The organism is Micromonospora sp. NPDC049060, from assembly GCF_040649055.1.
GTDB lineage: Bacteria > Actinomycetota > Actinomycetes > Mycobacteriales > Micromonosporaceae > Micromonospora > Micromonospora reichwaldensis.
The window spans coordinates 1-54359 of sequence record NZ_JBEZEV010000038.1; the positions used below are offsets into that span (position 1 = coordinate 1).

Sequence of the window (54359 nt, forward strand, 5' to 3'; positions counted from 1 at the left end):
GCACCGTCGCCGCCCCCGCCCCCCCCCGCCCCGGGCGGGGGCGCCCCGCCGCCCCCCGGCCCGGGGGGGCCCCCCCGGGGGGGGCGGGGGGGCGCCCACCGCCCGCGCGTGGGATCAGGGCCTCGGGGCCTGGCCGTCGGTGTGCGGCAGCCGCTCGGCGGGGACGACACCGAGCCGGCCGGCCTTGAAGTCCTCGAACGCCTGGAGCAGCTCGTCGCGGGTGTTCATGACGAACGGGCCGTAGTGCGCCACGGGCTCCCGGATCGGCTCGCCGCCCATGATGTAGAGGTCCAGCGTCGGGGTGTGGCCGTCCTGGCCGGCGTCCGCGGCGAAGGTCAGCGCGTCGCCGGGGCCGTGCACGGCGAGCTGCCCCGTGTGCACCGGCCGCCCGTCGGTGCCCACCGTGCCCCGCCCGCCCAGCACGTAGACCAGGGCGTTGAAGTCCGGCCGCCACGGCAGGTCGACGCGGGCGCCCGGCTGCACGGTCACGTGCGTGATGGTGATCGGGGTGTGGGTGGAGCCCGGCCCCCGGTGCCCGGCGATCTCGCCGGCGATCACCCGGATCAGCGCGCCGCCGTCCGGCGTGGTCAGCAGGGCCGCCTCCCGACCCCGGATGTCCTGGTAGCGGGGCGGGTTCATCTTCGCGGCCCGGGGCAGGTTGACCCAGAGCTGGGTGCCGTGGAACAGGCCGCCACTCATGACGAGGTGCTCCGGCGGCGCCTCGATGTGCAGCAGGCCGCTCGCGGCCGTCATCCACTGGGTGTCGCCGTTGGTGATCGTGCCGCCGCCGCCCTGCGAGTCCTGGTGGTCCATGATCCCGTCGATCATGTAGGTCACCGTCTCGAAGCCGCGGTGCGGATGCCAGGCCGTGCCCTTCGGCTCGCCCGGGGCGTAGTCCACCTCGCCCATCTGGTCCAGGTGGATGAACGGGTCCAGCTCGCTCACCGGCACGCCGGCGAACGCCCGGCGGACTGGGAAGCCCTCGCCCTCGTAGCCGCTGGGCGCGGTGGTCAGCCGGCGGACCGGGCGGAACGCGGTGGACTCGTCGAGCCTGGGCAGGCGGGGCAGGACGAGCACGTTGTCGACGGTGATGGCGGGCATCGGGGGCTCCTCAGCTGTGCGGGTGGGCGGTCGACGCGTCGCGGTCCGCGCGCAGGCGCCGGCCGAGTCGCTCGAAGATCCGGGTGAGGCAGGCGACCTCGGCGTCGTCGAGGTCGTCCATCAGGTGGGCGCGCACCGACCGCAGGTGGTGCGGGGCGGCCTCGCGCAGGGCCAGCAGCCCGGCGGCGGTGAGCACGGCCTCGCTGCCGCGGCGGTCGTCGGGACAGGACTCCCGGGCGACCAGGCCGCGCCGCTGCATGGTGGTGATCTGGTACGTCAGCCGGCTGGGCGAGAAGACCAGTCGGCTCGCCAGCTCGCCCATCCGCAGCCGCTGGCCCGGTGCCTCGGAGAGCAGGACGAGCACGTGGTAGTCGGCGAAGCTGAGCGCGCTGTCGGCGCGCAGGTCGTCCTCCAGCCGCGTGTAGAGCCGCTGGCTGGCCTCGATGTAGGCGCGCCAGGCGGCGAGTCGGGCACTGTCCAGGCTCTCGGTCACGCCCATGACAGTAGCACTCTTTCAAAATTTAACTAGTTCCCCGTGAGCGCGGTCACCCGTGATGCGGAGGTGCCGTTCAGCTTTGAAGGGTGTTCCGGGACCGGGCCGGAAGCGCCGGCGGCCCGGACCAGCCGGCAGCCGGCGTCCGCGGGGCGGGCCGCCGGCTGCCGGACGAGGGGCCCGGGGCGGTCGCGGCCGGCGGGCGCCCCGGCGAGGGCCTCAGCGGGCGGGCGGTGAGGCCGCCATGTGCATCCGGCCGAGCAGCTGACGCGCCTGCTCGGCGAACTGCGCGTCGACGAGCACGGCGTACTGGCCGGCGCGCAGCGAGCTGGCCGAGGTGAAGTCGCGCCGCCCGCCGGTCATCGCGTGCGCGACCGCGCCGAACACCGCTCCCCAGATCGCGCCGACGACGAGCCCGACCAGGATCGCCGCGACCCAGTTGCCGGCGGTGAAGATGCCGAAGAGCAGCCCGATGAAGAGCCCGAACCAGGCGCCCGTGCCGGCGCCCGCCAGGGCCGCCCGCCCCGTCGTCATCCGGCCCAGCACGGTCTCGACCAGTGTGAGGTTCGTGCCGACGATGGCGCTGTGTTCGACCGGGAACCGGTTGTCCGCCAGGTAGTCGACGACCCGCTGGGCGGACGGATAGTCCGGGTACGACCCGATCGTCACGGTGGGCGGACCGGTCTGTGGGCCGTGCCCGTCGTGGCCGGGGCCGCTCGGGCGGCCGGCCGGACCGGACGGGAGGGTGTCGCCGCCCGGCATCCCGGGCCGCCATGCCGAGGTGGGACTCGACGGTGTGGTCATGAGTTCCTCCTTCGTCGACCCCCGCGTTCCCGCCGCCGTCGCGAGGTAACGCTCAGCGGGCGGCGGCACGCAGGTACGCGGCGGTGGCCTCGTCGGCGGGGAAGAAGGACTCGATGGAGAGCTCCTCGACCGTCACGTCCAGCGGGGTGCCGAAGGTCGAGACGGTGCTGAGGAAGGCCAGCTCGCCGCCCGGGTGACGCAGTCGCAGGGGCACGACCACGTCCCCGGCGCGGGGCAGGCCCGCGTCCGGGGCGGCCGGCCCGCCCGGGTAGCCGCACAGCTCGTCGTGCAGCGCGCCCAGTTCGGGATCGTCGGTCAGCGCCAGGTGCCGGCGCAGCCGCCCGAGCAGGTGGGCACGCCACTCGCCGAGGTTGGCGATCCGGGGCGCCATGCCCTCGGGGTGCAGCGTCAGCCGCAGCGCGTTGGCCGTTGGCCGGAGCAGGTGCGCGGCGGCACCCTCCGTGAGCAGCGGCAGGGTGGCGTTGCCGGCGACCAGGTTCCAGCGCCGGTCCACCGCGACGGCCGGGTACGGCTCGTGCGCCCGCAGGACCCGGCGTACCGCGTCGAGGACCCGTCGCAGCTCGGGGGAGTCCAGCGGGGCTTGGGAGTAGACGGGGGCGTACCCGGCGGCCAGCAGCAGCCGGTTGCGGTCGCGCAGCGGCACGTCGAGGTGCTCGGCCAACCGCAGGACCATCTCCCGGCTGGGCGCGGAGCGCCCGGTCTCCACGAAGCTGAGGTGCCGGGTGGAGATCTCCGCCCCGACCGCGAGGGCGAGCTGGCTGAGCCCGCGGCGCCTGCGCCACTGCCGCAGCAGCGCCCCGACCGGCGCCCGCCGCTCCTCCACCGCCACGGCCACGCGCCGATTCTAGGCCGCGCCGCACGGCATGGCCCCGGGCCCCGCCCGCCCCGTGCGGGACGGGCGGGGCGCGGCGGTCAGGAGCAGGCGGTGCCGTTGAGGGTGAACCCGGTCGGGGTGGGCAGGGCGCCGCCCGGCCAGGTGCCCTGGAACCCGAGCGAGGCCGTGCCGCCCGTGGGCAGGCCGGCGTTCCAGGCGGCGTTGCGCACGGTGATCCGGTCGCCCGACTGGGTCCAGTCGCCGTTCCAGCCGTTGGTCAGCCGGACTCCGGCGCCGGGGGCGAAGGTGAGGGTCCAGCCGGTGAGCGCGGCGCCGTGGTTGGTCACCCGCAGCTCGGCGGTGAAGCCGCCGGACCACGAGTTCGGGGTGTACGACACCGTGCAGCCGCCGGTCGGCGGGGGAGTGCTCGGCGGGGGCGTCGTGGGCGGGGCGGTGGTCGGGGGCGCCGTCGTGGGCGGGGCGGTGGTCGGCGGGGCGGTGGTGGGGGCCGGGCCGGCGGCCAGGGCCAGGTCGTACGCCCGCTGCGGCACGAACTGGCCGGCCGGCGCGATGCAGCCGTCGGCCTCGCCGGGCAGCTTCACCCACAGGTACGCGTCGATGGCGGAGTCGCCGGTGGCGGTGGTGCTCGGGGTGCCGATGGCCCGCCCGGCCGGGTCGCACCACTCGGAGCCGGCCGGCCCGTTGCCGTTGCGGCTGGTGTCGACGACCGCCTTGAGCCGGGACACCCCGGTCGCCGCGATCACGGCCTTGGCGTAGGCGACCTCGTCGGCGGTGCGCCGGTAGTTGGAGACGTTGAGCGAGATGCCGTCCGCGCTGTTGGCGACGTCCGCGCCGAGCAGCCGGGAGGCGGCCTCGCCGGGGGCGAGCCACGCGGAATGTCCGATGTCGAAGTAGACCTTCGCGGCAGCCGAGCCCGCCTTGAGCTTCTTGCCGGCGTACGCCATGGAGGCCCTCGTCTCGGCCTGCTGGGCCGCGTTCTGGCAGCTGGTCATCAGCGGCAGCACGTCGGGTTCCAGGACGATTGTCGCCGGCCGCCCGGCCAGGCCGGCCGCGACCTGGTCGACCCACTGCCGGTACGTGGCGTGGTCGGGCGCGCCGCCGCCGCTCGCGCCGCTGCAGTCCCGGTTCGGGATGTTGTAGACGACCAGGATCGGCACCTTGCCGGCGGCCGCCGCCGCGCCGACCAGGGCGTCGATCTCGGACCGTACGGTCGAGGTGTTGGTCCGGGTGAACCACCGGCCCTGGGGAACGTTCGCGATCCGGCCGGAGATCACGGCGGCCCGGGGGTCGCCGGGGTTGGCGGCGACCCAGGCCGCCGCGGCCGTCGCCGGGTCGACGTAGAACGCCGAGTCGGCGGCGACCGCGGCGGGTGCGCGGACGATGCCGACGGTGACGGTGGCGGCGACGGTGAGCGCCGCCGCGGCGCTCAGCGCGGCGAGTGCGGGTCTGCTTCTCACGGGATCTCCCATTCCATCGAGGAGCACCGCTGGAAGCGCTCCCATGCATCGACGTCAAACTACGTGCTGATTGCCGCGATGTGAAGAGGCCGCGACATTCCGGGGCGTCGGGCCGGCGCGCCGGCCGCGGCGCGCGGTCCCGCGGGGAGAATGGCGGGATGCGCCTGGTGATCACCGCCGACACCCACGTGCCGAAGCGGGCCCGGGACCTGCCGGAGCCGCTCTGGGCGGCGGTCGACGCCGCCGACGTGGTGCTGCACGCGGGGGACTGGGTCGACGAGGCGCTGCTGGACGCCCTCGCCGCCCGGGCCCGCCGCCTCGTCGGGGTGTACGGCAACAACGACGGGCCGGCGCTGCGCGCCCGGCTGCCGGAGGTCGCCCGGGTGGAACTCGACGGGCTGCGGGTCGCCGTCGTGCACGAGACCGGCCCGAAGGCCGGGCGGGAGAGCCGCTGCGCGGCCCGCTTCCCCGGCACCGACGTGCTGGTCTTCGGCCACTCGCACATCCCCTGGGACACGGTCGCCCCGGGTGGCCTGCGGCTGCTCAACCCCGGCTCGCCCACCGACCGGCGGGCCCAGCCGTACGCCACGTACCTGACGGCGCGGGTGGCGGCGGGCCGGCTCGACGAGGTCGAACTGCACCGCCTGCCACCGCGCCGCCCGCCCGGTCACTGACCGCGGCCGGTCTCCTCCTGGAGCTGGTCGATCCGCTTCGAGGCCTCGGCCTTCGTCAGGCCCTCCGGCGGCTCCTCGCCGGCCTCCCGGGCCAGGGTCGCCAGGTAGGACTCCTGGGCGGCGGTCGGCGGCTCCTCGCCGGTGACCCACTCGTCCGGGTCCTTGATGGCGCCCTGCGGGTTGGCCTGGCTGCTGCTGCGGTCCGTCATGATCTCCACCTTCCTTCGAACAGACGTGCCAATACCCCGTGCGGCGCCGATCCATGCCGCATCTCCGGCGCGTCGTACGCCCGGACGCGCCGGGCGTGTCTCCGGCCGTCCGGGCGACGCGGGCGCGCATACGATCACCGGATGACGGCGGCGCAGCGGGCGGGTGTGGTGGTGGTCGGCGCGGGCATCGCCGGAGTGGCATGCGCGACGGAACTGGCCCGCGCCGGCATCCCGGTGGAGATCCGCGAGCGCGCCCGGGTGGCCGGCGGCCGGATGGCCAGCCGCCGCTTCGACGGCCGGCCGGCCGACACCGGCGCCGCCTACTTCACGGTCAGTGATCCGGACTTCGCCGAGGTGGCCGAGGGATGGCGCTCGGCCGGCCTGGCCCGCGAGTGGACCGACACCTTCGTCGCGTACGGCGCCGACGGCCGGCGTGCCGTTCCCGGCCCGATGCGCTGGGCGGCGACCCGGGGGCTGCGGACGCTGGTGGAGCACCTGGCCCGGGAACTGCCGGTGACCGTGGACCGGCTCGTGCTCGGCGTCGCGCCCGGACCGGTGGTCGACGGGCGGCCCTGCGAGGCGGTCGCGCTCGCCATGCCGGGGCCGCAGGCGGCCCTGCTGCTCGACCCGGCCCTCGCCGCCGCCACCCGGGCCACGCAGGTCCAACGCTGGTCGCCGTCCCTGGCCGCGGTGCTGCGTTTCCCGGCCCGCCGGTGGGCCACCTTCCGGGGCGCCTTCGTCAACGACCACCCGCTGCTGAACCTCGTCTGCGACGACGGCGACCGCCGCGGCGACGACGCGCCGGTGCTGGTCGCCCACACCACGCCCGAGTTCGCCGCCGGCCACCTCGCCCAGCCCTCCGGCGCCGGCCCGGCGATCGAGGAGGCCGTCCGGGACCTGCTGGGGCTGCCCGAAGCGGCGGAGCACGTGCACGTGCACCGCTGGACGTACGCGAAGCCCACCGAAGGCCCCGGCGGGACGTACCACCTCGACGCCGACGGCGTCGGGCTGGCCGGCGACGCCTTCGGCGCACCCCGGGTGCAGAGCGCCTGGCTCTCCGGTCGCGACCTCGGCCGCGCCCTCGTCACCCGCCTGGGCGCAGCGTGAGGAAGCGGCCCCTGCGCACACCGGCGGGGCGGGCGGTCAACCCCCGGTGGTGACGGGCTCGCCGGCGTGGCGGCGCTCGGACGGGTCGGACGTGCGTTCCCCCGCCCGGTCCAGCAACTGCATCACCGGGGTCGCCGCGATGCCGTGCACCACCACCGAGACGATCACCACGAGGCCGACGGTCGCCCAGATCAGGTCCGCCTGGGGGAAGTCGGTCTTCGCGGTCGCGTACGCGATGTAGAAGAACGAGCCGACGCCCCGGATGCCGAACAGGGCGATCACCCAGTGCTCGGCCGGTCGGCCGGGCGCCCCCCGCAGCGACAACCAGCCGAGCAGCGGACGGACCACGAAGACCAGCGCCAGTCCGACCGCGGCGGCCGGCCAGGTCAGCGGGCCCAGCAGGCCACCCACCACGGCGCCGCCGAAGAGCAGCAGCAACAGCACGGTGAGCAGCCGCTCCACCTGCTCGGCGAAGTCGTGCAGCACGGAGTGGAACTCGTGGGTGCGCTCCGCGGCCCGGATCGCCCGCGCGGCCACGAAGACCGCCAGGAAGCCGTACCCGCTGACGACCTCCACCAGCCCGTACGCCAGGAAGGTCGCGGCCAGCGCGAGGAAGCCCTCCGAGTGCCGGGCCAGCCGCAGCTTGCTCGGGGCCCGGAAGAAGAGCTTGCCGAGCAGCCACCCCACCAGCCACCCGCCCGCCACCCCGGCCGCCACCTTCCAGAGCACGTCCACGCCGAGCCAGTGGCCCAGCCATTCGCCGGGCGCGAGGCTGGTGGTGGCGATGGCGATGGCCGCGTACACGAAGGGGAAGGCCAGCCCGTCGTTCAGCCCGGCCTCGGAGGTCAGGGCGAAGCGGACCTCGTCCTCGGAGTCCTCGACGTCGGTGGGCTCGCCGACCTGCACGTCGGCGGCGAGCACCGGATCGGTCGGGGCGAGGGCCGCCCCCAGCAGCAGCGCGGCGGCCGGCACCAGCCCGGCCCACCACCAGCCGAGCACCGCCACCGCCACGATGCACAGCGGCATGGCGATGGCCAGCAGCCGCCACGTCGACGACCAGCGGGCCCAGCTCAACGGCCGGTCGATCTTCAGCCCGGCGCCCATCAGCGCGACGATGACGCCGATCTCGGTGAGGTGGGTGGCGATCTCCGGGTGCGCGAGCGGGTCGGGGTTCGGCAGCCCGACGGGGAGGGCGAAGACCAGCATGCCCAGCCCCAGGAACGCGATCGGCATGGACAGTGGCCGGTGCTCGAGCACCCGGGGCAGGATCCCCGCCAGCAGCGCGCCCAGACCGACCACCGCGAACGCCACGTCTACCGGCTCCACGACCCCACCTCTCCGCCTCGCCCACGGCGTGCGGGCAGGTGGTGCAAGTCCTTGCCCCCGGAGGACTTCTCGTATTCCTCTTCGGAGCGACGGAGTCGGCGGCGTCACCCCGCCCGGGTGATCGGCGAGTCGTCGAGGGCGGCGAGCAGCGCGGCGGGGTCCTCGTAGACGGCCACCGCACCGGCCCCGGCCAGCTCGCCCCGGCCGGTGCCGCCGCAGGTCAGCCCGACGCAGGGGATGTCCAGCTCGCCGGCGGCGGCGACGTCCCACACCGAGTCACCGACGAAGACCACGCGTTCGGCGGCGAGCCCGGACTGCTCCAGCGCGGCGACCAGGATGTCCGGCGCCGGCTTGCTCTCCCGCGCGTCCGCCGAGCTGGTGATCGTGTGTATCACGTCGTCGGCGGCCAGCGCCCGGCGCAGCGCGGTCACCTCGTGCTCGGCGGCGGAGGTCGCCAGCACCACCCGCAGTCCCCGCTCCGCGCAGGCGCGCAGCAGGTCGGCGGCGCGGGGCAGCGGGACCAGCCGCTCCCAGTACTCGGCGAAGAGGGTGTCGTGGGCGGCGCGCAGCTTCTGGTCCGCGCTCCGGTCGCGCTCCGGACCGAGCAGGTGGTCGAGCAGCTTGTCCGAGCCCATCCCGATGGCGCGGTGGATCGTCGCCATGGGTACGGGCCGGTCGGTCTGGCGCAGCGCCTCCCACCAGCTCACGGTGTGCAGGTAGGTGGTGTCGACCAGGGTGCCGTCCACGTCGAAGAGGACACCGGTGGGCTTGTCGGCGGGCATACGGTCCTCCTACCCCGTCGGGCCGGGCTGACGCCACCGTTCACGCGGGCGGGATGAGGATCTCGAACCAGACCGTCGAGCCGCGTACGGTCGGGTCCGTCCCCCACGCGTCGCTCAGCTCCTCGATCAGCCCCAGTCCCCGGCCCCGGCTGCTGAGCGTGTCGGTCTGCGCGCGGGTCACCGTGCCCCGGGTGCCCGAGTCGGCGACCGACACCAGCAGCCGCTCCGGGCTGAGGTCGATCTCCACCCGGGCGGCCGTGCCCGCGTGCAGCAGGGCGTTGGTGGTCAGCTCGCTGGTGCAGAGCACCGCCGCGCCGATGATCGACTCGGGCACCTGCCACTCCGTGAGCTGCGCGGTCATCCAGTGCCGTACCCGGCTCGGCGCGGTCGGCTCGGCCGGCACCTCCATGCTCGTCGACCGGGACGGCCGCAGCGCGTGCTCCACCGCCAGCACCGCGACGTCGTCCTCGGTGGCGCCGGGCACCGCCGCGGTGGCCACCGCGCACAACGCGCGGGGGTCGCCGCTGCCCGCGCCGGCCACGGCGACGGCCAGGGCGTCCAGGCCGGTCGTCAGGTCCTGCCAGCGCCGCTCCACCACACCGTCGCTGAACAGCAGCAACGTGTCGCCGGGGGCGAAGGGCACCGTGACGGTGCGCGGCCGGCAGCCCAGGCCCAGCGGGGCGCCCGCGGGCACGTCGAGGTATTCGGCGACCGGGTCGCCGTCCGGGGCGCACCGGCGGATCAGCGGGGCGGGATGACCGGCGCTGGCCAGGGTGAGCCGCTGCCGGTCGGCGTCGACGACCCCGAAGACCACCGTCACGAACAGCTCGTGCGTGTCGCCCTCGGCGCCCAGGCTGGTCACCAACCGGTCGAGCCCGGCCAGCACGGCGTCGGGGCGGGGGTCGGTCAGCGCCAGCGCCCGCAGCGCCGCGCGGACCTGACCCATCCGGGCCGCGGCCTGCACGTCGTGGCCGGCGACGTCGCCGAGCACGATCCCCAGGCCGCCGTCGGGCAGCAGGAAGGCGTCGTAGAAGTCCCCGCCGGCGGCGTTGCCGTCGACGCCCGGGTCGTAGCGGGCGGCGATCCGCATCCGGGGCAGGTCGGGCAGGTGCTCCGGCAGCATGCTGCGTTGCAGCAGCTGGGCCGTGCCGTGCTGGGTCTCGAACCGGCGGGCCCGCTCGGCGGCCTGGCCGACCAGCTCGGCCGAGGCGGCCAGCAGCGCGCGCCGGGCGGCCGACCAGACGTGCGGGACCTGGTAGCCGACCGTCAGCCCGCCGCGCACCACCGAGGCCCGCAGCGGCACCGCCGCGAGCGAGCGGACCTTCTGGTCGTGCCGGTCCACCGCGATGTCCCGCAGCGGCTGGCCGTCGTCGGCGAAGTACGGCACGCCGCTGCGGGCGACGGTCACCACCGGCCCCAGCCCGTCCGGCGGGACGCGCCGCCACAGCGGGGGGAGTCGCTCGTCGGCCTCGTCCATCAGCTCGCCGCGGATGCGCCGGACCATCCGCCAGCCGCCGCCGCCCTCGTCGACGGCGAACGAGACCCGGTCGGCGTCGAACGCCGTGATCGTGTAGCGCAGCGCGACCCGGGCCACGTCGTCCAGGGTGAGGGTGCCGGCGAGCGCCGCGGCGAAGTCGCTGAGGCTCTGCAACTGCTGGGTGACCTGGGTGGTCTCCGCGGCCACGGTCAGCACGCCGACGATCCGCCCGGCGCTGTCGCGCACGGGGGAGTAGCCCCGGGTGAAGACCGACTGCTCGACCAGGCCGGGACGGCGGTGCAGCGGAAGCGTGGTCTCCTTCTCCAGGAACGGCTCCCCGGAGCGGTAGGTGTGCGCGATGGCGTCCCCGACGCCGGGCAGCGGCCAGGACTCCGCGAACACCTGGGCCGCCGGGCGGCCCACCGCGTCGGGGTGCCGGTCGCCGATCAGCTCCGCGTACGCGTCGTTGTAGACGAGCAGGTGCTCGTCGCCCAGGGTGAGGGCCATCGGTACGGGCGAGGCGAGGAGCAGTTCCGTGGCGGCCCGGACCGCCGGGTCCCAGGTCCGCCACGCACCGAGCGGGGTGCCACCCCAGTCGTGGCGCGGGACGGCGGCCGCCATGCCCGACGCGGAGGGCGTTCCCGAGACCGGGGCTGGTGGGTTCGGGACCCGTCCGACCGTTCCTGGCATGAGCGCAGCCTAGCCGGAGGGTCCGTCGGCTGTTTCCGATCATGCCCCGCACCACGCCGGGCCCGAACGTTCGGGCAGGTCAGGGCCGTTCTGCGGTGACATGTCGGGAAAAACTCGGGGACTCCGACGGCGTGCCGCGTCGGCGACCGGGTAAGCGCGCGGCGCAGTCCATGCGACAGGAGGGACATCATGCCGGAAAGCCTCGCGGTCAGGCAGGTCGACATCGGCAACGCCGTGGCCGACATGTGGAGGTCGGTGCTGCTCTTCATACCGCGGGCCATCGCGTTCATCGCGATCCTCGTGGTCGGATGGCTCATCGCCAGAGCCGTGCTCAAGATCGTGGACACGGCGCTGGAACGGGTCGGGTTCGACAGGGCGGTGGAACGGGGCGGCATCAAGCGCGCGCTGGAACGCACCAAGTACGACGCCAGCGACATCCTGGCGAGACTTGCGTACTACGCCGTGCTGCTGTTCACCCTGCAGTTCGCCTTCGGGGTGTGGGGACCCAACGCGATCAGTGACCTGATCAGCGGCGTGGTCGCCTGGCTGCCACGCGCCTTCGTGGCGATCGTCATCATCGTCGTGGCCGCCGCGATCGCCAACGCCGTCCGGGATCTGGTCACCGGGGCGCTGGGCGGGCTCGCGTACGGCAAGGTCCTGGCGGACCTGGTGGCGGTCTTCATCCTCGCGCTGGGTGTGATCGCCGCGCTGAACCAGGTGGGCATCGCCACCACGGTGACCACACCGGTGCTGATCGCGGTGCTCGCCACCGTGGCCGGCATCCTGATCATCGGTGTCGGCGGTGGCCTGGTGCGGCCGATGCAGAACCGCTGGGAAGGCTGGCTGAACCGGATGGCCGAGGAGTCGCGGGCGGTGCAGGAGCACCGCCGGGCCCGGGAGGCCGGTCAGACCGACGTCGGCCGGCAGATGGCGGACCGGACGGCGGCCGAGCGCACCGAGGTCATGCCCCGCGGGCAGGAGTCCGCGACGGCCGGCGGGCGCGGCACGTACCAGTCGGGGAACGTCAGCGACGAGACCCAGCAGTTCCGCCGTTGACCTGGCGGTGAGCAGGACGGGGAGGGGTGTCCGCGGACGTGCGGGCGCCCCTCCGGCGTGTGCGACCGGGGCCGGCGGTTAGACCAGCGGGAGCGGGGCGGTCGCCGGGGCCCCGAGCGAGCGGGTCAGCGCGCAGACCGCGAGCAGCCGGGTGAGCAGCCAGTCCGGTGCGGACCAGTCCACCGGGGCCGCCGGCGGCTGCCAGCCGTGCTCCAGCGCGGCGGCGCGGACGCCCTCCGCATAGCCGGCGAGCGCGGCGGCGCTCAGCGCCCGGCGGTCGCCGTCCAGGCTCTCCCGCACCGCTGCGGCGTGCTGGTCGACCAGGGCGAGCAGGCCCGGACGCGCGGCGGCGGCGGCCAGTCCCTCGGCGCCGACCGAGGCGGACAGGAGAGCGAGGGTGGCCCGCGCCGAACTGGCGGCGGAACGGGCCTCGACCCGGGTGAACGGCACACGCATGGTGACCGAGGCTATCCGGCCGTGACCAGGGTCGACCTCGGCCGGTCGGCGGGTTTTTCACCCTCCCCCGAACGGTCAGCGGGCGGCGCGGGGGGTTGATCCGACGCGGGCGGGGCAGAGGAGAACCGCCCGGACGGGCACAGCCGAAACCTGGAGGAACGGATGGGACGACACGAGGACGGGCCGGACGAACGGCACCGCAGGCCCGCCGGGGTCAGCGACGAGACGGTGGCGGCGCTCGGCAAGCTCAGCGAGGCGCTGGAGTGCGTCGAGCGGGTCCGCGGTCACCTCTACTCGCTGCACCAGCTGGTGGGGCACGCCGACCTGATGCTCGACGACGCCGTGGAGATGTTCCGCGCCGCCGGGCACGACCGGATCGCCGACCGTATCGACACCGACCTGCTGGGCCGCAACGTGATCGCCGGACGGTGGACGTTCCAGATCGTCGAGGACTTCGACGACAACTACTACGCCCTCTTCCGCGACCTGGACTGGGCCGCCCGGGAGGAGCTGGTCGGCGGTCGCCGGCACCTCTACGAGGCGGAGATGAAGGAGCGGCGGCGCAGCCGGGGCAGACCCGGGCACGAGGCACGCCCCGACGGCGGAGGCTAGCCGCGTGCGCCTCCGCCGCGCGCGACGGGCGGCCCGCCGCGTCGGCGGGTGGGCTAGCTGTACGGCCCAGGGACAGCTAGCCCGCCGCGACCGGGTGCTCCTCGGCCGCGATGCGCAGCGCCTCGACCAGGCGGCGGTAGAGGTCGTCGCCGGCCAGCAGTTCGGCATGGGTGCCCTGGGCCCGGATCCGGCCGTGCTCCAGCACCACGATCCGGTCGGCGTCGAGCACCGTGGAGAGCCGGTGTGCGATGGTCAGCACGGCGCCGACCGCCGCGCGCTGCCGGACGCACTCCTGCAACGCCGCCTCGGTCAGCCCGTCGACCTGCGCGGTCGCCTCGTCGAGCAGCAACACGTCGGGGGTGCGCAGCATGGCCCGGGCCAGGGCGATGCGCTGGCGCTCCCCGCCGGACACCTCCGTCGACGACAGCGACGTGTCCAGTCCGTCCGGCAGTGAGTCGATCCTGTCGTCGAGCCGGACGGCGCGCAGCACCGCCCGGATCTCCTCCTCCGTGGCGTCCGGATGGGTGAACCGCAGGTTGTCGCGGATGGTGCCGGGCACCACCGGCGTCTCCTGCTCGACGTACGCCAGCCGGGCCCGCACATGGTCGTGCCCGTGGGCCGCGTACGGTCGGCCGTCGAGCAGCAGTTGCCCCCGCTCGGGCTCGAGGAAGCGCAGGATCAGCGAGAAGAGCGTGGTCTTGCCGGCTCCCGAGGGCCCCACGATCGCGGTGTGCCCACGCCGGGGGACGGCCAGGTCGATGTCCCGCACCGCCGGGGACGCCTCCGGGCCGTACCGGGCGGTGACCCCGCAGAACACGAGCACCGGCTGCTCCGCGTCGGGCGTCGGCGCGCGTTCCGCCGGGGCGGGCGCCGGTCCCGCCGGCTCGGTCGCGATGGTCTCGACCTCGCGGATCCGTCCCGCCGCCGCGATCCCGGCCTGCAACGCCGTGGTGTTCTGGGTCAGCTCCGTGATCGGCCCCATCAGCTGGAACGTGTACAGCAGGAAGGCGATCAGGCTGGAGATCTCCAGCAGGCCGTGCTGGGCCCGCCAGGCGCCGATGCCCAGGATCGCGATCACCGCGAGCTGGATCCCCGTCCAGGCGATCGTCCAGACCGACGCCGTCACCCGCGCGGCCCGTACGCTGTGCGTCGCCGCCTGCCGGGCATCGGCGACGATCCGCTCGGTCAACCGGGTTTCCGCCCGGCTGGCCTTGACTGTGCGGATCGCGCGTAGCGCCCCCTCCAGGACGCCACCCAGCGCGCCCGTCGACTCCTGCGCCGCGGCCTGCGCCTGCCCGATGCGGGGCATCAGTGCGCCCATGACCGCGGCGACGACCAGCACGGCGGCCACGGTGCAGCCGAGCAGGAACAGGTCGAGCACCCCCATCAGCACGAGGGTGCCGGCTAGGGCGATGCCGGCGTTGACCAGGCCGACGATGCTGCCGGACGCCTCGCGTAGCAGCTGGGTGTCGGAGGTGGCCCGGGTGACCAGTTCGCCGGTGGGGCGGCGTTGCAGGTCGCCGACGCGAGCCCGGAAGTAGTGCCGGACGATCGAGGCCCGCGCGTCGAGCACGACGCGCTCGGCCAGCGTTCCGAGCAGCCGCCACTGCCACAGCGAGACGGCCGCGCCGACGACGACGAGCGCCAGCAGGGCGCCGATCGGGCGGGCCATCGACTCGCCGGCGCCGAGCGTGTCCAGGACCCACTTGGTGACCATCGGCGTCGCGAGCCCGGCCGCGTTGGCGGCGAGCCCCAGCACGAGACCGAGGAGCATCGTCCGCCGGTGCGGGACGAGGAACGAGGTGAGCGTGCGCAACCGGGAGAACGCCGGGGCGGAAGGAGTCATGCCCTGAATGGAACACTGGTGTTCCAGTCCGGTCAATCGGTATTCCGAAAGGACGTGTTGGTATCCTCGCCGACGTGACCGACCAGCAGGTGTCCGGCAGTCGCGCCCGGACCCGCCAGGCCATCGTCGACGCGGCGATCGAGGTGTGGGGGCGCAACCCCGCCGCCTCCCTCGGCGACATCGCCGCCGCCGCCGAGGTGGGGCGTACGACGTTGCACCGCTACTTCGCCGAGCGGGCCGACCTGCTCGGGGCGGTCGGCGCCGAGGCCGGCGCCCGGCTCGACCGGGCGACCGCCCAGGCGCGGATCGCCGAGGGCACCGGTGCGTCGGCCGTGCGCCGGCTCTGCCAGGAGTACTTCGACCTCGGCACTCTGCTCTCGCTGATCTTTACCGAGCCGGAGACCGGTGCCGGTTCCATCGACGGCGGGTGCGACCCGAACTTCGTCGCGATGGTCGAACGCGGGCACCGCGACGGCACCATCGACCCGGAGCTGCCGGCGGGGTGGGTGCAGAGCCTGATCTGGTCCCAGTTGTACGCCGGCTGGGCCTACCTGGCGGAGACCGGTGCCTCCCGGCACGAGGTGCTGCGCCTGATCCTGCGCACCGTCGACGGCGCGATCGCGGTCAAGCCGGGATGATCCGGCCGGCGCGGCGGGATGCCGTCGCGCCGGCTGCCGCGTCACTCCATGCGGGCGTCCGCCGGGCGGCGGCGGGCCGCGTCGTCGGCGATGATCACGGTCGCCACCATCAGCGCGACGCAGAGGCTGAACAACCAGGAGTCGTCCGATGCCAGCTTGGCGGAGACGGGAGCCTGCAGCGCGGCGAGGAGGAAGCCGAGCCATGCCAGGCGGCGCTGACGCGTGGAGAGGATGCCGGAGCCCTGATGCATCCCGAAAGTCTTGCTCGCGACCCGGCACTTGCCGTCAGCCGAACGGCCGATTCTGGATGAGCTGTCCGTTTCACCGCCCGTCCGGACCGTAATCTTCGTCCCACCGGGGGAGGCGGACTGGTGCCTCCGCCGACTCAGGGCAGGATGGTCCTCCGTGTCCACCGCCCCGCCCCGCGCCTCGCTGCTCCTGCTGGCCTACCTCGCCTTCGTCAGCCTCGGCCTGCCCGACGGACTGATCGGCGTGGGCTGGCCCTCGATCCGGGCCGACTTCGGCGTGCCCACCGAGGCCGTCGGCCTCGTGCTCACCGCCGGCACCGCCGGCTACCTGACCTCCAGCGTGCTGGCCGGCTTCACGCTGGCCCGGCTCGGCGTCGGCTGGCTGCTCGCCGGCAGCACGCTGCTGGCCAGCCTCGCGCTCGCCGGCTACGCGTCGACGCCCGGGCTCACCCTGATGGTGGGCTGCGCGCTGGTGCTCGGCCTGGGATCCGGCGCGATCGACTCCGGCCTGAACGCGTACGCGGCCGGCGCCTTCGGCCCCCGGCACATGAACTGGATGCACGCGTTCTTCGGCCTCGGCGTGGCGCTCGGACCGTTGATCATGACCGGCGCGCTCAGCGCCGGGCTCTCCTGGCGCTGGGGCTACGGCCTGGTGGCGGGGGCCCAGCTCGCGCTGGCCGCCGCGTTCGCGCTGACCGTGCGGGCCTGGCGGGACCGCGCCCCGGCCCGCGAGCAGGCCGCGTCCGCCGCCGGGGAGGCGGCCGTCGCCCCACCGACCGTCACCCGGGTACGCGAGACGCTGCGCCTGCCGGCGGTCTGGCTCGGCGCGTCGGCCTTCGCCGTCTACGTGGCCATCGAGGTGGCGGCCGGGCTCTGGGCGTTCCTGCTGCTGACCGAGGGACGCGGCCTCGGCGCGGCCGTCGCCGGCGTCTGCGTCTCGGGCTACTGGGGCAGCCTGTTCGTCGGGCGCGTGGTGCAGGGCGTGGTGGCCGAACGGCTGGGCGCGGCGGTGGTGCTGCGGGGCAGCCTCGCCGGGATGGCGGTCGGCGCGGTCCTGATCGCGCTGCCGGCACCGGCCTGGGTCGCCGTCGCCGGGCTGTTCGTCGTCGGCTTCGCCGCCGCCCCGGTCTTCCCGCTGCTCACCCTCACCACCGCCGAGCGGGTCGGTGCGGCGCACGCGGACCGGACCATCGGGCTCCAGATCGCCGCGGCCGGGCTGGGCGGCGCGCTGGTGCCCGCCGGCATCGGGGTGCTGCTCGGCAACACCTCGGTCGAACTGCTCGGGCCGGCGCTCGTCGTCCTCGCGCTGGGCCTGATCGCCCTGCACGCGGCCGGCACCCGCCGGCCGACTTCCACGCCCCGCTGAGCGACGCGGCGGGCGGACCCCTGTGGGCCCGCCCGCCGCGCCGTGCGTTTCACATCGTGTCGGGTCCGGTCCGGCCTGTCGTCGAGGGCCGGTACGCGCGTTCCGGGTCGGTCGGCTCGCGGCCCGCACCGGCGGCCTGCCCGCCCCGGTCCGCCGCCTCCGGGCCGTGCCCGAAGGCCGCCTCCTCGCCGGCGTCGTTCCCCGTCACGTCGTCGGCCTGGCCGTCCAGGGTCGACCGCGCGACGGCCCGGTCCAGTTCCTGGAGCGAAGTCCGTTCCTCGTCCCGCCACACCTTGTCGTCGTCCGTCATGCCAGTCGCGGTACCCCGGCCGGGTCCCCGCAAACGACGATGGCCGCCGGGGGAGCCGGCGGCCATCGGAGGTTCACACCCGGGGGCGGGGAATCAGGGCTGCGGGCGGTCGACCTTGCCGCGCCAGGCGCCGGTCTCCTGACCGCGTCGCTCGATGAACTGCTTGAACCGCTCCAGGTCGCCCTTCGCGCGCCGGTCGACGACGCCGAGCTTGTCGCCGGCCTGCTCGACCACGCCGTGCGGTTCGAACTCGAGCTGGAGCGTGACCCGGGTGGTGTCCGGGTCCAGCCGGTGGAAGGTCACCACGCCGGCCTGCTGGGTGCCGCCCGTGGAGCGCCACGCGACCCGCTCGTCCGGGAGCTGCTCGGTGATCTCGGCGTCGAACTCCCGCTTCACCCCGGCGATCTCCACCGTCCAGTGGGTCATCGTGTCCGTCAGCTGCCGGACCTCCTGGACCCCCTCCATGAAGTGGGGGAAGTCCTCGAACTGGGTCCACTGGTCGTACGCGGTGCGGACCGGGACGGAGACGTCCACGTGTTCGGTAACGCCACTCATAAGGCATCCTCCTTCGTCCGCCGGTGACGGGCCGGATCGTGCGGGGATCCGGTCACCAGCGGGTCGTCTCGTTCTTGTGGCCGAGCGCCGCCCACACCTCGGAGATCGTCTGGTAGCGGGTGCCCTCGGGCAGCCGTTCCAGTTCGGCGAGGATGTCCGCCGGCGCCTCGTTGTCCCGCGCGTTGGCGATCAACGTCTCCCGGTCACCGGGCAGGGCGGCCATCGTGATGAACCGGCCGAGCCGGCTGCGTCGCTCGACGTCCTCGGAGCTCATCCCCTTGGGCGCGCCCGTACGCAGGTCGCCGGCCGGGGCCGTGGTCGGCTCCGGCTGGTCCTCACCCGCCGGCTCCGGCACACGGGACTCGTCGACCCGCGAGCCGCCGGTCCCCGGCCCCTGCACGAGGCCGCTGACCTCCCGGCTCATCTGCTCGTCGACCCTCGGTCCGTGCTTGCTGCTGCCACGTTCCATGCCTTCTGCGCTACCCGGTGGCACCGGCGGTAAACGGGCGCTCCGGCGTCGCGGCCGGTAAACCCGTACGGGTCATGTGGCGGCCGGCGTCTTCGGGGGCAGGACCGGCTCGTCGGGGTCCGGCTCGCCGGCCTGGAGCACCCGGCCGCGCTGGAGTTCCGCGTTGATCTGCACGCCGAGCATCAGCGCCGAGTTGGACAGGTAGAGCCAGACCAGGAAGGCGATGACCGCACCGAGGCTGCCGTAGGTGGCGTCGTACGAGCCGAAGTTGGCCACGTAGAGGCCAAAGCCGAAGGAGGCGAGGGCCCAGGCCACCAGCGCCACCGCGCCGCCCGGGGTGAGCCAGCGGAACCGCGGCTGCCGGACGTTCGGGGCGGTCCAGAACAGCAGGCTCAGCAGCACCATCATGATCATCGCGAGCACGGGCCACTTGGCGATGCTCCACGCCGTACGCGCCAGTCCGCCGGCGTTGATCAGGTCGCCCACCGCGTCGGTGACCGGCCCGCTGACGATCAGCCCGGTGGCGACGATCGCCAACAGCACCAGCGAAATCGCCGCCAGGCCGATCTGCACCGGCCGCAGCTTCCAGACCGGCCGCCCCTCCTCGACCCCGTAGACGGCGTTGGAGGCCCGGGTGAACGCCCCGATGAAGCCGGAGGCCGACCAGAGGGCACCGAGCAGACCGAAGCTCAGCAGCGCGCTGGCCGAGTCGTTCTGGTCGACCACGCCCCGCACCACGCCGACGAAGCCCTCGTTTGCCACCACCGAGCCGGCGCCCATGTCCCGGGCCAGGTCCAGCACGGTGTCGACGGTCTGTTCGCCGTTGGACACCAGCCCGACCAGGGCGACCACCACGATCGTGGACGGGAAGAGCGCGAGCACCCCGTAGTAGGTCAGCGCGGCGGCCCAGTCCGCGCAGTTGTCCTTGACGAAGTTGCGCACGCTGCGCACCAGCACTCCGCGCCAGGTGCGCCAGCTCAGCTGCCGTACCCGGCGGGGGATCCGCGGTCGCCGCTCCCCGGCGAGCACCGCGCCGGGTTCCGTCGTCGTCATGCCCGCTCCCTGCGCCCCGGCCGCCGGATGGCCCGGTGCATCCGGCTTCGCCTGGCCCGCCGGTACCCCTGGCCGGAAATCGACAAACCCGCCCTCCGGTTTGCCGACCGGACGCGGGGGAACGGTCAGGGGAACCCATCGACGCGGAGGAGGACGAGATGCCCGGGCGCGAGGTACTGCCCAGCACGCTGCGACGCTCCCCCAAGAAGGCGCAGCGCACCTGGGAGAAGACGCACGACTCGGCCGTGGAGACGTACGGCGAGGGGGAGCGGGCGCACCGCACCGCCTTCGCCGCCGTCAAGCACGAGTTCGAGAAGGTGGGCGACCACTGGGAGCCCAAGGGCCGCAAGGGGCCGAGCGACCGCCAGGCGGCCGGCGGCGGACCGGAGCGCCGGGCGCCCACGGCCGGCGGGGTGGACGCCAACGCCACCAAGGACCACCTGATGAAGGTGGCCCGCAAGCTGGACGTGCCCGGCCGTTCGAGCATGACGAAGCCCGAACTGGTCAAGGCCATCGAGAAGGCGAACAACCGCCAGACCGCCAAGGCCCGCGGCCGCTGAGGCCACCTTTCGGGTACGCGACGCGGGGGCTGTCCGGGCGCGGACAGCCCCTGCGCGTGTCTCACCAGTGGCCGCCGCCGGGTGCCTCGATGTGCACCGCCTTCGTCGCGGTGAACTCGTCCAGCAGTTCCGGCCCGTAGCCGAAGCCGTGCCCGCTGCCCCGACGCGGGTGCGCGGCACCGCCCGGCGCGCCGCCGAACACCGCGTTGATCTTCACGGTGCCCACGGGCAGTTCCCGCCAGGCGCGCTGGGCGTGACTCATCGATCCGGTCAGCACCGTCGCGGCCAGCCCGTACGGGGAGTCGGCGGCGCACCGCAGCGCCTCGGAGAACGAGTCGACGGCGACGATCGGGGCGACCGGCCCGAACGTCTCCTCGCGTACCACCGTCATGTCGTGCCGGCAGTCGGTGAGCACGGTCGCCGGGTAGAACGCCCCCGGCCCGTCGGGCAGCGTGCCGCCGGTGCGGATCCGCGCGCCCTGCGCCACCGCCGCGGTCACCTGCCCGTGCACGTGGTCGCGGTGCCGCCGGTCCACCAGCGGCCCCAGTTCGGTACGCGGGTCGCCGCCCGGGCCCGTCCGCAGCTTCGTGGCCCGCTCCACCAGCGCCAGCGCGAAGTCCTCCGCGACGTCCCGGTGCACGTAGATCCGCTCCACCGCGACGCAGATCTGCCCCGCGTTGGCGAACGCGCCGATCGCCGCCTGCCCGGCCGCCCACACCGGGTCGACGTCGCCGTCCACGACGAGCGGATCGCTGCCGCCGTTCTCCAGGAGCACCTTCGCCCCGGTCCGCGCCGCCGCGGCCGCGATGGCCCGCCCGGTGGCGGTGGAGCCGACGTGGGCGACGAGGTCCACCTCCTGGGCGGCCAGCGCCGCGCCGACCTCCGGGCCGCCGGTCAGCAGCGACAGCACCCCGGGCGGCAGCGCGGAGTCGAACGCCTTCGCCAGCAGCCAGCCGGTCGCCGGGGCACGCTCGCTCGGCTTGTGCAGCACCACGTTGCCGGTGACCAGGGCCGCGCCGAGCAGCCCGCAGGAGACCGCCACCGGGTCGTTCCACGGGGTGATCGCGGCGACCACCCCGCGCGGCTGCGGCGTCATGAAGTCGAGGGCGTGGGTGGCGCCGTGCAGGGTCCGCCCGCCGCGCACGGGGGCGAGTTCCGCGTACTGTCGCAGCGTGCCGATCCCCGCCTCCACGCCGCCCCGGGCGTCCGACAGGGGCTTGCCCATCTCGGCCGTCGTGGCCCGGGCCAGGTCGTCGGCCACCGCCGCCACGGCGTCCGCCGCCCGGTGCAGGGCCGCGGCCCGTTCCGCCGGGGCGGTCGCCGCCCACTCCGCCGCGACGCCGCGCGTCGCCTCCACCGCCTTGCCGACCTCGTCGGCCGTCGCCACCGGCGCCGAGCTGACCGGGGAGCCGTCGGCCGGATCGCGTACGACCAACTCGCCACCCTCGCCGCCCGCGCCCCACACTCCGCCTATGAGCTGCGCAACCGTGTACATGGCAGTGCATGCCCCGGCCCCGGCGTGGCAAACGCGTTTCGCCCGGTTGCTGGCCGGGTAGGCGGATCGGATGAGTTCGCCCGGCGCGGAGAGCGCGGACGCCGTCATCGTGGGAGCAGGCCACAACGGCCTGGTCGCCGCCAATCTGCTCGCTGACGCCGGCTGGGACGTGCTGGTGCTGGAGGCCACGGAGACCCCGGGCGGGGCGGTGCGTTCCGCCGAGGTGACGGCCCCCGGCTACCTGAGCGACCTCTACAGCTCCTTCTATCCCCTCGGCTACGCCTCGCCGGTGCTGCGCGGGCTGGGGCTCGACCGGTACGGGCTGCGCTGGCGGCACTCCCCGGACGTGCTGGCCCACCTGCTGCCCGACGGCCGGGCGGCGGTGCTCAACCGCGACCCGGAGGCCACCGCGGCCTCGCTGGAGGCGTTCGCCCCGGGCGACGGCAAGCGCTGGCTGCACGCGTACGACGACTGGCGCCAGGTGGCCGAGCCGATGCTGGAGAGCATCACCAGGCCGTTCCCGCCGGTGCGTGGGGGCCTGACCCTGCTGCGCCGGCTGCGCGTGTCCGGGGCGCTGCGACTGGCCCGGCGGCTGGTGGTGCCGGTGCGCAAGCTCGGCGACGAACTCTTCGAGGGCGAGGGCGGCCCGGTGCTGCTGGCCGGCTGCGCCCTGCACACCGACCTGTCGCCCGAGGAGGCCGGTTCCGGCGTGTACGGCTGGCTGCTCGCCATGCTCGGCCAGCAGGTCGGCTGGCCGGTGCCCGACGGCGGCGCCCAGAAGATCACCGACGCGCTGGTGGCCCGGCTGACCGAGCGGGGTGGCCGGATCCTCTACGGCGCACACGTCGACCGGGTGCTGACCGCCCGCGGCCGGGCGATGGGCGTGCGTACCACCGGCGGCGCCCTCTGGCGGGCCCGCCGCGCGGTGCTCGCCGACGTCCCCGCGCCCGCTCTCTACCTGGACCTGGTCGGCGCGGCGGCGCTGCCGCCCCGGCTGGTGGAGGACCTGGCGCACTTCCGCTGGGACGGCTCGACCCTCAAGGTGGACTGGGCGCTGTCGGCCCCCGTGCCGTGGACCAACCGGGCGGTCGCCAACGCCGGCACCGTGCACCTGGGGGCGGACCTGGACGGCCTTACCAGCTACGCCGCCGCGTTGGCCCGCAAGGAGATCCCGCGCGACCCGTTCCTGCTGCTGGGACAGATGTCGGTGGCCGACCCGAGCCACTCGCCGCCGGGCACGGAGTCGCTCTGGTCGTACACCCATCTGCCGTTCCGCCAGAAGTGGCGGGCCGAGGAGATCGCCGCGCACGTCGAGCGGATGGAGCAGGTGCTGGAGGAGGCCGCGCCGGGCTTCCGCAGCCTGATCGTGGGTCGGCACGTGGCCGGTCCGGCCGACCTGGAGGCGGGCGACCCGAGCCTGGTCGGCGGCGCGCTGGGCGGCGGCACCGCCGCCGCGTACCAGCAGCTGTTCCTGCGTCCGATCCCCGGCCTGGGCCGCGCGGACACCCCGGTGGACCGGCTCTTCCTGGCCAGCGCGTCGGCGCACCCGGGCGGCGGCGTGCACGGCGCACCCGGCGCGAACGCGGCCCGCGCCGCCCTGGCCCGCGACCGCGCCCTCACCGGCCCGCTGTACGCGGCCGGGATCGACGCCGCCCACCGCGCGATCTACCGCTGACCGCCAGCACGGCGAAGGCGACAGGCTCGCGCCGTGCGCCGTGCGCCGGCCGTGCGTCGTGCGCGGGGCGCGGGGCGTCGTGCGCGGGGCGCGGGGCGATGTGTACTGCGGCCTGGATGAACAGGCCGGCTCTTCGTGGATCCGGGCCAGCAGGGCACCCGGAGGGGCGCGTGCCCGCTGGCGGATTGTGGGCAAAGTCGTTGACGGACAGTGATGGGAGCGCTGGCCGCTAGGGTCGCTCGCCGCACCCTTTGCTCTGCATCCATATACGCAACGGTTGCTGCGGGTAACGGTGTGCGGGCGGGTCCGCCGCACCGTTGGCGAGTCAGCCCCAGGTCAGCGCCGTGGTGCGTCCGTGGCTGCAGAGCAAAGGGCGCAGAGCGGCGATCCCGAGGCGAGCTCGATGGTCACGGAAGGTGAGGGTTACGCTCCGAAGTTGCGGTGCCGGGTGTCGGACGTTCCGCGCGGCGGACGGCCGGGAGCCAAGGTCGCCCGTCCGCCGCTCGCTGCCGCTACCGCTCGCCTTCGTCCTTGCTCCACCCGTCCGTCGTCCGCCGCCGTTCGCCTGCCGCCCCGGGCCCGGCCCGCTGAACGGGACCCAGGACCAGGGCAGGGCATGGCGTGGCAGCGGGGCGGAGCAGCACAGCGGGGATCGGGTCCGGTCAGCGCTCGATGTTGCGGTGCTTGCTGCGCAGCTTGAACGGCATCAGTGCGCTCTCGATCTTGGTCGCGGTGGTCATCTTGGACGCGCCGTCGCGCCGTTCCTCGAAGCGGATCGGCACCTCCAGGATGGTGTGCCCCAGCTTCGTGGCCAGGTAGTGCATCTCCACCTGGAAGCTGTAGCCGTTGGACTGCACCCGCTCCAGGCCGATGTCGCGCAGCGCGTCCGCCCGCCAGATCTTGAAGCCGGCGGTGAGGTCGCGGATCCGGACCCGCAGCAGCGTGTGCACGTAGAGGTTGGCCCAGCCGCTGAGCGCCCGCCGGTAGAGCGGCCAGTTCTCGTCCAGCTCGCCGCCCGGCACGTACCGGGAGCCGATCACGACGCCGGCCTGGGTGGAGAGCAGTGCGCCGAGCATGCCCGGCAGCGCCTCCGGCGGGTGCGACAGGTCGGCGTCCATCTGCGCCACGTACTCGGCGCCGCCCTCGAGGGCGCGCCCGATGCCGTCCACGTAGGCCCGGCCGAGGCCCTCCTTGCCGGCCCGGTGCACGACCTCGACGCGGTCGGGGTGCTCGATGGCCAGCTTGTCTGCCACCTCACCCGTGCCGTCCGGCGAGTTGTCGTCGGCGACCAGGATCTTCAGGCCCGGCAGCGGCAGGGCCAGCAGCCGCTCGACCAGCACCGGGAGGTTGCCCGCCTCGTTGTAGGTGGGAACCACGACGGTCAGGCGTGCGTCCCGCCACGGCACGGGCAACTGCACGGGTTCGATCATGTCGGACATCCTCGGTCGGCGGACAGGGCTCCCTCAGAGCGTAGCCAGTTGCCACATCCGGGTCGAAAAGGCCACCCCTACCGCCCCGTCTTCCGCCCCGGCGAGGGCCTGTTCCGGGTCAGCGGAGGCGGCGGGCCAGCGCGGTGAGGGCCACCGCCAGGCCCGCCAGGGCGGCGCCGGAGACGGCCGGCTTGTGCGTACCGATCCACAGGGCGGCCGAGCGGCCCCGGGCCCGGTCGGTGAACACGCCCGCCGCGCCCCGGTCCCGTTCGTCGTCCCCGGGACGGTCCAGGTTGTCCCGCCAGGCGGCCGGGGCGATCGGGGTCTCGGTCTGCTGGCTGTCGTGGCCGTCGCGTGCCAGCTTCCGGTCGAGCAGGCCGGGGGCGAGGACGTCGCCGAGCCGGGCGCGCCAGGTCGGGCCACCCACGTTCAGCTCGCGCGGCCCGTGGTCGGCCGCCCAGACGATCGCCTTCGCGGCCACCTCGGGTGCGAAGATCGGCGGTACGGGCTGGGGGTGCCGGGGCAGCCGGGTGCGTACCCAGGAGAACTGCGGGGTGTTGATCGCCGGCAGTTGCACCATCGACAGCTTCACGCCCGGGCAGTCGTGCAGCAGTTCCGCCCGTAGCGAGTCGTTGAAGCCCTGGACGGCGTGCTTGCTCGCGCAGTACGCCGACTGCAACGGGATCCCGCGGTAGGCCAGCGCGGAGCCGACCTGCACGACCGCGCCCCGCCCACGTGCCCGCATGTGCCGCAGCGCCGCGAGGGTGCCGTGCACGGTGCCGAGATAGTTGACCTCGGTGACCCGCCGGAACTCGGTGGCCGGGATCTCCCACGCCGGGGCGAAGACCGAGACCATCGCGTTGTTCACCCACACGTCGATGCCGCCGAACCGCTGCACCACGTCGTCGGCGGCCTGCTGCACCGCCCCGGCGTCGGCCACGTCCACCCGGTAGGTGCGCACCTCCGAGGCGCCCAGCTCCCGGCAGTCGCGCTCGGCAGCCGCCAGCCCGGCCTCGCCACGGGCGAGCAGCGCAAGCCGGGCGCCGCGCTCGGCGTACCGGCGGGCGACCGCCCGTCCCACGCCGGCGCTCGCCCCGGTGACCACCACGGTCTGCGTCATGCGTCCGCCTTCTGCCGCATGGCGATGTCGGCCAGCCGGGTCAGGGTCTCCTTGTTGCGCTGGTGCAGCACCAGGTCGTTGATCTTGTTGCGTATCCAGTGCAGCGGACCGGCGGCGAAGTCCTCGCCGATGCGTACCCGGGTGGCGTCCGCGCCGACCGCTTCGAGGGTGAACACCACGATGGCCTCCCCGGCCGGCCAGAGCCCGGCGCGGATCACCAACCGGCGCGACGGGTCGCAGGTCAGCACCGTGGAGACGTCGTGCAGGGAGAACGGCCAGGGCCCGGCCTTGTGGTGCAGTTGGCTGCCCACCCGGGGCCAGGCGTCGTCCACGTCGCGCACGTGCACCGTGCCCACGACCCAGTCGCTGTACGTCCACCCGTCCGCCAGCACCGCCCAGACCTGCTGCGGGGAAGCTTTGATCACTTTCTCCACAATCGCCACTGCGCTCCCATACCCTGGGTGCGCCCGGGGCTAACGGTGCCGACGGGTTAGCTTCTCCCGGGCGACGGGTAACGGCACCTGCGAGCCGGCGTGTCGGCGCCGTTGGCGTACGACGCGGGGGGCGCGTCCGGGACGACGTTTACTCCCCGGGGCGCCGGGAACCCGCCGGCTGTGCGACAGGACCAGGTGGAGCCGGATCAGCGCAGGTCAGCCCGGGTTTTTGCCGGCGCTGGCGCGGCGGGGTCCGGGCCCGTCCTGTTCGACGCGGTGCTGCTGGACCGCGACGGCACGCTGATCGAGGACGTGCCGTACAACGGCGATCCCGAGAAGGTACGGCCGGTGCCGGGAGCGCGGGCCGCCCTGGACCGGTTGCGGGCGGCGGGCCTGCGGCTGGCGGTGGTGACGAACCAGTCCGGCCTGGCCCGTGGATTGTTCACCGAGGCGCAGATGCGGGCGGTGCACGCCCGGGTCGAGCGGTTGCTGGGGCCGTTCGACGCCTGGCTGGTGTGTCCGCACGACGACGGCGACGGATGCGGGTGCCGCAAGCCGGCGCCGGGGCTGGTGCACGCCGCGGCGCGGGAACTGGGCACCGTGCCGGCGCGGTGCGTGCTGGTGGGGGACATCGGCCGGGACATGATCGCGGCGTCGGCCGCGGGCGCGTCGGGGATCCTCGTGCCCACGCCGGTGACCCGCCCGCAGGAGGTGGCCGCCGCCCCGCAGGTGGCCCCCGATCTCCCGGCGGCGGTGGCGGAGATCCTGCGCCGCCAGGCGGCGCTCGACCCGGCCACCTACCGGCAGGCCGACACCGGCACCGACGCCGCGCGGGGCGCCGGCGGGCGGCAGGCGGGAACGGTGCTGGTGGTACGCGCCGACTCGGCCGGGGACGTGCTGGTGACCGGGCCCGCCATCCGCGCCGTCGCCGCCCACGCCGAGCGGGTGGTGTTGCTGTGCGGGCCCCGGGGACGCGCCGCGGCGGAACTCCTGCCCGGCGTCGACGAGATCGTCGAACACCGGCTGCCCTGGATCGACCCCGCCCCCGACCCCGTCGACCCCGCCGACATGCGTCGACTCGCCGACCGGCTCGCCGCCGTGCACGCCGACGAGGCGGTCGTCTTCACCAGCTTCCACCAGTCGCCCCTGCCCCTGGCCCTGCTGCTGCGCCTGGCCGGGGTCGGACGCGTGAGCGCCATCAGCGACGACTACCCGGGCAGCCTGCTCGACGTACGGCACCGCGTGCCTGCCGGCGTACCCGAACCGGAACGCGCGCTCTCCCTCGCCGCCGCCGCCGGCTTCGCCCTCGCCGACCACGACGGACCCGCCCTGCGCCTGCGTCCGGCACAGGCGCCGCCGCCGGAGGTCGGCGCGCCCGGCTACGTGGTGCTGCACCCCGGCTCGGCGGCGCAGGCCCGGGGCTGCCCGCCGGAGCTGGCCGCGCGGATCGCCCGCGCCCTGACGGCCGCCGGCCACCGGGTGGTGGTCACCGGCGGCCCCGACGAGCAGGAGCTGACCGCGCGGGTGGCCGGGGACGTCGCCGTCGACCTGGGCGGGCGGACCGGCCTCGCCGGGCTGGCCGCGACGGTCGCCGGCGCCGGCGCGGTCGTGGTCGGCAACACCGGCCCCGCCCACCTCGCCGCCGCCCACGGGGTGCCGGTGGTCAGCCTGTTCGCCCCCACGGTGCCGTTCGGGCAGTGGGGGCCGTGGCGGGTGCCCACGGTGCGCCTCGGCGACGCGGAGGCCGCCTGCCGCGACACCCGGGCGGCGCGCTGCCCGGTGCCCGGACACCCCTGCCTCAGCAACGTCGACCCCGAGGAGGTCGTCGACGCGCTGCGGCTGCTCGGGGTGACCCCGTCGGTCCGGTCGGGGCCGCCCACCGGCAGCCCGTCCGCCGGCGGGCCGACGCTGGCCACCACCGGCGGGAGCGGCCGATGAACCTGCTCCTGTGGCACGTGCACGGCTCCTGGACCACGTCGTTCGTGCACGGCAAGCACCGGTACCTGGTGCCCGTCACCCCGGACCGGGGCCCCTACGGCCTCGGCCGCGCCCGCACCTACCCGTGGCCCGACACGGCCGTCGAGGTGACCCCCGAGCAGCTGCGCACCGCCGACGTCGACCTGGTCGTCCTGCAACGCCCCGAGGAGATCGACCTCGCCGAGCGGTGGCTCGGCCGGCGGCCCGGCCGCGACGTACCCGCCGTCTACGTCGAGCACAACACGCCCAAGGACGGCGACGTGCCCAACAGCCGGCACCCCATGGCCGACCGCGACGACCTGCTCGTCGCGCACGTCACCGGGTTCAACGAGCTGTTCTGGGACACCGGCGCCACCCGCACCACCGTGGTCGACCACGGCATCGTCCCTCCCGCCGTGCGGTACACGGGCGAGCTCGAGCGGCTGGCGGTGGTGATCAACGAGCCGGTACGCCGGGGGCGGGTCACCGGCACCGACCTGCTGCCCCGCTTCGCCGAGATCGCCCCGCTGGACGTCTTCGGCATGAAGGTGGCGGGGCTGGCCGAGCACCTGGGCCTGCCCGCCGACCGGCTCACCAGCCACGACGACCTGCCCCAGCACCGGATGCACGCCGAGTTGGGGCGGCGGCGGGCGTACCTGCACCTGTGCCGGTGGACCTCGCTGGGGCTGAGCCTGATCGAGGCGATGTCCATGGGGATGCCGGTGGTCGCGTTGGCCGCCACGGAGGCGGCGATGGCGGTGCCACCGGAGGCGGGCGCGCTGTCCACCCGGCTCGACACCCTGCTCGACGCCGCCCGCCGGTTCGTCGACGAGCCGGCGGAGGCACGCCGGGCAGGGGAGCGGGCCCGCGTCGCCGCCAGGGACCGCTACGGCCTCGACCGTTTCCTCGCCGACTGGGACCGGCTGCTGGAGGAGGAAGTATGCGCATCGCGATGATCTCGGAGCACGCCAGCCCGCTCGCCATCCTGGGCGGCGAGGACGCCGGCGGTCAGAACACGCATGTCGCCGAGCTCTCCGCCGCCCTCGCGGCCGCCGGACACGAGGTGCGGGTCTACACCCGCCGCGACGCCGTGGACCTGCCGGTGACCGTACGCAGTGCCGACGGCTACGACGTGGTGCACGTCCCGGCGGGGCCGGCCGAGCCGGTCGCCAAGGACGCCCTGCTGCCGCACATGCGGGAGTTCAGCCGCTGGCTGGTCGACCGGTGGCGGGGCGGCGACTGGATGCCCGAGGTGATCCACGCGCACTTCTGGATGAGCGGCCTCGCCGCGCTGGCGGCCAGCCGGCAGACCGGCGTTCCGGTCGTGCAGACGTACCACGCCCTGGGGGTGGTCAAGCGGCGGCACCAGGGCGTGCAGGACACCAGCCCGGCCCGCCGGATCGGCTACGAGCGGGAGTTGGGCCGGGCCGTCGACCGGGTCATCGCCCAGTGCCGCGACGAGGTCGGCGAGCTGGTCCGGATGGGCGTGCCCCGCTCCCGGATGACAGTCGTGCCGTCCGGCGTCAACCTGGGCACGTTCGCCCCGCTGGGGCCGACCGCCGAGCGGGAGGACGGCCGGCCGCGGATCCTGACCGTCGGCCGGCTGGTCGAACGCAAGGGCTTCCAGACCGTGGTGCGGGCGATGGCGTACGTGCCCGAGGCCGAGTGCGTGGTCGTCGGCGGCCCACCCGCCGGCCTGCTGGAGACCGACCCGTACGCCCGCCGGCTGCGCGCCCTCGCGGTCAGCTGCGGGGTCGCCGACCGGGTGCGACTGGTCGGCGCGGTGCCCCGCGAGGAGATGGGCCGCTGGTACCGCTCGGCGGACGTCCTGGTGGCCGCCCCCTGGTACGAGCCGTTCGGGCTCACCCCGCTGGAGGCGATGGCGTGCGGCGTGCCCGTGGTGGGCACCGCCGTCGGCGGGATCAAGGACACCGTGGTCGAGGGCGTCACCGGCGACCTGGTGCCGGCCCGGGACCCGCGTGCGCTGGGCGCCGCGATCCAGGGGTTGCTCGACGACCGGATCCGCCGCTTCGCGTACGCGACGGCGGCGCGGGAACGGGCCCGGCGGCGGTACTCGTGGGCGGCCACGGCGGAGCGGCTGGTGGAGGTCTACGGCGACGTGGCGGTCCACCGGCCGACCCGGGTGGTGGCCTGATGGCGGCACCCACGCCGCTGGACGCGCACCTGACGAACCTGGCGGCGGCGCTGGTGCCCTTCCGGCGGCACGAGACGCTGCTGGCCCGGTGGGGGGAGGCCCTCGCGCGTCGGCTGGTCGACGGCGGGCGGCTGCTGGTGGCCGGCAACGGCGGCAGCGCCGCCGAGGCCCAGCACCTCACCGCCGAACTCGTCGGGAAGCTCCGCGACGACCGCCAGCCCCTGTCCGCCATCGCGTTGCACGCGGAGACCTCCGCGATGACCGCCATCGGCAACGACTACGGCTACGACGAGGTCTTCGCCCGCCAGGTACGCGCCCACGGCCGCGCCGGCGACGTCCTGCTGCTGCTGTCGACCAGCGGCACCAGCGCCAACCTGCTCGCCGCCGCCCGGGCCGGCCGCGACAGCGGGCTCACCTGCTGGGCCCTGACCGGCCCCGCCCCCAACCCCCTGGCGGAGCTGTGCCACGACGTGCTCGCTGTCGGCTCGGCCGACAGCCAGGTCGTGCAGGAACTCCATCTCGTGACCAGCCACCTCCTCTGCGAGTACGTCGAGCGGGCGCTGCCGGTGGCGCCCGCCGCGCCCGGGGCGCCCGTACGGACCGGGGTCGAGGTGGTGCTCGACGGCGGTGCAGGTCAGCAGGTCCAGGCGTGATGAGGAGGGAAGCGTGAGGGGACCCGTCGTGGTGGTCGGTGACACCCTGCTGGACCGGGACGTCGAGGGGGTGGTGAACCGGCTCTGCCCGGACTCGCCGGTGCCGGTGCTGGACGAGACCGCGCACGTCGACCGGCCCGGCGGCGCCGGGCTGGCCGCCGTCTTCGCCGCCGCGCAGGGCGCCGACGTGGTGCTGGTGACCGCGTTGGCGGACGACGCGGGGGGTGCCCGGCTCGCCTCGTTGCTCACCGACGCCGGCGTGCAGGTGTACCCCCTCGGGCTGCGCGGCGGCACGCCGGAGAAGGTCCGGCTGCGCGCCCGGGGCCGGGTGCTGCTGCGCCACGACCGGGGCGGCGCGGCCGGTACGCCCGGCGAGCCGTCCGAGGCGGTGCTGCGGATGATCGCCCGGGCCTCCGCCGTGCTGGTCAGCGACTACGGCCGGGGCGTCGCCCGGCAGCCCGCGCTGCGGGCGGCGCTCGCCGCCACCCGGGCCCCCGTGGTCTGGGACCCGCACCCACGGGGACCGGAGGCGGTCGCGGGGGTGCACCTGGTGACCCCCAACGAGTCCGAGGTGCGGGAGCTGGTCACGGTCACGCCGGGGGCGACTCGGCTGGCGACGGCGGCGCGGGGCGCGCAGGGGCTGCGCCAGCGCTGGCGCGCCGGCGCGGTCGCGGTGACCCTGGGCGGGGACGGGGCGCTGCTCTGCCACGCCGGCGCGACGCCGATGGTGGTGCCCGCCCCGGCCGTCGCCGAGGGGGACACCTGCGGGGCCGGTGACCGGTTCGCGGCCACCGCCAGCCTCGCCCTGGCGCGGGGGGCGCTGGTCTCCGAGGCGGTGCAGGAGGCGGTCGCCGAGGCGTCGGCGTACGTGGCCGGCGGGGGAGTGGCGACGGCGCTGCCGCGCGCGGTGCGTCCGCTGCCGCCGGCGGTCTCCGGCCCCGGCGGCGAGCGCGTCGGCGTGGCCGCGGCGGCCGGCGTGGTGTCGGCGGTACGCGCGTCCGGCGGGACGGTGGTGGCCACCGGCGGCTGCTTCGACCTGCTGCACGCCGGGCACGTGGCGACGTTGCAGGCCGCCCGGCAGCTCGGCGACTGCCTGGTGGTCTGCCTCAACTCCGACGTGAGCGTGTCGGGGCTGAAGGGCCCGGACCGGCCGGTGATCCCGCAGGGCGACCGGGCCCGGCTGCTTGCGGCGCTGAGCTGCGTCGACGCGGTCATGATCTTCGACGAGGCCACCCCGCACGCGGCGCTGTCGTGGCTGCGGCCGGACGTCTGGGTGAAGGGTGGCGACTACGCCGGTGACGGCGGCGAGCCCGCCCTGCCCGAGGCGGAGGTCCTGCGCCGCTGGGGCGGCAACGCCGTGGTGGTGCCGTACCTGGACGGCCGCTCCACGACCGGGCTGATCGCCGCCGCCCGCTCCACCGGCACCGCCGGGCCGCTCGACGGGCCGCCGCTCACCGACATCGTGCCGCCGGCCGGTCCCGCTCCCGGTGGCGCCTCGGGGAGACCCGGCGGCGAGCCCGGACGGGCGCGGGCCGGCCTCGCGGCACCGACGACGACGGAGGGCACCCGATGAGCGCCGGGGCGCCCGGCGCGGGGCGCACCGTGCTCGTCACGGGCGGATCGAGCGGCCTGGGCGCCGCCGTGGTCGCGGCCGTGGCCCGGGCCGGCGGACGTCCCCTGGTGCTGGACCGGCAGGCGCCCGCCGACGGGGTGCCGTGGGTGGAGTGCGACCTGGCTGACACCCGCGCCGCGGAGGCCGCCACCCGGCAGCTCGCCGAGCGCTCGGGCGGGCTGGACGCGGTGGTCACCGCGGCGGGGATGGACGTGCCCGGGAAGCTGGCGGACACCCCCGGCGAGACCTGGGAGCGGATCGTGGCCGTGGACCTGCTCGCCACGGCGGCCGTCGTGCGGGCCGCTCTGCCCTTCCTGGAGACCTCCCGGGGGAGCGTCGTCACCGTCGCCTCCACGCTCGGGGTGAAGGCCGTGGCCGACGCGACCGCGTACTGCGCCGCGAAGTTCGGGGTCGTCGGCTTCACCCGGGCCCTCGCCGCCGAACTCGCCGGCAGGGTCGGCGTCACGCTGCTCATCCCCGGCGGCATGCGCACGGCCTTCTTCGACGAGCGCGACGCCGCGTACAAGCCCGGTCCCGACGCCGTCCTGAACGACCCCGCCGACACCGCCGCCGCCGTCATGTTCGCGCTGTCCCAACCCGCCGGCTGCGCCGTCCGCGAGATGGTCGTCTGCGCCGACCAGGAGACCTCCTACCCGTGATCCTCGCCCTGCGCGCCCTCGGCGTCGGCGACCTCGCCACCGCCGTCCCGGCCCTGCGCGCCCTGCGTGCCGCCCACCCCGGCCGGGATCTCGTCCTGGCGGCACCCGGCTGGCTGGCACCGCTGGTCGCCCTGGTCGGCGGCGTCGACCGGCTGGTGCCCACGGACGGGCTCGGTCGCCCCGGCCCGGCCCTGGGGACGCCGCGCGTCGCCGTGAACCTGCACGGCCGGGGGCCCGAGTCGCACCGGATGCTCGCCGGCACCCGTCCCGGTCGGCTGCTCGCCTACGCCAGCCCGGAGGCCGGCCATCACGACGGCCCCGAATGGCGCGACGACGAACACGAGGTCGACCGCTGGTGCCGGCTCCTCGACTGGTACGGCATTCCCGCCGACCGCATCGACCTGGACCTGCGGCGCCCGGCTCCCGGCGGCGTCCCGACCGGCGTGACCGTGCTGCACCCGGGTTCCAAGATCCCGGCGAAGCGCTGGCCGCCCGGACGCTTCGCCGCGCTGGCGCGGGACCTGGCCGCCCGGGGGCACCGGGTGGTGCTCACCGGCAGCCCCGACGAGCGGGCCACCGCGCAGCGGATCGCGGACGCCGCGGGGCTGCCCGCCGACGCGGTGCTGGCCGGCCGGACGGACCTGGGCCGACTGGCCGCGCTGGTGGCGTACGCCCGGCTGGTGGTCAGCGGGGACACGGGCGTGGCGCACCTGGCGACCGGCTATCGCACGCCGTCGGTGGTGCTCTTCGGCCCGGTCTCCCCGGCGCGCTGGGGGCCGCCGCCGGGCCGGCCCCGGCACCGGGTGCTGTGGGCGGGTGGACAGGGACGGCCCGGGTGGGAGGGGGTGGGAAGCCATCCGACGTTGGCGGCCATCGGGGTCGACGAGGTGGTGGCCGCCGTGGACGAGGTGGAACGGGCGGTGCGGGTCTCCCGTGCGGTTGCGGCGTAGTGATCCGGGCAGGCCGGGGTACGGGCGACGCCGGCGCGGCCGGGGCTGGCTCTTCCTGGACCCGTCCGGGCAGCCGGTCCGCGACCCCGACCGGTTGGGCCGGCTGCGTGACCTGGTGATCCCGCCCGCCTGGCGCGACGTGTGGATCTGTCCGTACCCGAACGGGCACATCCAGGCCACGGGCATCGACGCGGCCGGGCGCAAGCAGTACCTCTACCACCCGACGTGGCGGGCGAGGCGCGACGAGGCGAAGTTCGACCACGTGCTGGAGGTGGCCCGCCGGCTGCCGGTGCTGCGCGACCGGGTCGGGCGGGACCTGTCCGGCCGGGGACTGCACCGCGACCGGGTGCTGGCGACGGTGACCCGGCTGCTGGACATGGGCACGTTCCGGGTCGGCAGCGACCAGTACGCGGCCGGCGACGAGCCGACGTTCGGGGTGTCGACCCTGCGCCCCGAGCATGCCCGGTCCCGGGGTGGCTGCGTGGTGTTCGAGTTCCCCGCCAAGGGCGGCGTCGAGCAGGTGCGTCGCATCGAGGACCCGGAGCTGTGCCGGGTGCTTGTCAACCTGCGCCGCCAGCGCCGGTCGGCCGACCGCCTGTTCGGCTACCGGGACGGCGGGGACTGGCGCGACGTGCGCAGCGACGAGGTCAACGAGTACCTGCGGGACGCCAGCGGCGGGGAGATGACGGCGAAGGACTTCCGTACCTGGCACGCCACGGTGCGGGCGGCGACCGAACTGGCGACGGTGGGCCCGCCGCGCTCGGCGACCGCCGGCAGGCGGGCGGTCGCGGCGGTGATGCGTGACGTCGCCGAGCTGCTCGGCAACACCGCCACCGTGGCCCGCACGTCCTACGTCGACCCGCGCGTGGTCGACCTCTTCCACGACGGCGTGGTGGCCCCGGTCGACCCCGCGACGCCCCGCGAGAAGGCCGAGCGGATCGTGCTCGAACTGCTGGAGGACGCCTGAGGCGGCCCCGGCGCCGTCCTGTGGTGGGGGCGCCGGGGCCGGTCCGGGTCACCGGGCGACCGCCCGCCTCCCCCGTGGCGGCGGGCGGCTCGCCTCGGCCCCCGTCGGCGGTCCGATCCCGGCCGGCGCCGGGGCAGGCAGGGATCGGACACCTCGACGTCAGTCTGCCCCGACCGGGTTGACCGTGGACGCCGCCGGGTTGACTCTCCGTGCCGCGCTCACTCCGCCTGGCCGGCCCGCCAGGCCTGCGGCCCGACGCCGTGCGCCTTGCGGAAGATCCGGCTGAAGTGGGCCTTGTCGGGGAAGCCCCAGCGCGCCCCGATCGCCTGGATCGGCTGGCCGCGCAGGCCCGGGTCGGCGAGGTCGTGCCGGCACCGCGCCAGCCGCAGCTCCCGGATGTACGACGCGACAGTCGACTCCTCGGCCGCGAAGAGCCGGTGCAGGGTACGCAGCGAGACGTGGTGCGCGTCCGCCACCACCTGCGGGCTCAGCGTCGCGTCTCCGAGATGCCGCTGGATGTACGCCCGCATCTGGGTGACGAGGGCGCGCCTGCGGACCTCGGTCGGCACCACGTCCTCGGCCACCAGGTGCCGACCGAGCATGGTGGACGCCAGGTCGAGCCCGACGGCACCGAGGCGGGCGGCGTCGGCGGCGTGGTACTGCTCGGGATGGTGGGCGATCTGGAGGAGGAACTGGGCCAGCAGCGCGCCGATCCCCTCGGTGCCCGACATCCGGCCGCCGAGCAGCGGCGCCAGCCGGTCCGGCGACAGCGGCAGCGCGGCGTGCGGGATGAGCGCCACGACGGAACGGGCCGGATCGCGGCCGCTGTCGTCGCCGACGTGCCGCACCCCGTGCGGCCGCGACCCGTCGTAGAAGATGAACTCCTCCGGCCCCAGCACGCTGCTCCGGCCGGCCTGGCTGGCCGCGCCGTCCCCGTCGACGGTGAGCGCCAGCGTGTAGATCTCCGGGGCCGACTCGCGCCCCAGCCTCGGCGTCCGGACGCCCTCCAGCGACGGGTACCGGTAGTTGACCACCTGGATCGGGCCGAGCTCGACGATCTCCGCCCGGGCGGTGAAGTCGTGCGCGTGCTCGGTGCGGATCCGCAGCGGCGAGGCCGTACGCGCCACGACGTCGAGCCACATGTCGAAGCGTTCGGCCGCCGGCACCTGCTCGGTGTCGACGACGGTCCGCCGAAGCATCCGCTCCCCCGTCCTCGCGCCGGTCCGACGCCCATTGTCCATCGTGGGCACCCGCCCCGCCCAGCGCGTTTCCCGGCCCCGGGTCAGGCCGTGGCCGTCCGGCCCCGGATCAGCACCTCGACGCCGTCGAGGATCCGGTCGAGGCCGAACTGCCACTCCGTGTCGAACACCTCGTCCTGCTCTCCCTCGACGCTCTCCGCCAGCAGCTCCCGGATCGCCGGGTAGGCGCCGTGCCGGGTCAGCAGGGCGAGCTGCTGCCAGTACCGCACCCCGGCGTCGTCGGGGTCGAGTTGTTCGCGCGCCGCAGCCTCGTCGAGGTCGGCGGTGAGGGTGGCCCAGTTCCGGGCGTACCCGCTGACCAGCATGATCGTCGAGAGCCGCTCGACGCCGTGCAGGCCGGTGCCGTGCAGGGCGGCCAGCCCCTGCTCCATCCAGCGCACCTGGTTGGGGCCCAACGGCGGGCCGCTGATCGGGACCTGCCGGATCCACGGGTGGCGGTGGATGGCCGTCACGTTGGCCAGCGCCCAGCGGGCGAGCGCCGGCCGCCAGCCCTCGCCCGGGGCGCGTGGCGCGGGCGGGTCCCCGTACGCGGTGTCGGCCATGAGCTCCAGCAGGTCGTTCTTGGCGGAGACGTAGCGGTAGAGCGACATGGTTGCCACGCCCAGCTCGCCGGCGACCCGGCTCATCGACACCGCCGGCAGCCCGTCGGCCTCGGCCACCCGGATGCCGGCGGCCACCACCTGCCGCATCGTGAGGCTGCGCCGGGGTCCCTTGCCGGGTCGTTCCCGCAGGCCCCAGGCGAGCTCGATGCTCTCCGGCAGCTCGACGTCGGCGTCGCTCATCCTCACCTCCCGGTACGCGGTGTTGACCGCCATCCTAGCTTCTGCGTATGGTGCACGCAGAACAGCGTATGACGTACGCAGAACGCGGAGAGTGAGGGGCGATGGGAGTGACAGACGCGGCGGTGGAGACCGTCGACCTACGCAGGTCCTACGGCGGGGTGGCGGTGCTCGACGGCCTGAACATGCGGGTCGCCCGGGGCAGCGTGCACGCCCTGCTCGGCCCGAACGGGGCGGGCAAGACCACGACCGTCCGGATCCTGGCCACGCTCACCACGCCCGACGGGGGCGTGGCCCGCGTGGACGGCCACGACGTGGTCCGCGACCGGAGCCGGGTCCGGCGGGCGATCAGCCTCGCCGGCCAGCACGCGGCGCTCGACGACCAGCAGACGGGCGCGGAGAACCTGCACATGATGGCCCGGCTGGCCGGGCTGACCCCGGCCGCCGCCCGGCGGCGCGCCACGGACCTGCTGGAGCGCTTCGACCTGGTCGCCGCCGGCGGCCGTCGGGTGGTGACCTACTCCGGCGGGATGCGCCGCCGGCTCGACCTCGCGGCCAGCCTGGTCGGTCAGCCGTCCGTGATCTTCCTCGACGAGCCGACCACCGGCCTCGACCCGCGCAGCCGGCAGGGGCTGTGGGAGGTGGTCGCCGAGCTGGCCGGTGCCGGGGTGACCGTGCTGCTCACCACGCAGTACCTGGAGGAGGCCGACCGCCTCGCCGACCGGATCGCGGTGCTGCACGGGGGCCGGCTGGCCGCCGAGGGCAGCGCGGACGACCTGAAGCGCCGGTTCGGCGCCCACCGGCTGGAGCTGACGCTGCGTGACGCGCGGAGTTTCGCCGAGGCGGCGCACCGCCTCGGCGGGCGCGTCACGCACCGCGACCCGGCCCGGCTGGAGCTGGCGGTCGCCACCGACGGCGGCGCGCCGGAGATCCGCCACCTGCTCGACGAGGTCGACCCCGACCGGCAGGGGCTCGCCCGGTTCACCGTCCGCGAGGCGACCCTGGACGACGTCTTCCTCACCCTCACCGGCGACCCGGTGCCCGCCCGGCGGGAGGCGGCCGGTGTCTGAGCTGACCCTGCGGCCGACCCGTGCCGGCGAGGCCCTCGTCATGATGGCGCGCTGCGTACGGCTGTCCCGGCGCAACGTCGACGCGCTGCTGACCTCGCTGCTGCTGCCGGTGCTGCTGATGCTGCTCTTCGTCTACCTGTTCGGGGGCGCGATCGACACCGGCACCCGCTACGTCACCTACGTCGTGCCCGGCGTCCTGCTGCTCTGCGCCAGCTTCGGCGCGGCGACCACCGCCGTCAGCGTGACCACCGACCTGACCAACGGGATCATCGAGCGGTTCCGCACGATGGACGTCAGCGCCACCGCGATCCTCGGTGGGCACGTCGCCGCCAGCATCGCCCGCAACACCGTCTCCACCGTGCTGGTGCTGGCCCTCGCCGTCGCCATCGGCTTCCGCCCGGCCGTGGACCCGCTGCGCTGGCTGGCCGCGTTCGGGGTGCTGCTGCTCTTCCTGCTCGCCGTGTCCTGGCTGTCGGCCGCGTTCGGCCTGCTGGCCCGCACCCCGGAGGCCGCCAGCGGCTTCACCTTCCTGGCGATGTTCCTGCCGTACCCGAGTAGCGCCTTCGTGCCGGTGGAGACGATGCCGGGCTGGATCCGCGGCTTCGCCGACCACCAGCCCGTCACGCCCGTCATCGAGACGCTGCGCGCCCTGCTGCTGGGCACGCCGACGGGCACCGCCCCGGCCCTGGCGGTGGCCTGGTGCCTCGGCGTCCTGGCCGTCTCGGTGCCCCTGACCGCCGTGCTGTTCCGCCGCCGCGTGGCCTGACCGACACCACCCTGGGGGTACGCGACGGCGGCACCGGACGAGATCCGGTGCCGCCGTCGTCGTCGCGTCAGTCGTTGAGCACCTGGGAGAGCCGGTCGCGGAAGCGCCGCTCCGAGTCGCTGACCACGTCCCCGCCGAGACCCAGGATGCCGCCGCTGGAGGCCGCGCCCACCACCTGCTCGGCGATCTCCACCAGCCAGTGCTTGTAGGCGCCGGCCTCGCCCTCGTCCGTCCGGGCGGCCAGCAGCACCGCCGCCTCCCTGGCCCGGCCCAGCACGTCCTCCAGGTAGGCGCGGGGGTCGGACGGCGCGATGACCGGCATCTCCTCGCCGGCCTCCGGGTCGCCCACCCGGGTGACGATCTCGCCGGCCACGGCCGCGACCAGCGGGCTGGCCGACTCCCGGCCGGCGGCGATGGTCTCCAGCCCGGCGGCGTTCTCGGCCATGGTGCGCCGGGTGCCGTCGGACTCTGCGGCGCTCGCCGCGGTCAGCACCGACTGCGGCAGGCCGACCAACAGCCCCCACTCCTCGTCGGAGAAACCGAATCCGGTGTACGCCGGCTGCTCGATCACGGCAAAGCCCCTTTCCGCACTGATGTCGCTCGTCGTCCACGGCCCCGGCCAGCGGTGCCCGGCTCAGGCTAGTCGAGGGTCAGCAGGCCCTGTTCGGACACCACGCTGACGGACAGCGTCTTGTACCCCACCTCGTCGAAGAGAACCGTCATCCGGTCCTCCTCGTAGCTCAGCACCAGGCCGTGCCCCCACTCCGGGTGCCGGACCTGGCTGTGCACGGGGAAGGGCCCGACCGCGCCGTCGTCGGGGGTGCTGGTGCCGGCGTGGCAGTTGTCGCAGTGCCCGCAGAGCTCGGTCATCTGCTCACCGAAGTAGGCCAGCAGCGTCTGCCCCCGGCAGGCGGTGGTCTCGGCGAAGGCCCGCATCATGTCGGTACGCGACCGGGTCACGGTCTGCTGCCGCTCGGCCTCCGCCAGGGCCGCCGCGGCGGCGTCCACGGGCGCGGGGGAGTAGCGGGGGACGCCGATGCGCTGCTTCGCCCTCGGCTCGGCCGCGCCGACCTGCTCCAGCAGGGCGAGGTACTGGCCGAGCTTGCGCGGGCCGAGCCCGGTGAGCTCGCGCAGCTCCTTCTTGTTCCGTGCCTTCTTGCGCAGCAGCGCGGACAGGTCGCGCAGCTCGTCGGCGTTCGGCAGGCCGCCGCTGAAGAACCGTTGCAGCCCGACGTCCTCGCCCTGCCACAGCAGCAGCACCCGGGCCGGGGCGCCGTCGCGGCCGGCCCGCCCGATCTCCTGGAAGTAGCTGTCCGGCGAGTCCGGCAGCGCCATGTGGACCACCCAGGCGATGTTCGGCTTGTCGATGCCCATGCCGAACGCCGAGGTGGCGACCATGATCGGCACCTGGTCGGCGAGGAACGCCTCGTGCAGCTCGGCGCGCGGCCCGGCCGCCATCCCGCCGTGGTAGTACTGGGCCGGGTAACCGGCGTCGGTGAGCCGGGCCGCCAACTCCTCGGCGGAGCGCCGGGTGGGCACGTAGATGATGCCGGGCCGGGTGTCGTCGCTCAGCAGGGCGAGCAGCCGCCGCCACCGGTAGTCCTCCGTCGGGCAGTGCGCCACCTCGAGGAACAGGTTCGGCCGGTCCAGCCCGGAGACCACCACCTCGGGCTCGGTCAGCCGCAGCCGGGCGATGATGTCGTCGCGTACGGGCGGGGAGGCGGTGGCGGTCAGCGCCACCACCGGGGGCCGGCCGATGCCGTCGATGAGGTGACCCAGCGCCAGGTAGTCGGGGCGGAAGTCGTGCCCCCAGGCGGAGATGCAGTGCGCCTCGTCGATCGCCACCAGCGCCGGCTTCAGCGACTTCACCTCGGCCATCCGGTCCGGGTTGGCGAGCTGCTCCGGGGTGATGAAGAGGAACTCGGCCCGCCCCTCGCGGATCTCGGTGATCGCCTGCGCCTGCTGGGCGGCCGACTCGTTCGAGCTGATCCGCACCGCACGCAGCTCCGGCCGCTGCCGCTCGTTGAGCGCCGCGATCTGGTCCTGCTGGAGGGCGAGCAGCGGGGAGATCACCACGGTCGGGCCGGGGATCAGGCTGGCCGGGATCTGGTAGATCGCCGACTTGCCGGCGCCGGTGGGCAGCACCACCAGGGCGTCACGGCGCTTCATGACCGCCCGCATGGCGGCCAACTGGTGGGGCCGCAGTGCGGTCCAGCCGAAGAGGCTCTTGGCCGCGCGGCGCAGTGTCGTGGAGTGCGTGGACAGTTTCATCGAGGGCCGGAGGTACCCGACGCGATCAGCGCCGAAACCGCGCTCAGGTGCAAGGAAGGGGCCCTTCCTTACACCTGAGGCGGCGGTCAGCGTACGCGGGGGAACACCTCGCGCTGGTAGAGGTCGAGCAGGCCCTGCCAGTTCGGGCCGGTGTTGGCCACGTAGACCTCGTCGAAGCCGGCCTTGGCGTACTGGTCGATCTTCGCCAGGTGCGCGTCGGTGTCCCGCCCGCAGACGAAGGCGTCCTTCATCGCCTCCGGCCGGACCAGCTCGCCGGCCTGCTCGAAGTGCCGCGGCGAGGGCAGCACCTGGGACAGCTCGCCGGGCACCCCGGCGTTCGGCCAGCGCTCGTACGCGATCCGCACGCCCTCCTCCTCGCTGGGCGCGTACGCCGCCTTGAAGCCGGCCTGGCACGGCTTGTCGCCGCCGCCGTTCTCCCGGAACCGCCGGACGAGTTCGGCGTCGGGCGAGGTGTTGACGAAGCCGTCGCCGACGCGGGCGGCGAGGTCGACGGCCTTGGGGCCGAAGCCCGAGACGTAGACCGGCGGGGGAGCGTCCGGCAGCGTGTAGATCCGGGCGTGCTCGACGGTGTAGTGCTTGCCGTGGTGGTTGACGAAGCCGCCCCGCCACAGCTCGCGCATCACCTCGACGGCCTCCTCCAGCATCTCCAGCCGGACGTCGGCCTGCGGCCAGGCGTCGCCGAGGATGTGCTCGTTGAGCGCCTCGCCGCTGCCCACCCCGAGCACGAACCGCCCGGAGTGCAGGACCGCGCTGGTGGCCGCGGCCTGCGCGAGGACGGCCGGGTGGAGGCGCACGGTCGGGCAGGTCACGGCGGTGGTGACCGGGAGCTGGCAGACCTGGCTGAGTGCGCCGATCATCGACCAGACGAAGGGGCTCTGCCCCTGCGCGTCCGTCCACGGGTGGTAGTGGTCGGAGATCCAGAGCGCCTCGAAGCCGGCCCGCTCCGCGCCGCGCGCCTGCTCCAGCAGCTCGGCCGGCGTGTACTCCTCGGTGGACAGAAAGTAGCCGATCCTCATCGTTCCCCCTCGCCGTGTCGTACCGGTCCAACGAGGCAGGCGGTACCCCGACGGCCGCCGCCGAACCGCGGTGCCGGCGCCGGGTGGCGCCTCAGCGCCGGAACATCGCGCGGATCGCGGCGAGCAGGAGGAGGCCGCCGACGACCAGGCCGAGCATGCGTACGCCGGGGATGTCGGCCGGGCTCGTCGCGTCGGCCAGCAGCAGGGGATCCATCCCCGAACTGTCCCCAGCTCCGCGCCCGACGGCAACTGTAAGGTTTATTGACTATTTACTCGCACGGTGTGACCATGTCAGCACCGCCGCCGGTGGCGGGCCGCCGGGCGCGGAGAAGACGGGGGTACGACGACCGCATGAGCGAGCGACACATCAGCCACCACACCGGCAGGCCGGCGTGAGCGGGCGCGACGGGAGCCTGACGGCCCTGGCCGCCGCCGTCCTCCAGCCGGGCTTCGTCGGCACCACGCCGCCACCCTGGATCTGCCGCTGGCTCGGCGAGGGCCTCGGCTCCGTGGTGCTCTTCGCCCGCAACGTGGTCGACCCGGAGCAGGTGGCCGCCCTCACCGCCACGCTGCGCGCCGAGCGCCCCGACGTCGTCGTCGCCATCGACGAGGAGGCCGGCGACGTCACCCGGATCGAGTCCGCCCGGGGCAGCTCCCGGCCCGGCAACTTCGCCCTCGGTGCGGTGGACGACCCGGCGCTGACCGAGGAGGTCGCCCGCGACCTGGGCGCCGACCTCGCCGCGCTGGGGATCACCCTCGACTACGCCCCCGACGCCGACGTCAACTCCAACCCGGCCAACCCGGTGATCGGCGTACGCGCCTTCGGCGCCGAGCCGGCGCTGGTCGCCCGGCACACCGCCGCCTGGGTACGCGGCCTCCAGTCGGGCGGGGTCGCCGCCTGCGCCAAGCACTTCCCGGGGCACGGCGACACCCAGGTCGACTCGCACCACGACCTGCCCCGGATCGGCGCCGACCGGGCCCGCCTCGACGCCGTGGAGCTGGCCCCGTTCCGGGCCGCCGTCGCCGCCGGGGTGCAGGCCGTGATGACCGGCCACCTGCTGGTGCCGGCGCTGGACCCGGAGCTGCCCGCCACCCTCAGCAGCCGGATCCTGGGCGGGCTGCTCCGCGACGAGCTGGGCTTCTCCGGCGTCGTGGTCACCGACGCGGTGGAGATGCGGGCGGTCGCCGACCGGTACGGCTTCGCCGGCACGGCGGTGCGCGCCCTCGCCGCGGGCGCCGACGCGATCTGCATCGGCGGGGAGCGCGCCGACGAGGGGTCGGCCCGGCTGCTGCGGGACGCCATCGTCGCGGCGGTCGTCGCCGGCGACCTGCCCGAGGAGCGCCTCGCCGAGGCGGCCAAGCGGGTGGGGCAGCTCGCCGCCTGGACGGTGGCCGCCCGGGCCGAGCGGCCGTCCCGGTCCCGCCCGAGCGCCGCCGGTTCGGCCGTCGGGCTGGCCGCCGCCCGCCGGGCGCTGCGGGTCACCACCGCGCCCGCCGGCGTCGGCGCGCTGCCGCTGACCGGTCCCGCCCACGTGGTCGAGTTCGAGCCGCCGCGCAACATCGCGATCGGTCCGGAGACCCCGTGGGGGCTCGCCGCCCCGCTGGCCGACCTGCTCGCCGGCACCACCACCGTCCGCTACGCCGAGGCCGACGTGCCCGCCGACCCGACCGCCGGGGCGGCCGGCCGGTGCGTGGTGCTGGTGGTGCGCGACCTGCACCGGCACGACTGGATGCGGGCGTCTGTGAGCCGAGCGCTGGCCGCCCGCCCGGACGCGGTCGTGGTCGAGCTGGGCGTGCCCGAGCTGGTCACCGGCGCGGTCCACGTCGCCACCCACGGCGCCACCCGGGCCGCCGCCCACGCCGCCGTCGGGCTGCTGACGGGGCGCTGACCGCCCCCGCACCCCCGACCGGTGCCCCCGGGCTACGGCTCGGGGGTGACCAGGTCGGCGTACTCGGGGTGGCGGCCGATGAAGGCCGCCATGAACGGGCAGCGCGGCACCACCGTCGTGCCGCGTTCGCGGAGCTGGTCGAGGGTGCCCCGGACCAGGGCCGCGCCGACGCCCATGTTCTGGAACCTCGGGTCGACCTCGGTGTGGGTGAAGATCAGCACCTCGCCGCGCGGCAGGTACGCGGTGAACCCGGCCAGCGCGTCGTCGACCAGGATCTCGAAGCGGTGCTTGGCGGGATTGTCCTCGACCAGGGTGCTCACCCGGCCATTCTGCCCCCGCGACCGGCGAGCCGGTCCAGTTCGTCGAGCAACCGGTCCACCTCTTCCGCCGTGTTGTAGTGGTAGAGGCTGGCGCGCACCGCCCCGCCGCTGTCGCGCAGCCCCATCGCCTGGAAGTACTCGTACGCGTAGTAGTCGCCGGCGGAGAGGCAGAAGCCGGCCGCGCCCAGCTCTTCCTGGGTCCGCTGCGGGGAGAGCCCGGCCAGCCGGAAGGACACCGTCGGGCAGCGCCGGGCGGGGGAGCCGAGCACCGTGACGCCGGGCAGCGCGGCCAGCCCGGCGAGCAGCCGGTCCAGCAGCGACTCCTCGTACGCCCGCGCGGCGCCCAGCCCGACGACCAGCCGCTCGCGGCGGCTCCCGGTGGCCGCCGGGTCCAGCCCGGCCAGGTGGTCCACGGCGGCGGCCACGCCGGCCAGCAGGGGGAAGCTCGGGGTGCCGTACTCGAAGCGGTCCGGCACCGCGTCGGAGGAGGGCAGCAGCTTCGCCGGGCGCAGCCGCTCCCACGTCGCCGGGGCGGCCACCATCGCGGCCAGGTGCGGCCCCGACCACTTGTAGGCGCTGGTGACCAGGAAGTCGGCGCCCAGCGCGGCGACGTCGGTGGGCCCGTGCGGCACCGAGTGCACCCCGTCGACGCAGACCAGCGCGCCGGCGGCGTGCGCGGTCGCGGCGATCGCCGCCACGTCCGGGACGGTGCCTGTCGCGTTGCTGCCCGCGGTCACCGCGACCAGCCGGGTCCGCTCGCCGACCAGTTCCGCGTAGCGGGCCGCCGGCAGTTCGGCGGTGTCCCGGTCGAACTCGGCCCAGCGCACCGTCGCGCCGGCCGCCTCGGCGGCCTGCACCCAGGGGCGTACGTTCGCATCGTGGTCGAGCCGGGAGACCACGACCTCGTCGCCGGGCCGCCAGCCGGCGCCCAGGGTCCGGGCCAGGGTGTACGTCAGCGCCGTGGCGCTCGGCCCCAGCACCACCCCGTCGGGTTCGGCGCCGAGCAGGTCGGCCACGGCCGAGCGGGCGGCGGCCACCATCTCCAGCGAGCGTCGGCCGGGCGCGAAGGCGGCGCTACGGTTGCCCACCGCCGCGCGCATGGCGGCGGTGACCGCGTCGACGACTCCGGCGGCGGTCTGGGTGCCCCCGGCGCCGTCGAGGTGGACGAAGCCCTCGGCGAGGGCGGGGTAGGCGGCCCGGGTGCGGGCGATGTCGAACGGCATGCCCGGGACCCTAACGCCCCGCCCCGGGCGCCCCACCTGCGCGGATGATCACGCCCTGCCGGAGTGGCCCGCGTCTCGTACCCTTGGCGGGGTGACGAACCGACGTGTTGCCTTCCCGCTGACCCCCACCCGCCGGGCCGCCGGCCTGTTGGCAGGCCTGGCGCTCGGCGCCGCCGTGCTCGCCGGCTGCAGCTCCGAGGGCGCCAGCACCGACTGCGGTCTGGACGCCTGCACCGTCACCTTCGACCGGGGCGTGGACGCCCGCGCCACCATCCTCGGGGTGGAGGCGAAGTTGATCGGCGCGCAGGGCGACCAGGTCACGGTCGAGGTCGCCGGCGAGCAGCTGTCGCTGACGACGGGCCAGCAGGCCACCGAGGTCGGGGGCTTCGCGGTGACGCTGGACAGCGTCACCGACCAGGAGGTCAAGATCCGGGTGTCGAGGAATCCCGGCAACTGATCCGTCGGGGCGGCGGTGGCCGACGTTTGGAAATCTTCGTATTCGGTGATTGAGGCGCCATGTCACTCACCCGGAATGCCGAAGCCACCGCCTCCCGTACGGCGAACAGCAGGTGGCTCGAGTTGTTGGCCAGAGTCGGTTTCATCGGCTACGGCATCGTGCACCTCCTGTTCGCCTGGCTGGCGTTGCAGATCGCGTTCGGCAAGGCCGGCGACGACGGCGACCAGTCCGGCGCGCTGCGCACCCTCGCCCAGCAGCCGATGGGCAAGTTCCTCGTCATCGCCATCGCGGTCGGCCTGCTCGCCATGGCGATCTGGCAGGCGCTGGAGGCGGCCGTCGGGCACCGCGCCGAGCGCGGCAAGGAGCGCGTCTGGGAACGGCTCGCCTCGCTGGGGCGGACCGTCGTCTACCTCTACTTCGCCTGGACGGCCTTCAAGGTCTTCAAGGACGCCGGCTCCAACAGCGCCGACCAGCAGGAGGCGCTGACCGGCAAGCTCATGGAGTCCTCCGGTGGTCGCTGGCTGGTCGGCCTGGCCGGGCTCGGTCTCGCCGCGATCGGCGTCGGCCTGGTGATCTACGGGCTGATCAAGCGCTTCGAGAAGCACCTCAAGACCGGCGAGATGAACGCCAAGACGCGGCAGCTCACCCGCCGGCTGGGCATGGCCGGCTACATCGCCAAGGGCGTCGCGTACGGCATCTCCGGCCTGCTCATCATCCTGGCCGCGGTCAACTACGACCCCGAGAAGGCCCGCGGTCTGGACGCGGCCCTGCGCACGCTGCGCGACCAGGCGTACGGCCAGATCCTGCTCACCCTGGTGGCGCTCGGTATCGCCGCCTTCGGCGTCTTCTGCTTCCTGCAGTCCCGGTATCGCAAGGTCTGAACCTGGTCGATTCCGGCGTCGCCGGGCACTATTGGGCCTTTGCCCGAAGCACGTGCCCGGCGCCAGGAGGAGGAAGAAACCTGTGCAGAGCTACCTCGGGACGATCGTCGCCGCGCTCGCCGCGGCGGCGATCGCCTTGTTCGCGGTCGAGGTCGCGCACCGCGTGATCCGGCGGGTCGGTCGGCGCTCGCTGCTGCTGACCGAGCTCACCGACCACGCGCACCGGTCGATCCAGGTCGCCGCCACCGTCGTCGCCGTCCAGTTCGCCGTGCGGTTCAGCACCGGCTACGCGGTCGGCGACCAGTGGCGGCAGGTGCTGCTGCACCTGCTGGTGCTCGGCGTGATCGCCAGCGTCGCCTGGCTGGTCGCCTCGCTGCTCGTCGTGGCGGAGGACACCGCACTGGCCCGGTTCCGGGTGGACGTGCCGGACAACCGGCACGCGCGGCGGGTGCGGACACAGGTGGTCATGCTGCGCCGGTTGACGATCGCGGTGATCGTCGTGCTGGCGATCGGCGTCATGCTGATGACCTTCCCGGCCGTACGCGGCATCGGCGCCGGCGTGCTGACCAGCGCCGGTGTGGTCGGTGTGGTCGCCGCGCTGGCCGCGCAGAGCCTGCTGGGCAACGTCTTCGCCGGGCTCCAGCTCGCCTTCAGCGACGCGGTCCGCCTCGACGACGTGGTGGTGGTCGAGGGGGAGTGGGGCCGCATCGAGGAGCTGACGCTCAGCTACGTGGTCGTGCAGATCTGGGACGACCGGCGGCTGATCCTGCCCACCTCGTACTTCACCAGCAAGCCGTTCCAGAACTGGACCCGCACCGAGGCGGCGGTGCTGGGCACGGCCGAGTTCGACGTCGACTGGGCGGTGCCGGTGCAGGCCATGCGGGAGGAGCTGCGCCGCCTCGTCGAGGGCACCGAGCTGTGGGACGGCCGGGTCTGCGTGCTCCAGGTGACCGACGCGACCGGCGGGACGATCAAGGTGCGTGCCCTGGTCAGCGCCGCCGACGCCGGCAGCCTCTGGGACCTGCGCTGCCTGGTCCGCGAGCACCTGGTCGCCTGGATCCGGGACCACCGGCCGACCGCCATGCCCCGGATGCGTACCGAGATCGGGGACGCGGAGAGCAACCTGGCGTGGCAGTGGGTACGCCCCCGCCGGCCGGTGCGCCGGCTCAACGACCCCGAGGTGCCCGACGACGCGCGGGTCTTCGGCGGCAGCGACGACGGCGACGCCCGCAGCGAGGCCTTCGTCGGCCCCGACGAGCCCGCCGAATCCCGCCGCTGACCACCCACCCGCCCCACCCGGTTCCACCCCACCCGGTCCCACCCCGCCCCAAGGACGGGCCGCCCCGCTCGACGCGGCCGCGCCCGCCCAAGGGGCGGCGTCGATCATGCAGTTGTGGCCCCCCGCAAAAGGGGCATCGCTCGGATAACGCTCACCACAACTGCATGATCGACCCCAGCGGTGAGGTGGGCGGGGGCCACGGGGTGGGGTGGGGGCGTGGGGTGGGTCGTGACCTGTGGGCGGCGGGGAGCGTTGGAGGTGTGGGCGGGGTTGTGCCTCGTGGGGCGGCCGGGCGGAGTGCGCTGGCTCGGGAAGTTTGACCGGGCGTTTGGCGGGGACCTGCTGCGCGACGCTTCTGCACCTTCTTCCGCGCCGTCGGCGGCTCGGGGACGCGGCGGTACGGGCTCAACGGCTGCCGGGCGAAGGATTGACGGGCGGCGACTCCGGGCATACAGCGCGGTGATGATGAAAGGAGGACAGCATGGCTGACGTGGCGAACGCCCGCACATCCCGTACCGGGAGCGAGCCGTCCACCGCCGAGCTGGTGCAGCGGGCCACGGAGCAGGTCTCCCGCCTGGTCCGGGACGAACTGGCCCTGGCCCGGGCGGAGCTGACCCAGAAGGGCAAGCACGCCGGTATCGGCATCGGTCTCTTCGGCGGCGGCGGGGCACTGGCGCTGTACGGCCTGGGTGCCCTGGTCGCCACCGCGATCCTGCTGCTCGACCTGGTGCTTCCGGCCTGGGCGGCGGCCCTGATCGTCGCGGTGGTGCTCTTCGCGATGGCCGGGGTCCTGGCCCTGGTGGGCAAGAAGCAGGTCAGCCAGGCGGTCCCGCCGGTGCCGCAGGCAGCGGTCCGTAGCGTCCGGGCGGACGTGGACACGGTCGCCGCCGCCGTGAAGGACAGGGGACGGGCATGACGACGGGCAACGGCCGGGGCACCGGCGACACCGAGGCGCTGCGGGAGGAGATCCGGCGGACCCGGGTCGAGCTGGGCGAGACGATGGAGGCGTTGGCGGCCAAGGCCGACGTCAAGGCGCGGCTGAGGTCCTCCGCCGACCAGGCGAAGGAGCGGATGCGGGACCAGACGGCGCAGACCGTGGCCCGGGTGCGCGGGCAGGCGGCGCAGAAGGCGCAGGTCGCGCGGGAGCAGGCGCAGGAGAAGGGCGCCGTCGTACGGCGTAACCCGACGCCGTTCGTCGCCCTCGCGGCGGGCGCGGTGGCGGCCGTGATCGTGTTGGTGATCGTTCGGGGGAGGCAGCGGTGAGCAGGGGCATCGGGAAGGCCGCGTACAAGCCGGTCGGCGTGCTGATGGGCATCGCCGCCGGTACGGTCGCGGGCGCGATCTTCCGGCAGGTGTGGAAGATGACGGCGGGCGACGGCGAGGCGCCCAGCGCCACCGATGAGGACCGCGGCTGGGGCGAGGTCCTGGCGGCGGCGGCGTTGCAGGGCGCCATCTTCGCGGTCGTCCGGGCCGCCGTCGACCGGGGTGGCGCGGTGGGCGTACGCCGGTTCACCGGAAGCTGGCCGGACTGACCCGACGACGACGAAAAGACCCCCGTACCGGTGCGCTGGTGCGGGGGTCTTTTCGCGCGGGTGCAAGGGCCCACCCAGCGGATCTTCGGCACCCGTCAGGTCACATGTCGAAGAATTTCGTCCGGTACTCTGTGCAGAGTTTTCGCTACGTGGTTTGCTGTTCCACGCTGTTGAGAGATGGCGTGGGTTGAGCGAAGTCTCCTTCGTGGGGGCCGCCTCAGGCACCGCTGCTCGAAAACGGCCAATCGGCCGCACGGCGTGCTCGGCCGCCAGTTTTAGAAGGAGATTCACATGGCGCAGGGAACCGTGAAGTGGTTCAACGCAGACAAGGGCTTCGGCTTCATCACCGTCGACGGCGGGGGTGCTGACGTGTTCGTCCACTTCTCGGCCATCCAGACCAGCGGCTACCGCACGCTGGAGGAGAACCAGCGGGTGGAGTTCGAGATCGCCCAGGGTCAGAAGGGTCCGCAGGCCGAGCAGGTCCGCCCCCTCTGAGCAGTGCCGGTCGGCAGCCGCCGGCCAGTGGGTGATCCGGCGCCCGGATCACAGCGAAGCCCCGTATCCCGCCAAGGATGCGGGGCTTTCCGCGTTCACGAGGCCCGCCGCCGCGGCCCCTACGCGAGCTGCCGGCCCCGGCCTGCCACTCGCCAACCTGGCCGCCCACCGGGAGAGGCGGGCGGCGCTCAGCGTCGCTTGCGGGCGTGCAGCCCGAACCAGAGGGTGACCAACCCGGCCAGGACGACGACGGGCCCCAGCACGGCCCAGATCCGTTGGTCGGTCATCACGCTGCCCTCGACGTAGCCGAGGCCCTGCACCGTCCACACCGCACCGCCGACCACGGCGAGCAGGCCGAGGGTGAGCGGCAGCCAGCCCTTCATCGCGTCTTCCCTCCGTCGATCCCCGTCCTGGCCGCCCGACTCACCACCGGTCGTGCACCCGCGGACGGACCAGTTCGTCGTAGACCTCCGCCACCGCCGCCAGCTCCCGTCCGGAGAGCGGGGCCTGGCCGGCCACGGCGGCGTTGCCCCGGGCCTGGGCGGCGTCGCGGGCGCCGGGGATGACCACGGTGACGCCGGGCTGGTCGACGACCCAGCGCAGCGCGAACTGGGCCATCGTGCGTCCGTCGCCGACCAGCGGCGCCAGCCGGCGTACGGCGGCCAGGCCCAGCGCGAAGTCGACACCGGAGAAGGTCTCGCCCACGTCGAACGCCTCGCCGTGCCGGTTGTAGGTGCGGTGGTCGTCGGCGGCGAAGGTGGTGTGTTCGTCGTACCGGCCGGAGAGCAGCCCGCTGGCCAGCGGGACGCGGGCGACGACGCCGACCCCGGCGGCGGCAGCGGCCGGGAGCACCCGGTCGAGGGGCTTGTGCCGCAGCGCGTTGAGGATGATCTGGACGCTGGCCACCCCCGGCCGGGCGATGGCGGTGAGCGCCTGCTCGCAGGTCTCCACGCTCACCCCGTAGCCGGCGACGCGTTCCTCGGCGACCAGGGTGTCCAGCGCGTCGAAGACGGCGTCGTCGGCGAAGACGGCGGTGGGCGGGCAGTGCAGCTGCACCAGGTCGAGGGTGTCCGTGCCGAGGTTGCGCCGGGACCGGTCGGTCCACTCGCGGAAGTGCGCCAGGGTGTACGCCTCGGGCGTCTGCGCGACCCGGCGGCCCATCTTGGTGGCCACGGTCAGCCCGGCGTCGGGCCGGCTGCGCAGGAACCGCCCGATGAGCTGCTCGCTGCGCCCGTCGCCGTAGACGTCCGCCGTGTCGAGGAAGGTGACCCCCGACTCGACGGCGGCGGTCAGCACGGCGGTGGCGTCGGCCTCGCTGACCGTGCCCCAGTCCGCGCCGAGCTGCCAGGCGCCCAGCCCGATCACCCCGACGCGCCGCCCCAGCCGGGGGAAGGTGCGCTGCTCCATGGGACTGAGCCTAGTGATCGGCTTGTCCGGTCGCGCGGCGGGCCGTACGGTTAACAAGACGGACGTACGGTTTGGGAGGCAGTTATGTGGGATCCGACGACGTACCTGCGCTATGGCGACGAGCGCTCCCGGCCCTTCCACGACCTGCTCGCGCGGGTCCCGGCCGAGCGCCCGCGCGCGGTGGTCGACCTCGGCTGCGGCCCGGGCAACCTGACCGCCACCCTCCCCGCACGGTGGCCGGACAGCCGGGTCGCGGGCCTCGACTCCTCGCCGGAGATGATCGCGGAGGCCACCGCCACCGCCACCGCCACCGCCACCGCCACCGCCATCACCGCCACCGCCACCGCCGCCGCTGCCGCTGCCGCTGCCGCCGCCAGGGTCTCCTTCGCCGTCGGCGACGTCCGGCACTGGCACCCGGAACCCGACGTGGACGTCGTGGTCAGCAACGCCGTGCTCCAGTGGGTGCCCGGCCACCGGGAACTGCTCACCCGCTGGGCGCGGGAACTGCCCGCCGGCGCCTGGCTGGCCGTGCAGGTGCCGGGCAACTTCGACGCCCCCTCGCACCGGGCGCTGCGCGAGGTCGCCGACCGTCCGGCGTGGCGTGCCGACGTCGCCCCGCTGCTGCGCCGGCCCCCGGCCGACGACACCGCCGTCGGCTACGCCGAGCTGCTGACCGGTGCCGGCTGCGCGGTGGACGCCTGGGAGACTACCTACGTGCACCTGCTGCCGGCCCGCGTCGACGCGGACCACCCCGTGCTGAGCTGGCTGGAGGGGACCGCGCTCCGGCCGGTCCGCGCGGCCCTGGACGCCGCCGGCTGGGCCGACTTCCGGGCCGAGCTGGGCGTACGACTCGCCGAGGCGTACCCCGTGCGGCACGCTCAGGTGCACTTCCCGTTCCGCCGCGTCTTCTTCGTCGCCCGCACCGGCGCCCGCGCAGAGGAGAACCAGTGACCGACCTGCAAACCTTCATCGCCGGACTGCCCAAGGTGGAGCTGCACGTGCACCACGTCGGCTCCGCCTCGCCCCGGATCGTCGCCGAGCTGGCCGCCCGCCACGAGGGCCGCAGCCCCGTGCCCGCCGACCCGGCCGCGCTCGCCGACTACTTCGCCTTCCGCGACTTCGCGCACTTCATCGAGGTCTACCTGAGCGTCGTGGACCTCATCCGCGACCCCGAGGACGTCTGGCTGCTCACCCACGAGGTCGCCCGCGAGCTGGCCCGCCAGCAGGTCCGCTACGCCGAGCTGACCGTCACGCCCTACTCGCACGTGCACCGGGGGATCCCCGCGCCCGCCTTCTGCGAGGCGATCGAGGACGCCCGCAAGCGGGCCGAGGCGGACTTCGGCATCGAGCTGCGCTGGTGCTTCGACATCCCCGGCGAGGCCGGCCTGCCGGCGGCCGAGGAGACGCTGCGCATCTCGCTGGAGGAGCGCCCGGACGGGCTCATCAGCTTCGGCCTCGGCGGCCCCGAGATCGGGGTGCCCCGGCCGCAGTTCAAGCCGTACTTCGACCGGGCCCGGGCGGCCGGGCTGCGATCGGTGCCGCACGCCGGCGAGACCACCGGCCCGCAGACGGTCTGGGACGCGCTGCGCGACCTCGGCGCGGAGCGCATCGGGCACGGCATCTCCGCCGCGCGGGACCCGGAGCTGCTGGCCTACCTCGCCGAGCACCGCATCGGCATGGAGGTCTGCCCGACCTCCAACGTGCGTACCCGCGCGGTCGCCAGCATCGAGGAGCACCCGCTGCGGCAGTTGGTCGAGGCCGGCCTGCTGGTCACCATCAACTCCGACGACCCGCCGATGTTCGGCACCACCCTCGACGAGGAGTACGCCGTCGCGGCCCGGCTGCTCGACGTGGGTCCGGAAGGGCTGGCGGCGCTGGCCCGCGACGCGGTGACCGCCTCGTTCCTGGACCCGGCCGGCAAGCGGCGGATCACCGCCGAGATCGACGCCCACCTGGCCACCGTCACCGGCTGAGCGCGGAGAGGGGGCGGCGCGCGGCGGGAGGAGGTGTGGGGGGACCGAGTCTCCCGCCGCGCGCCAGGCTCCACCGGCCGGTGGGGTGCCCCGAGGCATTGACCGGTGGAACTGATGGGTTCGGATTCGATCCTGTCAGCGCCGGCCCGCTCCGGCACCGCGGTTAACCGCGATCTAAGGAAGACTTGCGCCGCCCCACAACCGGCCGCCGGACCGGGGCCGCCCGGCCGTGCCGCCGCTCAGTCGTCGGTGGGCCGCTGGCGGGGCCAGCGGCGGCTGCCGGTCTTCTGCTCCCGGGCCATCCGGCCGACCAGGCCGAACCGGCTGACCTGCCGGGGCGTCGCCTCCGGGTCGGCGAGCAGCATCACCACGCTCGCCCCGCCCAGCCGGGCCCGGTCGATGCTGACCGAGCCGTTCGCCTGCAACGCCACCCGCTTGGCGATGTCCAGCCCCAGCCCGGTCGAGCCCTG

59 protein-coding genes (1 of these 59 running past the window's edge) are annotated in these 54359 nt (G+C 74.8%); 28 read left to right on the forward strand and 31 right to left on the reverse strand.

What is annotated here, in order from left to right; genetic code table 11:
* Positions 1–114: 114 nt before the first annotated feature.
* The 5 genes from AB0B83_RS15970 to AB0B83_RS15990 all read right to left on the reverse strand — a co-directional run bounded on the left by AB0B83_RS15970 (position 115) and on the right by AB0B83_RS15990 (position 4711).
* Positions 115–1101, reverse strand: coding sequence for a pirin family protein (locus AB0B83_RS15970; protein ID WP_357578829.1), 987 nt, complete (start codon positions 1099–1101; stop codon positions 115–117).
* 10 nt (positions 1102–1111) lie between these two features.
* Positions 1112–1594, reverse strand: coding sequence for a MarR family transcriptional regulator (locus tag AB0B83_RS15975; RefSeq protein ID WP_121395498.1), 483 nt, complete (start codon positions 1592–1594; stop codon positions 1112–1114).
* A gap of 219 nt (positions 1595–1813) precedes the next feature.
* Positions 1814–2398, reverse strand: coding sequence for a general stress protein (locus AB0B83_RS15980; RefSeq protein WP_357578830.1), 585 nt, complete (start codon positions 2396–2398; stop codon positions 1814–1816).
* A 52-nt stretch (positions 2399–2450) separates the two neighbouring features.
* Positions 2451–3254, reverse strand: a complete 804-nt coding sequence (locus AB0B83_RS15985; protein WP_357578831.1) for a helix-turn-helix transcriptional regulator — start codon at positions 3252–3254, stop codon at positions 2451–2453.
* Positions 3255–3331: 77 nt separating this feature from the next.
* On the reverse strand, positions 3332–4711 hold the full coding sequence (locus tag AB0B83_RS15990; RefSeq protein WP_357578832.1) for a glycoside hydrolase family 6 protein: 1380 nt from the start codon (positions 4709–4711) through the stop codon (positions 3332–3334).
* Between the two features lie 158 nt (positions 4712–4869).
* Between AB0B83_RS15990 and AB0B83_RS15995 the strand changes: the two genes are divergently transcribed.
* The gene (locus AB0B83_RS15995) at positions 4870–5385 is read left to right on the forward strand and encodes a YfcE family phosphodiesterase (protein WP_357578833.1); all 516 of its coding nucleotides are present in this window, start codon (positions 4870–4872) and stop codon (positions 5383–5385) included.
* Here the strand turns inward: AB0B83_RS15995 and AB0B83_RS16000 are convergent.
* Positions 5379–5594: a DUF3072 domain-containing protein gene (locus tag AB0B83_RS16000; RefSeq protein WP_132235944.1), complete on the reverse strand. Its 216-nt coding sequence runs from the start codon at positions 5592–5594 to the stop codon at positions 5379–5381. The genes AB0B83_RS15995 and AB0B83_RS16000 overlap by 7 nt on opposite strands.
* A gap of 165 nt (positions 5595–5759) precedes the next feature.
* On the opposite strand from AB0B83_RS16000, the gene AB0B83_RS16005 reads away from it, so the two are divergent.
* A complete protein-coding gene (locus AB0B83_RS16005; RefSeq protein ID WP_357578874.1) occupies positions 5760–6701 on the forward strand; it encodes an FAD-dependent oxidoreductase in 942 nt (313 codons plus the stop codon).
* Between the two features lie 36 nt (positions 6702–6737).
* Here AB0B83_RS16005 and AB0B83_RS16010 read toward each other — a convergent pair whose 3' ends face one another.
* The 3 genes from AB0B83_RS16010 to AB0B83_RS16020 all read right to left on the reverse strand — a co-directional run bounded on the left by AB0B83_RS16010 (position 6738) and on the right by AB0B83_RS16020 (position 10976).
* A complete protein-coding gene (locus AB0B83_RS16010; protein ID WP_357578834.1) occupies positions 6738–8027 on the reverse strand; it encodes a cation:proton antiporter in 1290 nt (429 codons plus the stop codon).
* A gap of 104 nt (positions 8028–8131) precedes the next feature.
* Positions 8132–8809: an HAD family hydrolase gene (locus tag AB0B83_RS16015; RefSeq protein ID WP_357578835.1), complete on the reverse strand. Its 678-nt coding sequence runs from the start codon at positions 8807–8809 to the stop codon at positions 8132–8134.
* Between the two features lie 40 nt (positions 8810–8849).
* Positions 8850–10976 carry a SpoIIE family protein phosphatase gene (locus AB0B83_RS16020; protein ID WP_357578836.1) on the reverse strand — a complete coding sequence of 709 codons (2127 nt, stop codon included), beginning with the start codon at positions 10974–10976 and terminating at the stop codon, positions 8850–8852.
* Positions 10977–11165: 189 nt separating this feature from the next.
* Here AB0B83_RS16020 and AB0B83_RS16025 point away from each other — a divergent pair, with 189 nt between their 5' ends.
* The gene (locus AB0B83_RS16025) at positions 11166–12032 is read left to right on the forward strand and encodes a hypothetical protein (RefSeq protein ID WP_132235954.1); all 867 of its coding nucleotides are present in this window, start codon (positions 11166–11168) and stop codon (positions 12030–12032) included.
* Positions 12033–12110: 78 nt separating this feature from the next.
* Here AB0B83_RS16025 and AB0B83_RS16030 read toward each other — a convergent pair whose 3' ends face one another.
* Positions 12111–12488 carry a DUF6401 family natural product biosynthesis protein gene (locus AB0B83_RS16030; RefSeq protein WP_357578837.1) on the reverse strand — a complete coding sequence of 126 codons (378 nt, stop codon included), beginning with the start codon at positions 12486–12488 and terminating at the stop codon, positions 12111–12113.
* 162 nt (positions 12489–12650) lie between these two features.
* On the opposite strand from AB0B83_RS16030, the gene AB0B83_RS16035 reads away from it, so the two are divergent.
* Complete coding sequence (locus tag AB0B83_RS16035; protein ID WP_357578838.1) at positions 12651–13100, forward strand: hypothetical protein; 450 nt, start codon at positions 12651–12653, stop codon at positions 13098–13100.
* Positions 13101–13176: 76 nt separating this feature from the next.
* On the opposite strand, the gene AB0B83_RS16040 is transcribed toward AB0B83_RS16035, so the two are convergent.
* Positions 13177–14946 carry an ABC transporter ATP-binding protein gene (locus tag AB0B83_RS16040; RefSeq protein WP_357578839.1) on the reverse strand — a complete coding sequence of 590 codons (1770 nt, stop codon included), beginning with the start codon at positions 14944–14946 and terminating at the stop codon, positions 13177–13179.
* A gap of 74 nt (positions 14947–15020) precedes the next feature.
* Between AB0B83_RS16040 and AB0B83_RS16045 the strand changes: the two genes are divergently transcribed.
* Positions 15021–15584, forward strand: a complete 564-nt coding sequence (locus tag AB0B83_RS16045; RefSeq protein WP_357578840.1) for a TetR/AcrR family transcriptional regulator — start codon at positions 15021–15023, stop codon at positions 15582–15584.
* A gap of 41 nt (positions 15585–15625) precedes the next feature.
* On the opposite strand, the gene AB0B83_RS16050 is transcribed toward AB0B83_RS16045, so the two are convergent.
* Positions 15626–15835 carry a hypothetical protein gene (locus AB0B83_RS16050; protein ID WP_357578841.1) on the reverse strand — a complete coding sequence of 70 codons (210 nt, stop codon included), beginning with the start codon at positions 15833–15835 and terminating at the stop codon, positions 15626–15628.
* Between the two features lie 154 nt (positions 15836–15989).
* Between AB0B83_RS16050 and AB0B83_RS16055 the strand changes: the two genes are divergently transcribed.
* On the forward strand, positions 15990–17198 hold the full coding sequence (locus AB0B83_RS16055; RefSeq protein WP_357578842.1) for an MFS transporter: 1209 nt from the start codon (positions 15990–15992) through the stop codon (positions 17196–17198).
* A gap of 49 nt (positions 17199–17247) precedes the next feature.
* Here the strand turns inward: AB0B83_RS16055 and AB0B83_RS16060 are convergent, their stop codons facing one another.
* From AB0B83_RS16060 to AB0B83_RS16075, 4 genes are all read right to left on the reverse strand, one after another.
* The gene (locus AB0B83_RS16060; RefSeq protein ID WP_357578843.1) at positions 17248–17508 is read right to left on the reverse strand and encodes a hypothetical protein; all 261 of its coding nucleotides are present in this window, start codon (positions 17506–17508) and stop codon (positions 17248–17250) included.
* A gap of 93 nt (positions 17509–17601) precedes the next feature.
* Positions 17602–18063, reverse strand: a complete 462-nt coding sequence (locus tag AB0B83_RS16065; protein WP_151455771.1) for an SRPBCC family protein — start codon at positions 18061–18063, stop codon at positions 17602–17604.
* Positions 18064–18115: 52 nt separating this feature from the next.
* Positions 18116–18532 (reverse strand): DUF2795 domain-containing protein, encoded by a 417-nt coding sequence (locus AB0B83_RS16070; protein ID WP_357578844.1) that lies wholly within the window; start codon positions 18530–18532, stop codon positions 18116–18118.
* A gap of 72 nt (positions 18533–18604) precedes the next feature.
* The gene (locus AB0B83_RS16075) at positions 18605–19585 is read right to left on the reverse strand and encodes a YihY/virulence factor BrkB family protein (protein ID WP_357578845.1); all 981 of its coding nucleotides are present in this window, start codon (positions 19583–19585) and stop codon (positions 18605–18607) included.
* A 158-nt stretch (positions 19586–19743) separates the two neighbouring features.
* Here AB0B83_RS16075 and AB0B83_RS16080 point away from each other — a divergent pair, with 158 nt between their 5' ends.
* Positions 19744–20145, forward strand: coding sequence for a ChaB family protein (locus AB0B83_RS16080; protein WP_091095813.1), 402 nt, complete (start codon positions 19744–19746; stop codon positions 20143–20145).
* A 61-nt stretch (positions 20146–20206) separates the two neighbouring features.
* On the opposite strand, the gene AB0B83_RS16085 is transcribed toward AB0B83_RS16080, so the two are convergent.
* The gene (locus AB0B83_RS16085; protein ID WP_357578846.1) at positions 20207–21640 is read right to left on the reverse strand and encodes an aldehyde dehydrogenase family protein; all 1434 of its coding nucleotides are present in this window, start codon (positions 21638–21640) and stop codon (positions 20207–20209) included.
* A 70-nt stretch (positions 21641–21710) separates the two neighbouring features.
* Here AB0B83_RS16085 and AB0B83_RS16090 point away from each other — a divergent pair, with 70 nt between their 5' ends.
* Positions 21711–23315 (forward strand): NAD(P)/FAD-dependent oxidoreductase, encoded by a 1605-nt coding sequence (locus AB0B83_RS16090; RefSeq protein ID WP_357578847.1) that lies wholly within the window; start codon positions 21711–21713, stop codon positions 23313–23315.
* A gap of 662 nt (positions 23316–23977) precedes the next feature.
* Here AB0B83_RS16090 and AB0B83_RS16095 read toward each other — a convergent pair.
* From AB0B83_RS16095 to AB0B83_RS16105, 3 genes are all read right to left on the reverse strand, one after another.
* The gene (locus tag AB0B83_RS16095; protein WP_311414284.1) at positions 23978–24745 is read right to left on the reverse strand and encodes a polyprenol monophosphomannose synthase; all 768 of its coding nucleotides are present in this window, start codon (positions 24743–24745) and stop codon (positions 23978–23980) included.
* A 118-nt stretch (positions 24746–24863) separates the two neighbouring features.
* Positions 24864–25865, reverse strand: a complete 1002-nt coding sequence (locus tag AB0B83_RS16100) for an SDR family oxidoreductase (protein ID WP_357578848.1) — start codon at positions 25863–25865, stop codon at positions 24864–24866.
* The gene (locus AB0B83_RS16105; protein WP_357578849.1) at positions 25862–26290 is read right to left on the reverse strand and encodes an SRPBCC family protein; all 429 of its coding nucleotides are present in this window, start codon (positions 26288–26290) and stop codon (positions 25862–25864) included. The genes AB0B83_RS16100 and AB0B83_RS16105 overlap by 4 nt, the downstream gene beginning before the upstream one ends.
* 285 nt (positions 26291–26575) lie before the next feature.
* On the opposite strand from AB0B83_RS16105, the gene AB0B83_RS16110 reads away from it, so the two are divergent.
* Genes AB0B83_RS16110 through AB0B83_RS16145 form a run of 8 tightly spaced genes read left to right on the forward strand, consistent with a single transcriptional unit; the run spans position 26576 to position 35251 of the window.
* A complete protein-coding gene (locus AB0B83_RS16110; RefSeq protein ID WP_357578850.1) occupies positions 26576–28237 on the forward strand; it encodes an HAD-IIIA family hydrolase in 1662 nt (553 codons plus the stop codon).
* Complete coding sequence (locus AB0B83_RS16115) at positions 28234–29211, forward strand: glycosyltransferase (RefSeq protein WP_357578851.1); 978 nt, start codon at positions 28234–28236, stop codon at positions 29209–29211. Before AB0B83_RS16110 ends, AB0B83_RS16115 begins: the two co-directional genes overlap by 4 nt.
* Positions 29196–30410, forward strand: coding sequence for a glycosyltransferase (locus AB0B83_RS16120; protein WP_357578852.1), 1215 nt, complete (start codon positions 29196–29198; stop codon positions 30408–30410). The genes AB0B83_RS16115 and AB0B83_RS16120 overlap by 16 nt, the downstream gene beginning before the upstream one ends.
* Complete coding sequence (locus AB0B83_RS16125; protein ID WP_357578875.1) at positions 30407–31063, forward strand: SIS domain-containing protein; 657 nt, start codon at positions 30407–30409, stop codon at positions 31061–31063. Before AB0B83_RS16120 ends, AB0B83_RS16125 begins: the two co-directional genes overlap by 4 nt.
* A gap of 13 nt (positions 31064–31076) precedes the next feature.
* Positions 31077–32636: a PfkB family carbohydrate kinase gene (locus AB0B83_RS16130; RefSeq protein WP_357578853.1), complete on the forward strand. Its 1560-nt coding sequence runs from the start codon at positions 31077–31079 to the stop codon at positions 32634–32636.
* Positions 32633–33334: an SDR family oxidoreductase gene (locus tag AB0B83_RS16135; RefSeq protein ID WP_357578854.1), complete on the forward strand. Its 702-nt coding sequence runs from the start codon at positions 32633–32635 to the stop codon at positions 33332–33334. The genes AB0B83_RS16130 and AB0B83_RS16135 overlap by 4 nt, the downstream gene beginning before the upstream one ends.
* Positions 33331–34284 (forward strand): glycosyltransferase family 9 protein, encoded by a 954-nt coding sequence (locus tag AB0B83_RS16140; RefSeq protein ID WP_357578855.1) that lies wholly within the window; start codon positions 33331–33333, stop codon positions 34282–34284. Before AB0B83_RS16135 ends, AB0B83_RS16140 begins: the two co-directional genes overlap by 4 nt.
* On the forward strand, positions 34268–35251 hold the full coding sequence (locus AB0B83_RS16145; protein ID WP_357578856.1) for a DNA topoisomerase IB: 984 nt from the start codon (positions 34268–34270) through the stop codon (positions 35249–35251). The genes AB0B83_RS16140 and AB0B83_RS16145 overlap by 17 nt, the downstream gene beginning before the upstream one ends.
* 218 nt (positions 35252–35469) lie before the next feature.
* On the opposite strand, the gene AB0B83_RS16150 is transcribed toward AB0B83_RS16145, so the two are convergent.
* Both AB0B83_RS16150 and AB0B83_RS16155 read right to left on the reverse strand, forming a co-directional pair.
* Positions 35470–36450: a helix-turn-helix domain-containing protein gene (locus tag AB0B83_RS16150; RefSeq protein WP_357578857.1), complete on the reverse strand. Its 981-nt coding sequence runs from the start codon at positions 36448–36450 to the stop codon at positions 35470–35472.
* 83 nt (positions 36451–36533) lie between these two features.
* Complete coding sequence (locus tag AB0B83_RS16155) at positions 36534–37325, reverse strand: TetR/AcrR family transcriptional regulator (RefSeq protein WP_357578858.1); 792 nt, start codon at positions 37323–37325, stop codon at positions 36534–36536.
* Positions 37326–37393: 68 nt separating this feature from the next.
* On the opposite strand from AB0B83_RS16155, the gene AB0B83_RS16160 reads away from it, so the two are divergent.
* Together AB0B83_RS16160 and AB0B83_RS16165 are read left to right on the forward strand one after the other, a co-directional pair.
* On the forward strand, positions 37394–38359 hold the full coding sequence (locus tag AB0B83_RS16160) for an ATP-binding cassette domain-containing protein (protein WP_357578859.1): 966 nt from the start codon (positions 37394–37396) through the stop codon (positions 38357–38359).
* Positions 38352–39125, forward strand: coding sequence for an ABC transporter permease (locus AB0B83_RS16165; protein ID WP_225852357.1), 774 nt, complete (start codon positions 38352–38354; stop codon positions 39123–39125). Before AB0B83_RS16160 ends, AB0B83_RS16165 begins: the two co-directional genes overlap by 8 nt.
* A 67-nt stretch (positions 39126–39192) precedes the next feature.
* On the opposite strand, the gene AB0B83_RS16170 is transcribed toward AB0B83_RS16165, so the two are convergent.
* From AB0B83_RS16170 to AB0B83_RS16185, 4 genes are all read right to left on the reverse strand, one after another.
* The gene (locus AB0B83_RS16170) at positions 39193–39696 is read right to left on the reverse strand and encodes a hypothetical protein (RefSeq protein ID WP_132236000.1); all 504 of its coding nucleotides are present in this window, start codon (positions 39694–39696) and stop codon (positions 39193–39195) included.
* 68 nt (positions 39697–39764) lie between these two features.
* Positions 39765–41396 (reverse strand): RecQ family ATP-dependent DNA helicase, encoded by a 1632-nt coding sequence (locus AB0B83_RS16175; protein ID WP_357578860.1) that lies wholly within the window; start codon positions 41394–41396, stop codon positions 39765–39767.
* Positions 41397–41482: 86 nt separating this feature from the next.
* On the reverse strand, positions 41483–42433 hold the full coding sequence (locus tag AB0B83_RS16180; RefSeq protein ID WP_357578861.1) for a TIGR03557 family F420-dependent LLM class oxidoreductase: 951 nt from the start codon (positions 42431–42433) through the stop codon (positions 41483–41485).
* A 91-nt stretch (positions 42434–42524) separates the two neighbouring features.
* Positions 42525–42647 (reverse strand): hypothetical protein, encoded by a 123-nt coding sequence (locus AB0B83_RS16185; RefSeq protein WP_357578862.1) that lies wholly within the window; start codon positions 42645–42647, stop codon positions 42525–42527.
* A 178-nt stretch (positions 42648–42825) separates the two neighbouring features.
* Here AB0B83_RS16185 and AB0B83_RS16190 point away from each other — a divergent pair, with 178 nt between their 5' ends.
* Positions 42826–44322, forward strand: a complete 1497-nt coding sequence (locus AB0B83_RS16190; RefSeq protein ID WP_357578863.1) for a glycoside hydrolase family 3 N-terminal domain-containing protein — start codon at positions 42826–42828, stop codon at positions 44320–44322.
* Between the two features lie 32 nt (positions 44323–44354).
* On the opposite strand, the gene AB0B83_RS16195 is transcribed toward AB0B83_RS16190, so the two are convergent.
* Positions 44355–44642, reverse strand: a complete 288-nt coding sequence (locus tag AB0B83_RS16195; protein WP_357578864.1) for a GNAT family N-acetyltransferase — start codon at positions 44640–44642, stop codon at positions 44355–44357.
* Positions 44639–45865 (reverse strand): cysteine desulfurase-like protein, encoded by a 1227-nt coding sequence (locus AB0B83_RS16200; protein WP_357578865.1) that lies wholly within the window; start codon positions 45863–45865, stop codon positions 44639–44641. The genes AB0B83_RS16195 and AB0B83_RS16200 overlap by 4 nt, the downstream gene beginning before the upstream one ends.
* A gap of 91 nt (positions 45866–45956) precedes the next feature.
* Here AB0B83_RS16200 and AB0B83_RS16205 point away from each other — a divergent pair, with 91 nt between their 5' ends.
* From AB0B83_RS16205 to AB0B83_RS16235, 7 genes are all read left to right on the forward strand, one after another.
* Positions 45957–46322, forward strand: a complete 366-nt coding sequence (locus tag AB0B83_RS16205; protein ID WP_151456105.1) for a hypothetical protein — start codon at positions 45957–45959, stop codon at positions 46320–46322.
* A 59-nt stretch (positions 46323–46381) separates the two neighbouring features.
* Positions 46382–47203 (forward strand): DUF1206 domain-containing protein, encoded by an 822-nt coding sequence (locus AB0B83_RS16210; protein WP_357578866.1) that lies wholly within the window; start codon positions 46382–46384, stop codon positions 47201–47203.
* A gap of 82 nt (positions 47204–47285) precedes the next feature.
* Positions 47286–48482, forward strand: a complete 1197-nt coding sequence (locus tag AB0B83_RS16215) for a mechanosensitive ion channel domain-containing protein (RefSeq protein ID WP_357578867.1) — start codon at positions 47286–47288, stop codon at positions 48480–48482.
* Between the two features lie 481 nt (positions 48483–48963).
* Positions 48964–49398 carry a phage holin family protein gene (locus AB0B83_RS16220; RefSeq protein WP_151456905.1) on the forward strand — a complete coding sequence of 145 codons (435 nt, stop codon included), beginning with the start codon at positions 48964–48966 and terminating at the stop codon, positions 49396–49398.
* On the forward strand, positions 49395–49745 hold the full coding sequence (locus AB0B83_RS16225) for a DUF3618 domain-containing protein (protein WP_357578868.1): 351 nt from the start codon (positions 49395–49397) through the stop codon (positions 49743–49745). Before AB0B83_RS16220 ends, AB0B83_RS16225 begins: the two co-directional genes overlap by 4 nt.
* Positions 49742–50014 (forward strand): DUF4235 domain-containing protein, encoded by a 273-nt coding sequence (locus AB0B83_RS16230; protein ID WP_089001055.1) that lies wholly within the window; start codon positions 49742–49744, stop codon positions 50012–50014. The genes AB0B83_RS16225 and AB0B83_RS16230 overlap by 4 nt, the downstream gene beginning before the upstream one ends.
* Positions 50015–50305: 291 nt before the next feature.
* On the forward strand, positions 50306–50509 hold the full coding sequence (locus tag AB0B83_RS16235) for a cold-shock protein (RefSeq protein ID WP_011905669.1): 204 nt from the start codon (positions 50306–50308) through the stop codon (positions 50507–50509).
* A gap of 188 nt (positions 50510–50697) precedes the next feature.
* On the opposite strand, the gene AB0B83_RS16240 is transcribed toward AB0B83_RS16235, so the two are convergent.
* Together AB0B83_RS16240 and AB0B83_RS16245 are read right to left on the reverse strand one after the other, a co-directional pair.
* Positions 50698–50892, reverse strand: a complete 195-nt coding sequence (locus AB0B83_RS16240; protein ID WP_357578869.1) for a hypothetical protein — start codon at positions 50890–50892, stop codon at positions 50698–50700.
* A gap of 40 nt (positions 50893–50932) precedes the next feature.
* Positions 50933–51916 (reverse strand): aldo/keto reductase, encoded by a 984-nt coding sequence (locus tag AB0B83_RS16245; protein WP_357578870.1) that lies wholly within the window; start codon positions 51914–51916, stop codon positions 50933–50935.
* 84 nt (positions 51917–52000) lie between these two features.
* On the opposite strand from AB0B83_RS16245, the gene AB0B83_RS16250 reads away from it, so the two are divergent.
* Positions 52001–52867, forward strand: a complete 867-nt coding sequence (locus AB0B83_RS16250) for a trans-aconitate 2-methyltransferase (protein ID WP_357578871.1) — start codon at positions 52001–52003, stop codon at positions 52865–52867.
* Positions 52864–53889, forward strand: a complete 1026-nt coding sequence (locus AB0B83_RS16255) for an adenosine deaminase (protein WP_357578872.1) — start codon at positions 52864–52866, stop codon at positions 53887–53889. Before AB0B83_RS16250 ends, AB0B83_RS16255 begins: the two co-directional genes overlap by 4 nt.
* A gap of 239 nt (positions 53890–54128) precedes the next feature.
* On the opposite strand, the gene AB0B83_RS16260 is transcribed toward AB0B83_RS16255, so the two are convergent.
* A protein-coding gene (locus AB0B83_RS16260) for a HAMP domain-containing sensor histidine kinase (RefSeq protein ID WP_357578873.1) crosses the window boundary here: on the reverse strand, positions 54129–54359 show its 3' portion. The gene runs 1158 nt beyond the window's last position; the window shows 231 of its 1389 coding nt (coding positions 1159–1389); its start codon lies beyond the right edge, outside the window; its stop codon occupies positions 54129–54131.

Excerpts from the sequence above, each read along its gene's own strand:
- AB0B83_RS16155 (WP_357578858.1), bottom strand. The coding sequence starts at position 37,325 with ATGGCGGTCAACACCGCGTACCGGGAGGTGAGGATGAGCGACGCCGAC.
- AB0B83_RS16080 (WP_091095813.1), top strand. The coding sequence starts at position 19,744 with ATGCCCGGGCGCGAGGTACTGCCCAGCACGCTGCGACGCTCCCCCAAG.
- AB0B83_RS16135 (WP_357578854.1), top strand. The coding sequence starts at position 32,633 with ATGAGCGCCGGGGCGCCCGGCGCGGGGCGCACCGTGCTCGTCACGGGC.
- AB0B83_RS16220 (WP_151456905.1), top strand. The coding sequence starts at position 48,964 with ATGGCTGACGTGGCGAACGCCCGCACATCCCGTACCGGGAGCGAGCCG.
- AB0B83_RS16120 (WP_357578852.1), top strand. The coding sequence starts at position 29,196 with ATGCGCATCGCGATGATCTCGGAGCACGCCAGCCCGCTCGCCATCCTG.
- AB0B83_RS16015 (WP_357578835.1), bottom strand. The coding sequence starts at position 8,809 with ATGCCCGCCGACAAGCCCACCGGTGTCCTCTTCGACGTGGACGGCACC.
- AB0B83_RS16250 (WP_357578871.1), top strand. The coding sequence starts at position 52,001 with ATGTGGGATCCGACGACGTACCTGCGCTATGGCGACGAGCGCTCCCGG.
- AB0B83_RS16095 (WP_311414284.1), bottom strand. The coding sequence starts at position 24,745 with ATGATCGAACCCGTGCAGTTGCCCGTGCCGTGGCGGGACGCACGCCTG.
- AB0B83_RS16180 (WP_357578861.1), bottom strand. The coding sequence starts at position 42,433 with ATGAGGATCGGCTACTTTCTGTCCACCGAGGAGTACACGCCGGCCGAG.
- AB0B83_RS16245 (WP_357578870.1), bottom strand. The coding sequence starts at position 51,916 with ATGGAGCAGCGCACCTTCCCCCGGCTGGGGCGGCGCGTCGGGGTGATC.
- AB0B83_RS16115 (WP_357578851.1), top strand. The coding sequence starts at position 28,234 with ATGAACCTGCTCCTGTGGCACGTGCACGGCTCCTGGACCACGTCGTTC.
- AB0B83_RS16210 (WP_357578866.1), top strand. The coding sequence starts at position 46,382 with ATGTCACTCACCCGGAATGCCGAAGCCACCGCCTCCCGTACGGCGAAC.
- AB0B83_RS16040 (WP_357578839.1), bottom strand. The coding sequence starts at position 14,946 with ATGACTCCTTCCGCCCCGGCGTTCTCCCGGTTGCGCACGCTCACCTCG.
- AB0B83_RS16235 (WP_011905669.1), top strand. The coding sequence starts at position 50,306 with ATGGCGCAGGGAACCGTGAAGTGGTTCAACGCAGACAAGGGCTTCGGC.
- AB0B83_RS16050 (WP_357578841.1), bottom strand. The coding sequence starts at position 15,835 with ATGCATCAGGGCTCCGGCATCCTCTCCACGCGTCAGCGCCGCCTGGCA.
- AB0B83_RS16075 (WP_357578845.1), bottom strand. The coding sequence starts at position 19,585 with ATGACGACGACGGAACCCGGCGCGGTGCTCGCCGGGGAGCGGCGACCG.
- AB0B83_RS16225 (WP_357578868.1), top strand. The coding sequence starts at position 49,395 with ATGACGACGGGCAACGGCCGGGGCACCGGCGACACCGAGGCGCTGCGG.
- AB0B83_RS16000 (WP_132235944.1), bottom strand. The coding sequence starts at position 5,594 with ATGACGGACCGCAGCAGCAGCCAGGCCAACCCGCAGGGCGCCATCAAG.
- AB0B83_RS16160 (WP_357578859.1), top strand. The coding sequence starts at position 37,394 with ATGGGAGTGACAGACGCGGCGGTGGAGACCGTCGACCTACGCAGGTCC.
- AB0B83_RS16020 (WP_357578836.1), bottom strand. The coding sequence starts at position 10,976 with ATGCCAGGAACGGTCGGACGGGTCCCGAACCCACCAGCCCCGGTCTCG.
- AB0B83_RS16070 (WP_357578844.1), bottom strand. The coding sequence starts at position 18,532 with ATGGAACGTGGCAGCAGCAAGCACGGACCGAGGGTCGACGAGCAGATG.
- AB0B83_RS15970 (WP_357578829.1), bottom strand. The coding sequence starts at position 1,101 with ATGCCCGCCATCACCGTCGACAACGTGCTCGTCCTGCCCCGCCTGCCC.
- AB0B83_RS16060 (WP_357578843.1), bottom strand. The coding sequence starts at position 17,508 with ATGACGGACGACGACAAGGTGTGGCGGGACGAGGAACGGACTTCGCTC.
- AB0B83_RS16065 (WP_151455771.1), bottom strand. The coding sequence starts at position 18,063 with ATGAGTGGCGTTACCGAACACGTGGACGTCTCCGTCCCGGTCCGCACC.
- AB0B83_RS16100 (WP_357578848.1), bottom strand. The coding sequence starts at position 25,865 with ATGACGCAGACCGTGGTGGTCACCGGGGCGAGCGCCGGCGTGGGACGG.
- AB0B83_RS16035 (WP_357578838.1), top strand. The coding sequence starts at position 12,651 with ATGGGACGACACGAGGACGGGCCGGACGAACGGCACCGCAGGCCCGCC.
- AB0B83_RS16030 (WP_357578837.1), bottom strand. The coding sequence starts at position 12,488 with ATGCGTGTGCCGTTCACCCGGGTCGAGGCCCGTTCCGCCGCCAGTTCG.
- AB0B83_RS16150 (WP_357578857.1), bottom strand. The coding sequence starts at position 36,450 with ATGCTTCGGCGGACCGTCGTCGACACCGAGCAGGTGCCGGCGGCCGAA.
- AB0B83_RS16185 (WP_357578862.1), bottom strand. The coding sequence starts at position 42,647 with ATGGATCCCCTGCTGCTGGCCGACGCGACGAGCCCGGCCGACATCCCC.
- AB0B83_RS16200 (WP_357578865.1), bottom strand. The coding sequence starts at position 45,865 with ATGCCGTTCGACATCGCCCGCACCCGGGCCGCCTACCCCGCCCTCGCC.
- AB0B83_RS16090 (WP_357578847.1), top strand. The coding sequence starts at position 21,711 with ATGAGTTCGCCCGGCGCGGAGAGCGCGGACGCCGTCATCGTGGGAGCA.
- AB0B83_RS16175 (WP_357578860.1), bottom strand. The coding sequence starts at position 41,396 with ATGAAACTGTCCACGCACTCCACGACACTGCGCCGCGCGGCCAAGAGC.
- AB0B83_RS15980 (WP_357578830.1), bottom strand. The coding sequence starts at position 2,398 with ATGACCACACCGTCGAGTCCCACCTCGGCATGGCGGCCCGGGATGCCG.
- AB0B83_RS16025 (WP_132235954.1), top strand. The coding sequence starts at position 11,166 with ATGCCGGAAAGCCTCGCGGTCAGGCAGGTCGACATCGGCAACGCCGTG.
- AB0B83_RS15995 (WP_357578833.1), top strand. The coding sequence starts at position 4,870 with ATGCGCCTGGTGATCACCGCCGACACCCACGTGCCGAAGCGGGCCCGG.
- AB0B83_RS16240 (WP_357578869.1), bottom strand. The coding sequence starts at position 50,892 with ATGAAGGGCTGGCTGCCGCTCACCCTCGGCCTGCTCGCCGTGGTCGGC.
- AB0B83_RS16085 (WP_357578846.1), bottom strand. The coding sequence starts at position 21,640 with ATGTACACGGTTGCGCAGCTCATAGGCGGAGTGTGGGGCGCGGGCGGC.